The sequence below is a fragment of the Frankia umida genome (assembly GCF_023242945.1).
Lineage (GTDB): Bacteria > Actinomycetota > Actinomycetes > Frankiales > Frankiaceae > Frankia > Frankia umida.
This window is the reverse complement of the sequence record NZ_JALKFT010000001.1, coordinates 57672-115342: the sequence shown is the minus strand read 5'-3', so window position 1 is coordinate 115342 and position 57671 is coordinate 57672. Positions and strand designations below refer to the sequence as shown.

General features: G+C 72.1%; 42 protein-coding genes, 1 tRNA gene, 2 pseudogenes and 2 riboswitches (2 of these 47 cut by a window edge). Of the genes and pseudogenes, 24 read left to right on the top strand and 21 right to left on the bottom strand.

Features of this window, described 5'->3' with window-relative positions:
* Positions 1-94, bottom strand: the beginning of a protein-coding gene (locus MXD59_RS00435; RefSeq protein WP_248822965.1) for an SDR family oxidoreductase. 731 nt of this gene lie to the left of the window's left edge; the window shows 94 of its 825 coding nt (coding positions 1-94); it begins with the start codon at positions 92-94; its stop codon lies off the left edge, out of view.
* 187 nt (positions 95-281) lie between these two features.
* Between MXD59_RS00435 and MXD59_RS00430 the strand changes: the two genes are divergently transcribed.
* On the top strand, positions 282-1520 hold the full coding sequence (locus tag MXD59_RS00430; protein ID WP_248822964.1) for an EAL domain-containing protein: 1239 nt from the start codon (positions 282-284) through the stop codon (positions 1518-1520).
* 36 nt (positions 1521-1556) lie between these two features.
* Here the strand turns inward: MXD59_RS00430 and MXD59_RS00425 are convergent, their stop codons facing one another.
* The 5 genes from MXD59_RS00425 to MXD59_RS00405 all read right to left on the bottom strand — a co-directional run bounded on the left by MXD59_RS00425 (position 1557) and on the right by MXD59_RS00405 (position 6766).
* On the bottom strand, positions 1557-2252 hold the full coding sequence (locus MXD59_RS00425) for a response regulator (protein WP_372511859.1): 696 nt from the start codon (positions 2250-2252) through the stop codon (positions 1557-1559).
* 101 nt (positions 2253-2353) lie between these two features.
* Complete coding sequence (locus MXD59_RS00420) at positions 2354-3856, bottom strand: sensor histidine kinase (protein ID WP_248822963.1); 1503 nt, start codon at positions 3854-3856, stop codon at positions 2354-2356.
* 98 nt (positions 3857-3954) lie between these two features.
* Positions 3955-4833, bottom strand: a complete 879-nt coding sequence (locus tag MXD59_RS00415; protein ID WP_248822962.1) for an ABC transporter permease subunit — start codon at positions 4831-4833, stop codon at positions 3955-3957.
* 60 nt (positions 4834-4893) lie between these two features.
* Positions 4894-5802 (bottom strand): ABC transporter ATP-binding protein, encoded by a 909-nt coding sequence (locus MXD59_RS00410; protein ID WP_248822961.1) that lies wholly within the window; start codon positions 5800-5802, stop codon positions 4894-4896.
* Between the two features lie 259 nt (positions 5803-6061).
* Positions 6062-6766: a TetR/AcrR family transcriptional regulator gene (locus MXD59_RS00405; protein ID WP_248822960.1), complete on the bottom strand. Its 705-nt coding sequence runs from the start codon at positions 6764-6766 to the stop codon at positions 6062-6064.
* A 127-nt stretch (positions 6767-6893) separates the two neighbouring features.
* Between MXD59_RS00405 and MXD59_RS00400 the strand changes: the two genes are divergently transcribed.
* From MXD59_RS00400 to MXD59_RS00390, 3 genes and pseudogenes are all read left to right on the top strand, one after another.
* Positions 6894-8807, top strand: coding sequence for an ABC transporter ATP-binding protein (locus MXD59_RS00400; protein ID WP_248822959.1), 1914 nt, complete (start codon positions 6894-6896; stop codon positions 8805-8807).
* Positions 8804-10651: an ABC transporter ATP-binding protein gene (locus MXD59_RS00395; RefSeq protein ID WP_248822958.1), complete on the top strand. Its 1848-nt coding sequence runs from the start codon at positions 8804-8806 to the stop codon at positions 10649-10651. The genes MXD59_RS00400 and MXD59_RS00395 overlap by 4 nt, the downstream gene beginning before the upstream one ends.
* Positions 10652-10686: 35 nt before the next feature.
* Positions 10687-11573: pseudogene (locus tag MXD59_RS00390) on the top strand (MFS transporter); the annotation flags it as partial.
* A 507-nt stretch (positions 11574-12080) separates the two neighbouring features.
* On the opposite strand, the gene MXD59_RS00380 reads toward MXD59_RS00390, so the two are convergent.
* From MXD59_RS00380 to MXD59_RS00365, 4 genes are all read right to left on the bottom strand, one after another.
* A complete protein-coding gene (locus MXD59_RS00380; protein WP_248822957.1) occupies positions 12081-14063 on the bottom strand; it encodes an ABC transporter ATP-binding protein in 1983 nt (660 codons plus the stop codon).
* Positions 14060-14935 (bottom strand): ABC transporter permease, encoded by an 876-nt coding sequence (locus MXD59_RS00375; RefSeq protein ID WP_248822956.1) that lies wholly within the window; start codon positions 14933-14935, stop codon positions 14060-14062. Before MXD59_RS00375 ends, MXD59_RS00380 begins: the two co-directional genes overlap by 4 nt.
* Positions 14936-14942: 7 nt before the next feature.
* A complete protein-coding gene (locus MXD59_RS00370; RefSeq protein ID WP_248822955.1) occupies positions 14943-15887 on the bottom strand; it encodes an ABC transporter permease in 945 nt (314 codons plus the stop codon).
* Between the two features lie 143 nt (positions 15888-16030).
* The gene (locus tag MXD59_RS00365; protein ID WP_248822954.1) at positions 16031-17599 is read right to left on the bottom strand and encodes an ABC transporter substrate-binding protein; all 1569 of its coding nucleotides are present in this window, start codon (positions 17597-17599) and stop codon (positions 16031-16033) included.
* 157 nt (positions 17600-17756) lie between these two features.
* Here MXD59_RS00365 and MXD59_RS00360 point away from each other — a divergent pair, with 157 nt between their 5' ends.
* On the top strand, positions 17757-18596 hold the full coding sequence (locus MXD59_RS00360; protein WP_248822953.1) for a TetR/AcrR family transcriptional regulator: 840 nt from the start codon (positions 17757-17759) through the stop codon (positions 18594-18596).
* A gap of 671 nt (positions 18597-19267) precedes the next feature.
* Entirely contained in the window at positions 19268-20671 is a 1404-nt protein-coding gene (locus MXD59_RS00355) for an HNH endonuclease signature motif containing protein (protein ID WP_248822952.1), read from the top strand.
* 163 nt (positions 20672-20834) lie between these two features.
* Here MXD59_RS00355 and MXD59_RS00350 read toward each other — a convergent pair whose 3' ends face one another.
* Positions 20835-22133 carry a hypothetical protein gene (locus tag MXD59_RS00350; protein WP_248822951.1) on the bottom strand — a complete coding sequence of 433 codons (1299 nt, stop codon included), beginning with the start codon at positions 22131-22133 and terminating at the stop codon, positions 20835-20837.
* Positions 22134-22212: 79 nt separating this feature from the next.
* Between MXD59_RS00350 and MXD59_RS26820 the strand changes: the two genes are divergently transcribed.
* Positions 22213-23025: a glycosyltransferase gene (locus tag MXD59_RS26820; RefSeq protein ID WP_248822950.1), complete on the top strand. Its 813-nt coding sequence runs from the start codon at positions 22213-22215 to the stop codon at positions 23023-23025.
* Between the two features lie 37 nt (positions 23026-23062).
* On the opposite strand, the pseudogene MXD59_RS26815 reads toward MXD59_RS26820, so the two are convergent.
* Positions 23063-23257, bottom strand: a pseudogene (locus MXD59_RS26815) (DUF2278 family protein); the annotation flags it as partial.
* Between the two features lie 144 nt (positions 23258-23401).
* Here MXD59_RS26815 and MXD59_RS00335 point away from each other — a divergent pair.
* Positions 23402-24268 (top strand): siderophore-interacting protein, encoded by an 867-nt coding sequence (locus MXD59_RS00335; RefSeq protein WP_248822949.1) that lies wholly within the window; start codon positions 23402-23404, stop codon positions 24266-24268.
* Positions 24269-24332: 64 nt separating this feature from the next.
* Here MXD59_RS00335 and MXD59_RS00330 read toward each other — a convergent pair whose 3' ends face one another.
* Positions 24333-25772: a glycoside hydrolase family 3 N-terminal domain-containing protein gene (locus MXD59_RS00330; RefSeq protein WP_248822948.1), complete on the bottom strand. Its 1440-nt coding sequence runs from the start codon at positions 25770-25772 to the stop codon at positions 24333-24335.
* 143 nt (positions 25773-25915) lie between these two features.
* A complete protein-coding gene (locus MXD59_RS00325) occupies positions 25916-26722 on the bottom strand; it encodes an SAM-dependent methyltransferase (protein WP_248822947.1) in 807 nt (268 codons plus the stop codon).
* A 403-nt stretch (positions 26723-27125) separates the two neighbouring features.
* Between MXD59_RS00325 and MXD59_RS00320 the strand changes: the two genes are divergently transcribed.
* Positions 27126-27932, top strand: coding sequence for an OmpA family protein (locus MXD59_RS00320; protein ID WP_248822946.1), 807 nt, complete (start codon positions 27126-27128; stop codon positions 27930-27932).
* 101 nt (positions 27933-28033) lie between these two features.
* Here the strand turns inward: MXD59_RS00320 and MXD59_RS00315 are convergent, their stop codons facing one another.
* A complete protein-coding gene (locus tag MXD59_RS00315; RefSeq protein WP_248822945.1) occupies positions 28034-28465 on the bottom strand; it encodes a hypothetical protein in 432 nt (143 codons plus the stop codon).
* A gap of 164 nt (positions 28466-28629) precedes the next feature.
* Between MXD59_RS00315 and MXD59_RS00310 the strand changes: the two genes are divergently transcribed.
* From MXD59_RS00310 to MXD59_RS00300, 4 genes are all read left to right on the top strand, one after another.
* On the top strand, positions 28630-29709 hold the full coding sequence (locus tag MXD59_RS00310) for an NAD(P)/FAD-dependent oxidoreductase (protein WP_248822944.1): 1080 nt from the start codon (positions 28630-28632) through the stop codon (positions 29707-29709).
* Positions 29648-30163, top strand: coding sequence for an Imm51 family immunity protein (locus MXD59_RS27170; protein ID WP_372511834.1), 516 nt, complete (start codon positions 29648-29650; stop codon positions 30161-30163). The genes MXD59_RS00310 and MXD59_RS27170 overlap by 62 nt, the downstream gene beginning before the upstream one ends.
* A gap of 59 nt (positions 30164-30222) precedes the next feature.
* The gene (locus MXD59_RS00305; RefSeq protein ID WP_248823216.1) at positions 30223-31407 is read left to right on the top strand and encodes an aminotransferase-like domain-containing protein; all 1185 of its coding nucleotides are present in this window, start codon (positions 30223-30225) and stop codon (positions 31405-31407) included.
* A 111-nt stretch (positions 31408-31518) separates the two neighbouring features.
* On the top strand, positions 31519-32499 hold the full coding sequence (locus MXD59_RS00300; protein WP_248822943.1) for a D-alanine--D-alanine ligase family protein: 981 nt from the start codon (positions 31519-31521) through the stop codon (positions 32497-32499).
* Positions 32500-32627: 128 nt separating this feature from the next.
* Here the strand turns inward: MXD59_RS00300 and MXD59_RS00295 are convergent.
* Positions 32628-32703: transfer RNA gene (locus tag MXD59_RS00295), tRNA-Thr, on the bottom strand.
* A 604-nt stretch (positions 32704-33307) separates the two neighbouring features.
* Between MXD59_RS00295 and MXD59_RS00290 the strand changes: the two genes are divergently transcribed.
* Together MXD59_RS00290 and MXD59_RS26205 are read left to right on the top strand one after the other, a co-directional pair.
* Positions 33308-34360: a hypothetical protein gene (locus MXD59_RS00290; RefSeq protein WP_248822942.1), complete on the top strand. Its 1053-nt coding sequence runs from the start codon at positions 33308-33310 to the stop codon at positions 34358-34360.
* Between the two features lie 490 nt (positions 34361-34850).
* Complete coding sequence (locus MXD59_RS26205) at positions 34851-38222, top strand: beta-propeller fold lactonase family protein (RefSeq protein WP_308301608.1); 3372 nt, start codon at positions 34851-34853, stop codon at positions 38220-38222.
* 152 nt (positions 38223-38374) lie between these two features.
* Here MXD59_RS26205 and MXD59_RS00280 read toward each other — a convergent pair whose 3' ends face one another.
* Together MXD59_RS00280 and MXD59_RS00275 are read right to left on the bottom strand one after the other, a co-directional pair.
* A complete protein-coding gene (locus tag MXD59_RS00280) occupies positions 38375-39190 on the bottom strand; it encodes a hypothetical protein (RefSeq protein WP_248822941.1) in 816 nt (271 codons plus the stop codon).
* Positions 39187-39942: an ABC transporter ATP-binding protein gene (locus MXD59_RS00275; protein ID WP_248822940.1), complete on the bottom strand. Its 756-nt coding sequence runs from the start codon at positions 39940-39942 to the stop codon at positions 39187-39189. Before MXD59_RS00275 ends, MXD59_RS00280 begins: the two co-directional genes overlap by 4 nt.
* A 114-nt stretch (positions 39943-40056) precedes the next feature.
* On the opposite strand from MXD59_RS00275, the gene MXD59_RS00270 reads away from it, so the two are divergent.
* The 3 genes from MXD59_RS00270 to MXD59_RS00260 all read left to right on the top strand — a co-directional run bounded on the left by MXD59_RS00270 (position 40057) and on the right by MXD59_RS00260 (position 43283).
* The gene (locus MXD59_RS00270; RefSeq protein ID WP_248822939.1) at positions 40057-41256 is read left to right on the top strand and encodes a sensor histidine kinase; all 1200 of its coding nucleotides are present in this window, start codon (positions 40057-40059) and stop codon (positions 41254-41256) included.
* Positions 41253-41924 carry a response regulator transcription factor gene (locus MXD59_RS00265; protein ID WP_248811436.1) on the top strand — a complete coding sequence of 224 codons (672 nt, stop codon included), beginning with the start codon at positions 41253-41255 and terminating at the stop codon, positions 41922-41924. Before MXD59_RS00270 ends, MXD59_RS00265 begins: the two co-directional genes overlap by 4 nt.
* Positions 41925-42071: 147 nt before the next feature.
* A complete protein-coding gene (locus MXD59_RS00260; RefSeq protein WP_248822938.1) occupies positions 42072-43283 on the top strand; it encodes an acetate/propionate family kinase in 1212 nt (403 codons plus the stop codon).
* 1 nt (position 43284) lies between these two features.
* Here the strand turns inward: MXD59_RS00260 and MXD59_RS00255 are convergent, their stop codons facing one another.
* Both MXD59_RS00255 and MXD59_RS00250 read right to left on the bottom strand, forming a co-directional pair.
* Positions 43285-45690 carry a phosphoketolase family protein gene (locus tag MXD59_RS00255; RefSeq protein WP_248822937.1) on the bottom strand — a complete coding sequence of 802 codons (2406 nt, stop codon included), beginning with the start codon at positions 45688-45690 and terminating at the stop codon, positions 43285-43287.
* A 389-nt stretch (positions 45691-46079) separates the two neighbouring features.
* Positions 46080-47030, bottom strand: a complete 951-nt coding sequence (locus MXD59_RS00250; RefSeq protein ID WP_248822936.1) for a zinc-binding dehydrogenase — start codon at positions 47028-47030, stop codon at positions 46080-46082.
* Positions 47031-47542: 512 nt separating this feature from the next.
* Here MXD59_RS00250 and MXD59_RS00245 point away from each other — a divergent pair.
* Positions 47543-47923 carry an AMIN-like domain-containing (lipo)protein gene (locus tag MXD59_RS00245; protein ID WP_163550855.1) on the top strand — a complete coding sequence of 127 codons (381 nt, stop codon included), beginning with the start codon at positions 47543-47545 and terminating at the stop codon, positions 47921-47923.
* A 45-nt stretch (positions 47924-47968) separates the two neighbouring features.
* Here the strand turns inward: MXD59_RS00245 and MXD59_RS00240 are convergent, their stop codons facing one another.
* A complete protein-coding gene (locus MXD59_RS00240; protein WP_248822935.1) occupies positions 47969-49804 on the bottom strand; it encodes a hypothetical protein in 1836 nt (611 codons plus the stop codon).
* 829 nt (positions 49805-50633) lie between these two features.
* Between MXD59_RS00240 and MXD59_RS00235 the strand changes: the two genes are divergently transcribed.
* From MXD59_RS00235 to MXD59_RS00215, 5 genes are all read left to right on the top strand, one after another.
* A complete protein-coding gene (locus MXD59_RS00235; RefSeq protein WP_372511831.1) occupies positions 50634-51638 on the top strand; it encodes an AAA family ATPase in 1005 nt (334 codons plus the stop codon).
* 374 nt (positions 51639-52012) lie between these two features.
* Positions 52013-53764, top strand: a complete 1752-nt coding sequence (locus MXD59_RS00230) for a DUF58 domain-containing protein (RefSeq protein ID WP_248822934.1) — start codon at positions 52013-52015, stop codon at positions 53762-53764.
* Entirely contained in the window at positions 53761-56274 is a 2514-nt protein-coding gene (locus MXD59_RS00225; protein ID WP_248822933.1) for a transglutaminase-like domain-containing protein, read from the top strand. Before MXD59_RS00230 ends, MXD59_RS00225 begins: the two co-directional genes overlap by 4 nt.
* 20 nt (positions 56275-56294) lie before the next feature.
* Positions 56295-56504 (top strand): hypothetical protein, encoded by a 210-nt coding sequence (locus MXD59_RS00220; RefSeq protein WP_163547483.1) that lies wholly within the window; start codon positions 56295-56297, stop codon positions 56502-56504.
* Positions 56505-56646: 142 nt separating this feature from the next.
* A complete protein-coding gene (locus MXD59_RS00215; RefSeq protein WP_248822932.1) occupies positions 56647-57396 on the top strand; it encodes a PIG-L deacetylase family protein in 750 nt (249 codons plus the stop codon).
* A 132-nt stretch (positions 57397-57528) separates the two neighbouring features.
* Positions 57529-57624, top strand: a riboswitch (glycine riboswitch).
* Positions 57625-57671, top strand: a riboswitch (glycine riboswitch); it runs 83 nt beyond the window's last position.

Genomic DNA, 57671 nt, shown 5'->3' with positions numbered 1-57671 from the left:
CGGCCACCAGGATCGTCCGGCCGGCGCCGAGACGGCGGGCCACCGACACACCCATACCGCCCGCGCCGACGATCACCAGTATCTGGCCGTTCATGCGGCTCACCTCCGCGTCCACGTTGACCGGCGTCACGATGACCGTGGTGACGATGGCAGACCGGACATTCGTGGGCAACCGGCCCGGTCGGGCGGCGCGCGACCGGGCCGGTGTGCCCCCCGGCGGTCGGGGTATCGCAGCTGTGGGGTGAGCATCAATGGTCACGTGTCTGGGACCGCGCGCCAGGGTGCGTGCGCCGAGTACCGCGCTGGTCGAGCTGCTGGAGCTGCTGCGCCGCCGGCTGCACATGGAGGCGGCCTGGCTGGGGCGTCTGGACGGGGACCTGCTCGTCATCCAGGTGATCAGCGGCCGGGAGCTCCCGCTGGGCCTGGTGGCCGGCAGCACCGTGCGTCGCGACCAGAGCCTGTTTCGCCATATCCTGGCCGGCGATCTGCCGAACCTGATCCCCGACACCTGGAGCGATCCGCGGACCGTGTCGCTGGCCCCCGTCCGCGAGCTCGCGGTTCGGGCCTACGCCGCGACCCCCGTCCTGGACGCGGACGGCCGGACCTACGGCCTGGTGGGTTGCCTGAGCCGGCAGCCGCAGCCATCGCTGGGCGATCGGGAACTGCGACTGCTGAACCTGCTCGCCGGCCTGCTCACCGGATACGTGACCGATCTGCACCGCATGTGGGAGTCCCGTAGCCGGATCTGGCGCCGCATCCAGGCCGTCATGGAGGAAGGCGCGCCCCACATGCACTTCCAGCCGATCATCGACCTGCGGACCGGCCGGACGATCGCGGTCGAGGCGCTGTCCCGCTTCCGCACGCACGCCGTCCCCGAGGAGGTGTTCGCCGACGCGGCGCAGGTGGGGCTCGGCGCCGAACTGGAACTGACCGCGGTCGACCGGGCGCTCGCGATGCTCCCGCAGCTCCCACCCGACATCCGCCTCGCGGTGAACGCGTCCCCCTCCGTCGTCACCAACCAGCTCGCCGACCGTTTCCTGCGCACCGGACGCCCGGAGCAGCTCATCCTGGAGCTCACCGAGCGCGAGTACATCGCCGACGACGATGACGACCTGTTCGCCGTGGTCGAACGCCTGCGTTCGCACGGTGTGCGGATCGCCCTGGACGACGTGGGCACCGGGTACGCGGGGCTGGGCGTCCTGTTGTGCCTGCGCCCCGACATCATCAAGCTCGACCGGTCCATCGTGCGGGACATGGCCGTCAGCCCCGCCCACGCCGCCGTCGCCGCCGGGATGTCACGTATCGCCGACGGTCTGGGCAGCGACGTGATCGCCGAGGGCATCGAGGCCCCCGCCGATCTCGAGGCCGTGATCGGCGCCTCCATCGGCTACGGCCAGGGTTTCCTGCTCGGCAGCCCGCGCGCCGACCTGACCAGCCTGGGCCGCTTCCCCGGGATCTCCGGGACCTCCGGGACCTCCGGCCGCCCGTTACGACCACTGACGGGCGCCAGACCCCGGTAGGGCCCCCGCTCCGGTCGCGGTCTGGGTGAGCGGGATCTACCGGGGCTCGGGGGGCTGCTCGCAGGGGTGGACCAGGCCGATCTCGTAGGCGAAGACGACTGCCTGGACGCGGTCACGAAGCTCGAGTTTGGCCAGGATGCGTCCGACGTGCGTCTTGACCGTGGCCTCCGACAGCACCAGCCGGGCGGCGATCTCGGCGTTGGACAGGCCCGCGGCGACCTCGTGCAGGACATCGCGTTCACGTTCGGTGAGCCGTTGCAGGCGCCGGTCCGCCGGATGGGTGCTGGGCTGGGATCGGGGGTCGGCTGCGGGGTGGGGCGCCGCGCCCGGTGCGGCGTCCGGTGCGGCGGGGAGGCGGTGGGCGAAGGCGTCGAGGAGCCGACGGGTGACGCTCGGGGAGATGACGGCATCTCCGGTGGCCACCGCTCGGATCGCCGAGAGCAGGTCGGCCGGAGGAACGTCCTTGAGCAGGAAGCCGCTGGCTCCGGCGCGCAGGCCGGCGAAGGCGTACTCGTCCAGGTCGAAGGTGGTGAGGATGAGCACGCGTGACTCGCCGCCGGCGGTGACGATCGCGGCGGTCGCCTCGATGCCGTTCATCGTCGGCATCCGCACGTCCATGAGGACGATGTCGGGGCGTAGCCGTCTGGTGAGTTCGACGGCCTGGGCTCCGTCCGCGGCCTCACCGATCACGGTGATGTCCGGCTGCGAGTCGAGCACCATGCGAAAACCCATCCGCAGCAGTGGTTGGTCATCGACCAGCAGCACCGACGTCACCGCCCGGGACGATCCCGGTGCGTGGGCCGGCTGGGACGGATCAGCGGGGACGGTCACCCTCAGACCCTCCCATCGCGGGTGGCACCGCCCTCGTCGGTTGTCCGCAGGCCGACCGCGACGGGGATCCGGGCCCGCACCTGCCAGCCGCCGTCGCGCAGCGGACCGGCCTGGACGGTGCCGCCGTAGACGGCGGTGCGCTCCCGCATGCCCACAAGGCCCTGTCCGCCCCCGGTGACATGCCCCGCGGTCGTGGCGGTCGTGGCGGTCGGGATGGATGTGCCGGCGGTGGGGGCGGCGGTGGTGGGGTGGCGCCGGCCGGTGTCGCGGATGTCAAGGCGGACGGCGCGCCGGTCGTAGGCCAGCTCCACGGTGGCGGTGGCGCCCGGACCCGCGTGTTTCAGGGTGTTGGTGAGCGCCTCCTGGACTAGCCGGTACAGCGTCAGCTGCACGCCCGCCGGTAGCGGCAGCGGCTTGCCGTGGGTGGTGAGGCTCACCGGCAGGCCGGCGCCGCGGACCTGGTCGATCAGGGAGTCCAGGTCGTCCAGGCCGGGTTGCGGGGCGGTGCCGTCGACGGTGCCGTCGGTGCGCAGGACGCCGAGCAGCCGGCGCATCTCCGCCAGCGCCTCCCGCCCGGTCCGCGAGACCTGGGCGATCGCCTGCAGCGCCGGCCCGTCCGGCCCGGTCGGCGCCCCGGTACCAGCGGAGGCCCCGGTGCCAGTGGATGTCGTGGTGTCGGTGGATGTCGTGGTGTCAGCGGGGGCTGTGGGGGCTGTGGTGTCAGTGGGGGCCGCGGTGCCGGCGGTCAGGGCGAACTGGGCGCCGTCGGCCAGGGCGATCATCACGGACAGGTTGTGGGCGACGATGTCGTGCATCTCGCGGGCGATGCGGGCACGTTCGGCGGCGGCGGCGATCTGGGCCTGCTGGTCACGTTCCCGTTCCAGGCGGTCGGCCCGGTCGGTGAGGGTGGCGAGGTAGGCCTGCCGGGTGCCCGCGTTGCGGCCGAGCACCCCGGCGGTGACGGCGACGAGCCCCAGCACCACCACGTTCGCGAGGAACGGTGCGTGGTTGCGTTCCCGCCACCCGATCCCGGCGAGCACGACACCGATGCTGACCACGATCGTCGCGACCAGACGCTGCCGGCGCGTTCCCAGCCTGGCCACCGTGTAGAACGCGATCGGCACCCCGAAGTCCGGGTCGACCACATGTCCGACCAGCAGCTGCAGCAGACCCGCCGCCACGCAGACGGCGAACACCGCGACCGGATACCGGCGCCGCCAGATCAGCGGTGCCACGCCCAGCACGGCGAGCACGATCGTCGCGGTCTGCCGGCTACCCGACGTCCAGGCCAGGGTGTTGAGCAGCGCCGCCCAGGCGAACAGGCCGAGGAAGGCGGCGAGGGCCGTGTCCACCAGCGTCGGGTGGCCCCGCAGGAAGCGTCCGGCCCTCCCGTGGCGCATCCGTCCGAGCACGACCCCCGGCTCCGCCGGTTCGGGCGCCGTCCGGTCCATGACCGCCAGCTGGTCCCGCTGGGCCGGTGGGGCCGCGTCCGGGAGCGTCGTCATGGTCGCCATCGTGACCTTTCCTGGCCGGGGAGGCGATACCGCCACGTGGGTGGGACGGCGTCGGTACGGCGCCGCGGGGGTGCCGGGTGAGCCGGCGCTCAGACGTCCCGGCGGACAAGGACGAAGGCGGCGGCGGTGAGGGTGACGACGAGGTAGGCGATCAGGACGAGCACCCCGTGGGTGGGGGAGGGCAGGCTGGACGAGGGGACGACCTGCATCAGCGCGTCGCCGGAGGTGGACGGAAGGTAGTCGCTGATTCGGGCGAGGTTGTGCGGCAGCGCGCCGACGAGCTGGGGGAGCACGAGCAGTACGCCGAACAGCACGCCGATGGCGGCGGGAGTGCTGCGCAGCAGGGTGCCCAGTGTCAGACCGAGCACGCCGATCGCCGAGACGAAGAACGCGGTGCCCAGCACGGCGCGCACCACGCCGGGATCGGACAGCGCGACGTCGATGTGCCGCGGGGCGAGCATGGCCTGGCCCGCGGTGAAGGCGATCAGGTTGGCGACCACCATCAGGGTGAAGCTCACCGCCGCGAAGACCGCGACCTTGGCCCACAGCACCGGCAGCCGGCGGGGTACCACCCCCAGGGTGGCGCGGATCATCCCGGTGGCGTACTCGCCGGAGATCATCAGGACGCCGAGGACACCGAGGGCGAGCTGGGCGAGGTACATGCCGCTGAGGCTGGTCGCGGTGGCGTCGAAGGTGCGCTTGTCCTCGACGGTGTAGTGGTCCCAGTTACTGGCCGTCGCCTTGGCGAGCACGACGCCGAGCAGGATGGTCACCGCGAGGGCCGCGGCCAGGGTCCACGCGGTCGAACGCAGCGAGGTGAGCTTGGTCCACTCGGAGCGCAGCACCCGCAGCTGGGTGACGCGCTGATGCGGCCGGGCATGCCGGGACGAGGACGGGGACGAAGGCGAGGACGGGGACGGGGACGACGTGGCGTGCGGGGTGCCCGCGGTGATCGTCTGCGTGCTCATGTCGGGTGCTCCGATTCGGGGATACCGAGGTGGGCGAGGCTGGTCACGTGGCGAGGCCGGTCACGTGGCGGCGGTGGCGTATTCGACGGCGTCGCGGGTGAGGGCCATGAAGGCGTCCTCGAGGGAGACCTGGCGGGGGGTGAGTTCGTGCAGGACGATGCCGGCGGTGCGGGCGAGGGAGCCGATCTGCTCGCTGGTGCGGCCGGTCACCTCAAGGGTGTCCGCCGAGGTGGCGGTGACGGTGATGTCGATACCGCCGAGCACGCTGCGTAGCGCCGAGGTCTCGGGGGTCCGCACGTGCACGGCGGGCGGAGACGCGCTGGCGATGACCTCGGCCACGGTGGTCTCGGTGATCAGGCGGCCGCGTCCGACGACGACCAGGTGGGTGGCGGTCATCGCCATCTCGCTCATCAGGTGGGACGACAGGAAGACGGTGCGTCCCTGCGCGGCGAGGTCGCGCAGCAGGTCGCGGATCCAACGGATGCCGTCGGGGTCCAGGCCGTTGACCGGTTCGTCGAGGATGAGCGTGGCCGGATCGCCGAGCAGGGCGGACGCGATGCCCAGCCGCTGGCCCATCCCGAGGGAGAACCCGCCGGCCCGCTTGCGGGCGACCTCACGCAGACCCACCAGGTCGATCACCTCGTCGACCCGGCGGCGTCCGATGCCGTGGGTGCGGGCGAGGGCGAGCAGGTGCTTGGCGGCGCTGCGTCCGGTGTGGATGGCGCGGGCCTCGAGCATCACCCCGACCTCGTGCATCGGGGCGGCCGCGTCCCGGTAGCGGCGGCCGTTGACGAGCACCTCACCGCGGGTGGGGCGGTCCAGGCCAAGGATCATGCGCATCGTGGTCGACTTGCCGGCGCCGTTCGGGCCGAGGAAGCCGGTGACCACGCCCGGCCGGGCGGTGAAACTCAGGTCGTGGACGGCGACCTTGTCGCCGTACCGCTTCTCCAGTCCGCGTGCCTCGATCATGTGAGTTCAGGTCCCGTCTCAGGTGCCGTTGGCTGACACCGAGAACGTTAGGGATCTTCGGGGCCGCTGCCGTCCGCCGCGAGGCCGATCTTCGCCGGCGCCCGCGGCGGCCCGTCCACCTTCAGGAGTACGCCCCAGGTCGGATGGATGTCGGATACCCGGCCGCCGTCCGGGGCGCTCCGTCGCGCCGCTGGCCGTTTGGTCCGGGCCGGGCCGGGCCGGGCGGTGCCGGGTGGTGCCGTGCCGTGCCGTGCCGGGTTCAGGGGCGGCGGCTCAGGGCGGTCAGCCAGCTGGCGGCGCCGTCCAGCGCCCGCTCCACCGTGAACTCGTAGAACTCCAGATCCAGGACCGCGGCCGGCCGTGGGTCGCGGGCCCGGGCGAGGGCGTCGACGCTGGCCGCGGCGAGCCCGGGTGGCCCGTCGTCCTGGAAGTCACCGAGCACCTCGGCCATCCGACCGCGGGACTCGGGCCGATCATCGCGGTCGTCCTCCACCGCGACCATCATGAACGCGGTGTTGAGCAGGAAGCGGTAGACCAGGGTGGCATCGGCGCCGAACCCGGCCCGCTGCAGCACCTGGATGCCCCGGTCGATCGTCGGCAGGGCCGCCGGCACGGTCGGCCCCATCAGCACCACCCGCCGGGCCAGCCCCCGGAACTGGCGCAGCACGCCACGTCCGTCACGCAGCAGGTGACGGAACCACTCCCGCCACTCGAGGCCGGGGTCGGGCACCGGGATGAGCGCGATCACCCGGTTGGTGATCGCGTCGAGAACCGCCTCGCGGTCACCCACGTGGTGGTAGATCACACCAGGCCAGACCTCCAGGGCGGCGGAGAGCTGGCGGATCGACCAGCCGTCCAGGCCTGAGGCGCGGGTCAGTTCGAGGGCCACATCCACGATCTTGTCGGCCGTCATCGGCGGCAGCCCGGCGGCCGGACGCGAGCGCGAGGAACTGGGCCGATCCATGTCGTCACCCTAACTGCCGATCCCAGGGGCGCCCGGCACCTATTAAGGTTTACCTAAGCTGTTAGACAGTGTCTAAGATGGGCGGGACGCTGTCCGGCGAATCCAGACGTCAAGCGAAGGTCGACAGATGAGCGAAGATCGAGCGGCGCTCGGGGTGCTGCTGCGACCCATCCGAGGCCGGCTGTGGCTGGCCACCGCCGTGCAGGCCGTCGCCACCGCCGTCGGCGTGGTCCCGTTCGTGGCGGTCGCGGAGCTCGGGCGCACCCTGCTCGCCGACGGCCCGGTCGATCACGATCGGGCCTGGGCGGTCACCTGGGTGGCCGCCGGGGCGGTGCTGGTGCGCCTGGTCCTGCTCGCCGCGGCCGGCGGGGTCAGCCACTTCGCCGACAACCAGCTACAGCTCGACATCCGTCGGCGGATCCTCGCCCATCTGGGCCGGGTGCCGCTCGGCTGGTTCTCCGAGGGCAACTCCGGGGGTGTCAAGAAGGCCGTCCAGGAGGACGTGGCGACCATGCACCACCTGGTCGCGCACTCCCGCCTGGAGATCACCGCGGCGGCGGTCGGCCCGCTGGTGACCCTGGGCTACCTGTTCTGGGTCGACTGGCGGATGGCGCTGATCACGCTGGCGCCGCTGGTCGTCGGGCTCTGCTTCTACGCCCGCAACCTCGGCGCGGTCGGCGCCCAGCTCGGCGAGTTCGACCAGGCGATGGGGGCGATCAGCGCCAGCACGGTCGAGTTCGTCGACGGCATCTCCGTCGTGAAGATCTTCGGGCGGGCCCGGGGTGCGCACGACCGCTTCCTCGCGGCGGCGGACGACTACGCCACGTTCTTCCGGGGCTGGGTGACCTCGACGATCGGTCTGCGGGCGACCTCGGAGATCCTGCTCTCGCCGGTGGTCGCGCTGCTCGTCGTGCTGACCGGCGGTGGTCTGCTGGTGACACGAGCCGATCTGCCGGGCGTCGACCTGCTGCCGTTCGCGCTGCTGGGCACCGGCCTGTCCGCGCCGATCCTCGCGCTCAGCTACGGCATCTACAACATGCGTATCGCGCACCAGGCCGCCGCGAACGTGCGAGGCGTGCTGGCCGTGCCCCCGCTGCCCCTCGCCGCCACGGCCACCCCACCCGCCGCCGCTGCCGCCGCTGCCGCCGCTGCCGCGGGTGCTGTCGGTGACGAGATCGTGCTGGACGGCGTGCGGTTCTCCTACGACGGACGGACCGAGGTGCTGCGTGGCATCGACCTCACGCTGGCCCCGGGGACGATCACGGCGCTGGTCGGGGCGTCCGGCTCCGGCAAGTCGACACTCGCGTCCCTGGTGCCACGCTTCGACGACGTCACCGACGGTGCCCTGCGCCTGGGCGGGGTGGACGTGCGTGAGCTGCGCCCCGAGGAGCTCTACCGGCGGGTCGCGTTCGTCTTCCAGGACACCCACCTGCTGCGCGCCTCGATCGGCGACAACATCCGGCTGGCCCGACCGGACGCGGACCTCGCCACGGTCCGGGCCGTCGCCCGGGCGGCCCGCGTCGACGAGCGAATTCGCGCGCTGCCCCGCGGCTACGACAGCGTCGTCGGCGAGGACGCCCAGCTGTCCGGCGGTGAGGCGCAGCGGGTCGCGATCGCCCGCGCCCTGCTCGCCGACACCCCGGTGATCGTCCTGGACGAGGCGACGGTGTTCACCGACCCCGAGGCCGAGGCCGACATCCAGGACGCGCTGTCCGAACTGACCCGCGACCGCACGGTGCTCGTCATCGCCCACCGGCTCGCGACGATCGTCGGCGCCGACCAGATCGTCGTGCTGGCCGACGGCCGGATCGCCGAGCGCGGCACCCACGGCGAGCTGGTCGCCGCGGGCGGCCGCTACGCCCACATGTGGGCCGCCCACGAACAGGCCGCCGACAGCCAGCCCATCCCCGAGCAGCCCATCCCCGAGCAGCCCATCCCCGAGCAGCACGGCCCCGAGCAGCCCATCCCCGAGCAGCACGGCCCCGAGCAGTCCGGCCATGACCAGCCCGGCCTCCCGACCGGAACGGAGCAGCGCCGATGATTCGCCGACTGTTCGCTCTGCTCGGCCCCGAGCACCGCGGTGAACTGCGCCGGCTGCTGGGCTGGCTGGTCGCGGCGGCCGCGCTGCAGGGCGTCGCGTTCGTGCTGCTCGTGCCCATTCTGCGGGCCCTGCTCGGCGACGACCCGGACAGCGTCTGGCCCTGGGTGATCGCCCTGGCCGGGGTCACCCTCGGCTACGGCGTCGCCCACCAGATCGGCCTGCTGGCCAGCGCGAACGCCGGCGCCGGCCTGTCCCGCACGGTGCACCACCGGATCGGGACGAAGGTCGCCGCCCTGCCCCTGGGCTGGTTCTCCGCCGACCGGACGGCCGCCGTCAACCAGCTCGCCACCCGCGATGTCATGGACGTCATGGGGGTGTTCGCCCACCTGCTGCGTCCGCTGCTCACCGGCTTCGTCACCCCGGCCGTCGTCGTCGCGCTGATGTACGCCTTCGACTGGCGGCTCGCCCTCGCCGCGACCCTGACCATCCCGGTGCTGGCCGTGGTGTACCGCTGGGCCAGCCGGCTCTCCCGCGCCGCCGACGTGGCCAGCGACGAGGCGCAGGTGTCGGCGGGTGCCCGGATCCTCGAGTTCGCCCGGGCGCAGCGGGTCCTGCGGGTGTTCGGCCGCGGGCCGGCCGGGTCCGCTGCCCGCATGCTCGACGATGCCCTCGTCCGCCAGCGTGAGGCCGGGTATCGCCAGCTGAGTCGGGCCGTCCCCGGTCTGATCGGGTTCGCGGTCGCGGTCCAGGCCGCGTTCACCGTGCTCATCGTCGTCGGCACCGACCTGGCCCTCGGTGGCTCCCTGGACGCGCCGACCCTGCTCGCCCTGCTGGTCCTCGCGGCCCGGTTCGTCGAACCGCTGACCGAGGCCGCCGTGCTCGGCACCGAAGTGCAGAAGGCCGACCGGGCGGTGGCCCGCATCGAGCACCTGCTCGCCGTCCCGCAACTGCCCGAACCGGCCGCCCCACGCCATCCGACCAGCACCACCATCGAGTTCGACAGCGTGGTGTTCAGCTACCCGCCGGCCCTGGTCCACCCGCCGGCCCCGGTCGAAGGGTCGCCGGCCGACGTCGAGGCGGGACGGCGGGTGCTGTCCGGGGTGTCCGCGCGGCTGCCCGCGGGAACGACGACGGCGCTCGTGGGCCCGTCCGGCGCGGGCAAGACGACGGTCACCCGGCTCATCGCCCGGTTCTTCGACGTCGACTCCGGCGCGGTGCGCATCGGTGGGGTGGACGTCCGCCAGATCGCCACCGACGAGCTGATGTCGCTGGTCTCCGTCGTGTTCCAGCACGTCTACCTGTTCGAGGGCACGATCGAGGACAACATCCGGGTCGGCCGTCCGGACGCCACCGACGCCGACGTGCGGGCCGCGGCCCGGCTGGCCCGGGTCGAGGAGATCGCCGACCGGCTGCCCGACGGCTGGAACACCCGGGTCGGTGAGGGCGGCAGCACCCTGTCCGGCGGTGAACGCCAGCGGGTCTCGATCGCCCGCGCCATCCTCAAGAACGCCCCGATCGTGCTCCTGGACGAGGCCACCTCGGCCCTCGATCCGGAGAACGAACAGGCCGTCACCGAGGCCCTGAGCGCCCTGCGGGCCGGTCGCACCGTGCTCGTCATCGCCCACCGGCTGGGCACCGTCACCCAGGCCGACCAGATCCTCGTCCTCGATCAGGGTGTCATCGCCGAGGCCGGCACCCACGCCCAGCTCATCGGGGCCGGCGGCCGCTACGCCGCCTTCTGGAAACGCCGCCGGGCCGCCGCGGGCTGGCGCATCGCCCCGGTGGGGGTGACCCCCGACCCCACGGCCACCCTCGCCCGCCTCCCGCGGGCATCCACCCCGTAGGCCCGTCCGACCTGGCGTTGTAGGGAGCGGTTCCGATGCGTAGGTGGCTACCCCTGATAACGGTGTCGCTCAGCACGTTCATGCTGCTGGTCGACATCACGATCGTGAGCGTCGCCCTCCCGGAGATGGCCCGCGCGCTCGACTCGTCGTTCACCGACCTGCAGTGGACCGTCGACATCTACGTGCTGGTGCTGGTCGCGCTGCTGATGGCGATCGGCTCGGCCTCCGACCTGGTGGGCCGGCGCGCGGTGTTCCTGGCCGGCCTGGTCGTGTTCGCCGGCGCGTCGCTGGCCTGCGGGCTCGCGCAGAGCACCGAGTTCCTCATCGCCGCCCGCGGGGTGCAGGGGCTCGGTGGCGCGGCGATGTTCGCCACCAACGCGGCGCTGCTCGGCGCCACCTACCGTGGCCGGGACATCGGCATCGCGTTCGGCGTGTGGGGCGCGGTCAACGGTGCGGCCGCGGCGCTGGGCCCCATCCTCGGTGGACTGCTCACCCAGCACGTCAGCTGGCGCGCGATCTTCCTCTCGATCCGCGGCTGTTTCGCGGCCCGTCGTTCTCCGCGTTGATGCTCGGCGGTCTCGTGCTGACCGGTGCGGCGTTCGCCAACCTCGTGTTCGTCTCGGTGTGGGCGCAGACCGTGCTCGGTCTCGGCCCGGTGAAGGCCGGCCTCGTGCTCACCCCGCTCGCCGGGGTGTCGTTCGTCGTCGCCGGGGCCGGCGGACGGCTGCTGCACGGCGTCCCCGCGCGCTACTCGATCGGCGCCGGACTTCTGCTGGTCGGCATCGGCACCCTGCTGGACATGCTGGTCGTCCCCTCCTCCGGCTGGACCGCCCTGCTCGCCGGCCTGGTCGTGACCGGCGTCGGCGTCGGCCTGGCCTCCCCGGTGCTCGCCTCCGCCGCCCTCACCACCGCCCCGCCGGAACGCGCCGGCATGGCCAACGGCGCGATGAACACCTTCCGCCAGCTCGGTTTCGCCGTCGGCGTCCCCGTCTTCGGGACGGCCCTGGCCAGCCAGGCCCGCGACAGCCTGCGCGGCAGCGGCCAGTTCGACGATCCCGCCGCCGCCGGCGCCCTGTCCGGTGGCGGTGCCCCCGAACTGCTCACCCGCGTCCCCGCCGCCGCCCGCGACGCCGCCGACCACGCCCTGCGCACCGCCTTCACCGCCGGCCTCGACCGCATCTTCCTGGTCTGCGGCATCGCCGGCCTCCTCGCCGGCGCCGCCGTCCTGACCCTGGTCCGCCCCGCCCTCACCGGCCCCGGTCCCACATCCACCCTGGACGGCGACACCCCCGCATCGGACGGCGTGGCGCCTGCCGGCCTCCCCACCCCCACCCGCGGCGACGGCGGTCCGGTCCCCACCGGCGCCAACACCCAGCCCGCGCCTCGCCGATCGCGGCGTGAGAACGCACGGCGGCACGAACATCGCCGGCTAGGAGCGGGCGGTGAGGTGGCCGTCACGCAGCTCGAGGATGTGGTCGGCCACGGCACCGACGGCGCCCCGGTCATGACTGATGAACACGACGGCCAGCCGGTGCGTGCGGACGAGACGGCGGATGAGCTGGCAGAGCGCGTCGGTCGACACCGCGTCCAGGGCGGAGGTCACCTCGTCGCAGATCAGCACATCCGGGTAGGTCGCCAGGGCGCGGGCAAGCGCGAACCGCTGCCGTTGGCCGCCCGAGAGCAGCCCCGGTCGCCGGGACGCGAGCGACGGATCAAGCCCGAGCTCGGCCAACAGCCCGGCCACCGTGGCCCTGCCGTCCCAGCGCGGGCGGGTGTCGTCGGCGGCCAGCCGGTAGGCGTCCGCCACGCCGGCGCCGACGGGACGGCGCGGGTTCAACGAGGTGTACGGGTCCTGGAACACATAGCCGATGCCTCGACGCTGCCGCGGTGGACGTCGCACCGCCGCGGGCCCCAGCGGTACCCCGTCCAGCTCGACGCTGCCCGCGTCCCAGGGGTGCAGACCCAGCACCGCCCGGGCCAGGCTCGTCTTCCCGGCCCCCGACGCGCCGATCACCCCGACACATTCGCCGCGCCGGACCGTCAGATCAACCCCCCGCAGCACCTCGACCCGATGCCGCCCGCCTCCCGCCGACACCCGCAGCCCCGCGACACGTAACACCACCTCCCCGGCCGGCTCCGCGTTCCTGGCCGGCTCCACCTCCCCGGCCGGCTCGGCCTTCCCGGACAGGCCGGCCTTCCCGGAGGGGGCTGCCGTGCCGGAGGGGGCTGCCGTGCCGGAGGGGGCTGCCGTGCCGGAGGGGGCTGCCGTGCCGGATGTCGCCGGTGCGGGGAGAGCACCCGGATCCGGACGGACCGCTGTCGCCGGATCGGGCTGGGCGGTCATGGTCGGTTCGGGGGACGGGGATGCGTCCGGGATGGTGGGGCATAGCCGGCGGGCGGCGGTGACCAGCGCGGTGGTGGCCGCTGCCTGGGGGCGTTCGAGCAGGTCACGGGGCGTGCCGTGCTCCACGAGGCGGCCGGCGTCGAGGACGGCGAGGTCGACCGGGCCTGGCAGGGTCCGCACCGCGTCCAGGTCATGGCTGATCAGGACGAGGGTGAACGGGCGTCGCGCGCGCAGATCGCCGATCAGGGTGAGCAGGGCCGTGGCCTGTTCGGGGGGGACGTTCGCGGTCGGCTCGTCCAGCACGAGCACGTCCGGTTCGCCGACCAGCGTCAGCGCGAGCAGAAGTCGTCCGCGCTGGCCGCCGGAGAGCTGGTGGGGATAGCGCGCGAGGAAACCGGGATCATCCGGTAGCCCGACCGCCCGCAACGCCGCCCGGACGGCGACGGCCCGCGCCGCCCGCGTCTCTCGTCTGGTCGGCGCCGACCCGCCGACCTGGGGTTTCCCGTTCGTCCGCGCCCGCGCCGGGTGCCCGCGGCCGCGCCGTCGGGTTGGTCCGGCGTCCGACCGGCCATCCAGAATGCTGCCGGGGCTGTCGGGAACACCGGGGCTGTCGGGAACACCGGGGCTGTCGGGAACACCGGGGCTGTCGGGAACGCCGGGGCTGCCGGGAACACCGGGGCTGTCGGGAACGCCGGGAGCGTGGTGGTGCGGGGTGGCGACGATGGTGAGCATCTCGGTGAGGAGCCAGGAGACGCGCCGGGTTGGGGTGAGGGCGGCGGCTGGGTCCTGCGGGAGGTAGCGGACGCGGCGTCTGTGCAGGTCCCGGGCGCGGGGGGAGTGGCGGGCGAAGACGTCCACGTCGTCGATCGCCACCGTGCCACCGGTGTGGTGCAGGCCGGGACCGAGATGACCGAGCAGGGCCATGGCCAGAGTCGACTTGCCGGCACCGGACGGGCCGATGACGGCGAGCGTCGCATCGGCGGCCAGCTCCAGCGATACCCCGTCCAGGATGGGGTGCCCGCCCGGGGTGTGGATGCCCAGCTCCCGTACGGCGATCTTCGGAATCACGCGCGGTCCGCGCGGTCTGTGTCCGCGTGGGCAGAGCGGGCGGGGCGGCCCGCGCGGGTGGTCTGGTCCAGACGGGCCACGCAGGCGTCGCTGAGCAGGGTGACGCCGATGGCGAGCATCGTGATGGCGAGGGCGGGGGCCAGTACGGACCAGGGGGCGAGTGCCACCCCGGCGCTGTTCTCGCTGATCATCTGGCCCCAGTCGGGGGAGGGCGGTTGCGGACCGAAGCCGAGGAAACCCGCCGCGCTGATGACGAAGACGGACTCCACCACGCGGCTGCCCGCCCCGGCCACGATGATGGTCCACAGGTTGGGCAGGAGTTCGCGGGTCAGGATGCGGCGGGTCGGGGTGCCGCACAGCACCGCGGCCTCGACGAACGGTTCGGCGACCAGGGTGCGGGTCGACATGTACACCACCCGCGCGGTCGTCGGGACGAGGACGACGACGATCGCGACGAACACCGCGGCCCCGCCGGCACCCACCGCACTCGCCGCCGCGGCGAGCACCACCACCGCGGGGACGGCGAGGACCACGTCCAACAGGCCGAGCAGGGCGCGCGCGCCGTACCGGCCGAGCCAGCCCGCGAGCACCCCTAACAGGACCGCGAACACCTGTGCGGCCAGCACCGCGAGCAGGGTGACCAGCAGCAGACTGCGTCCGCCGAGCAACAGGCGGGAAAGGACGTCCCGGCCGAGGGTGTCGGTGCCAAGCAGATGCGCCGCGCTCGGACCGGCCAGCGGCGGCCCGACGCTCGCGGTCGCCGAGTACGGGCGGACGAGCCCGCCGACGAGCGTCGCGAGCACCGGCGGGGCGATGATCAGCAGGCCGAGCAGCAGGTCCGATCGGGGGGTGCGGGCCTTCACCGGGACCACCTGGCTCTCACCGGGACCGCCGGGACTTCGGGGCGAGCAGGTACATGGCGGCGTCCGCCAACGCGTTCACCGTGACGACGAAGACCGCCACGACGACGGTCACGGCCTGGATGACGGGGACGTCCCGCTGGGAGACCGCGGTCTGCAGCGCCCCACCGATACCCGGATAGCTGAACACGATCTCGACGACCACGACGCTCGTCACCAGGGCGATCGAGGTCAGCGCCGCCGCCTGGCAGACCACCGGCAGGGCGGCCGGCAGGATGTGCCGGGTCGCCACCCGCCACCGGGGAACCCCGCGCAGTGCGGCGGCGAGCGCCCACGGGGTGGCGGCCGCGTCCAGCACACTGGCGCGGATCAGGCGGGTCACGTAGGCGAAGGTGCTCAGGATCAGAGCCGCCGCGGGCAGCACCAGCAGTCGTGGTTGGAGGATCACCGGGTGGCGCGGGTCGACCAGCGCGAGCGCGGGCAGCCAGTGCAGCCGCACGGCGAACAGCGCGACGAGCAGCGCCGCGGTGACGAACGCCGGGATCGCCGAGACCGTCAGCGAACCGACGAGCAGCACCCGATCGGCGAGCCCACCCGGACGCAGACCCGCGAGTACCCCGGCCACCGTGCCGAGCACCGTGACGACGAGGAGCGCCACCGCCGCCAGCGTCAGACTGTTGACGAACGGACGGGACAGCAACGTGGTCACCGGCAGATCGTTGGTCTGCGACCGGCCGAGATCGCCACGCGGCAGACCGCCGAGCCAGTGGCCGTACCGTTCCCAGACCGGCTGGTCGAGGCCGAGCCGGACACGCTCGGCGCGCAGCTGCTCCGCGGTGGCGTATGGCCCGAGCCGGGCCCGCACGATGTCACCGGGCAACGCCGAGGTCGCCACGAACACCAGCACGGACACGCCAAGCACGACGCCGACCGCCTCGGCCAGCCGCCGCCCCGGCTCGGCCACCCGCTCAGCCCATCCCCGGCCTCGGCCCACACCGCCAGCGTCCATGACGCCCCGGCCCGAGCCGGCCGTGCTGGGGGTGCCAGTCGTGCTGTCGACAGCGGAGACCGGGACGGGGGAGACGTCCGGGTCAGGGGACGCCGGGCTCACCCGGTGCGGTGGACGAAGCTCAGGTCGGCGACCCCGTAGTTGGGGTTCGCGTCGACGCCGCCGACGGACGGCGCGGTCGCGACCAGACGCGGCGCGAAACCCCAGACCAGGTCCGGGCCGGCGTCGTAGAGCTGCTTCTGCAGGTCGTCAAAGGCGGTCCTGCGGGCGGTCGCGTCCTGGTCACCGACGGCCTTGTTGTAGGCGGTGTCCCAGGCGGGCCTCTTCCAGCCGAAGTTGTACGGGCCATCCGACAGGTAGATCAGGGGGGCCATGTCGGTGAACGCCCCGACCTGCGCGAAGGCCACCCCGGACGCCCTGGCCCACTGCTCGGGCTGGGAGAAGTAGACGTCCGGCGAGATGGTTCGCACCGTGATGTCAAAACCGACGGCGCGCGCCTGCTCGGCGAGCAGCTGCGTCGCCTCCACCAGACCGGGGCCGATCGGCGAGGTCAGCAGCTCGGCCTTGACCTGCGGCCTGCCGGCCTCACGCAGCAGCGCGCGGGCCTTGTCCGGATCGTGGGTGCGCTGCGCCAGCGCGGAGTTGTAGTTCGGCAGGCCCCGGCCCCACAGGTCGTTGCCGATGCTGCCGAAGCCGTACAGGGCGGTGTCAACGATCTTCTGCCGGTCCACGGCGTACTTGAGCGCCTGGCGGACCTTTTCGTCGTCGAACGGCGGGGCGAACATGTTCAGGAACCACGCGAGGCCCTGCTGGGCGCCACTGCGGTGGATGCTGATGGCCTTGTCCGCGCGCAGCGTGGACGCGTCCAGGTAGGCGACGTCGTCGGCCCACTCGACCTGGCCGGAGCGCAGCGCCGACAGCCGGGCCTTCGCGTCCGCCGCGGCGACGAGCTCGATGCGGTCGAGGTGGCCGCGGGCGTCGCCGTCCCAGTAGTCGGTGCGCCGGGTCAGGACGGTGCGCTGCCCCGGCGTGAAGGACTCGATCCTGTACGGGCCGCTGCCGACCACGTCGCCGAGCTTCGTCGCCGGCTTCCCGCCCGGCATGATCACCAGGACGACGCCGCTGACCCGGGCTGGCAGGTCGTAGACGGGGGAGGTCAGCGCGATCGTCGCCGTGCGCGCGTCGGTGGCCCTGCTCGCCTTCGCGTCGAACATCGCGATCGACGCGCCGCTCTCGGTACCCGTGAACGCCGCGAAGCTCGCCAGCACGTCGGACGTCGTCAGCGGCTTGCCGTCCGAGAACGTGATGTTCGGCTTGAGCTTGAGCGTCCACCGCGAACCATCGGCGTTCGGTGTCAGGCTCTCGTACAGCCGCGGCGTGACCGAACCATCCGGATGGGCGTCGCCGAGCCGCTCGTAGACCGCGAGCCCGCGCACCGATCCCAGCACGTCACGGCCGTGGATGATGTCCAGCGTGTCGGCCGGGCTGCTGGCGTAGGCCGCTCGCAGCGTACCCCCACGCCGAGGCGTGGAACTGGCCGCCGCCACGGGACCCGCCGAGCCGCTGGAGTCATCCCCGCAGGCGGCGAGCAGCGACGGCACACCCAGCGCCCCGAGCGCCACCATGCCGGCGCGCCCGAAGCCCCGCCTGGTCAGCGCCCCGCTCATCGGACATCAACGTTCATCAAGGCCTGCTCCCCGCTTCGTCCCAGATCGCTGTCCCGGTGTCCGGACAACTTAGGCGTACCTTACGCGTACATCGCTCGCGTAAGGAATTCCTAAGTTTGCTTCTGGATGGCACCTTGCGGTGTGCGAAGATGACCAGGTGGGGACCCCCGGTGCGGATGGCAGCACGCTGAGTCCCGACGGCACGCTGAGTTCCGACGGCACGCTCAGTCCTGACGGCACGCTGAGTCCTGACGGCACGCTGAGTCCCGACGGCACGCTCAGTCCTGACGGCACATTGAGTCCCGACGGCACGCCGCGAGCGGTCACCGGTGTGGTGGTGGCGGCCACGCCGCTGGGCCGCTACGGGCATCGGCGACCGCGACCCGGGCTCAGCCGGGCCCGGGTCGTCGACGCGGCGCTGCAGGTCGTCGCCCGGGTCGGGCTGGACGGCCTCACCATGCGGGCCGTCGCCGCCGAGCTGGACACGGCGACCACCTCGCTCTACCGGCACATCGCCGACCGGGAAGCCCTGCTGGCCGCCATGCTCGCCCGGGTCGCCTCGCACCTGCCGGTGAACGCGCCCGGTCACACGCCGCTGGAACGCCTCACCGCCCGCCTGGTCGGCGCGCACGACCTGCTCGCCGCGCGGCCGTGGGTGCCGTACGTCCTGGTCACCGGGCAGTATGTGGCGGCTGAGTCACTGGCCTTCGACGAGGCGAACCTCGCCGATCTGGTCGCCGCCGGTCTCGCCCCGATCGCAGCCGCGATCGCCTATCGAGGCTGCTGGCATCTGCTGGTCGGCGAACTGCTCGACCAGCACGCCCTGCCCGCCGCGGTGGCCGCCCGCCGCCGCCGCCGAGCCGCCCTCCCCGTGGACGACCTTCCACTGCTGGCCTCCGTCGGCCCCGCCCTCGCCGACCCCGCGGCGGACACCTTCGCCCAGTCCGTCGCCCTCCTGCTCCGCGCCGCCCTCGCCGACACCACGACCGCCGACTGACGCCACCGTTTTTGCCGACTGACGCCACCGTTTTTGCCGGCTGGCACTGCCCTGTCGGCTGGCACCGCCCTGGCGATGGGTGGCGCCGTCGCCGGCGGGGCTGATGGTGGCTGGCGGCGGGGCTGATGGTGGTGCCGGATGGGGGCTCAGATGCTGGTTGGGAGCCGGACTGGGCCGCACCCGAAGCCGGGCGGTTGATCCTGACTTCGACCGTGCCCACCGAGCAGGGCGGTGGGGTCTGGTCCGCGCACGATCCGATGGGCCATGGAACCGCGTAGTCCGTTCGGGTGGCAGCGTTTTCCACAGGGCCATTTTCCACAGATTTAGAACATGTGTTCGACATCTGACTTCAGTCGAGCTATCGTCAGAGCATGCTCATTCATCCGAATGGAGCCGCCGGCCCTGAGCCGCCCGGAGGCTCCGCAGATATTCGTTCTGATGGTGGGAATGGTGGTTTCCCGGCCGCCCCGGATATCCCTGCCAAGCAGGATTTCCCTGCGGGTTCCGATTCCTTTGATCGCGCTGTCCCAGGTCGTGTTTCGCAGGAGTGCCCGACCGAGTCCGAGGAGGATGTTTCCGAGTCCACGGGCGGAGCTGGTCGCGGCTCGTCCGGGAGCTGCGCGGGTGAGGCGTCGGGTGATGGCCGGTCGGCGGCGGAAAGCCTGCTGGGCGTGCTGGCCGCAACGGTCGAAGGCCTGCTGGGGTCGCAGACGTGGCGTTGGTCCTCCGACGACGTGACCGAGGCGATCTGCGCGTTGCGTGATCTGGACGCGCGATTGGCCGCGGTGCGCAGCATCATGCTGCTCGAGGCGCAGGAGCGGGGGCTCGCGTCGAACGACGGCGCGATCGATCTGGCACGGTGGCTGGCCGGGCGGCTGGTGCTGCCCAAGTCAGAAGCCGCCCGCCAGGTGGCCCTGGCGGAGAAGCTGTTCGCCGGCCCGTATCGGGCGACGGGTGAGGCGTTGGCCGCCGCGCGGATCAGCGCAGATCATGCCGTAGTGATCATGGAAGGGCTGGATGTCCTGCCGGAGGACCTGCCCGAGGCGGTGCGGGCGAAGGCTGAGGCGCATCTGCTGGAGGATGCCAGCCAGCTCGACTGGCGCCAGCTGAAGAGGGCCGCGATCCGGCTGCGTGAGCAGCTGACCCAGGTGGATACTTCGCCGGGCGGCGATGATCCGCATGAGGACAGCCGCAGGGGGGAGCACTCCGGGTCTCGCGGCCGTGCCGGCGAGGAGAGCGAAGGCGAAGACGAGGGTGGCAGCTGTGAAAGCGGCGGTGGCGGTGACGGAAATGGCACGTTCGCTGGCGGGGGTCGGTGGCATGATCCGCTGGATGCACGGGGGCTGACGTTCGTCGACACCCCGGAGGGCACGACGTTGATCCGCGGAGAGCTCGACGCCGAGGGTGCGGCCCTGCTGCGCACCGCGCTGGACGGGCTGTCCGCTCCGGCGCCGGGCAAGAACGGGGTGCGTGACCTGCGCAGCCCCGCCCGTCGGCGGGCGGACGCGCTGGTCGAGTTCGTGCGCCGCGCGCTGTCGGCGGATGTCGGCCCGGCCGCCGGCGGGACTCGGCCGCATCTCACGGTCGTCATCGGATGGGACACGTTTCTCGGTGACGGAAACGAGCCGGCCATGACCGAATGGGGCCTTCCGCTTTCGCGGGAAGCCATTCTTCGGATCTCCTGTGACGCGCAGGTCGGCCGGATCATCCTTGGCCCCGACAGCGTCCCATTGGATGTCGGCCGGTCGGAAAGAATCGTCCCTCCGCATATCCGCAGGGCGCTGGTCTCCCGGGATTTCTGCTGCGCTTTCCCGTATTGTGATCGGCCATCTTCATGGTGCGATGCGCATCATGTCAAGCATTGGGTCGATGGGGGTGAGACGAAAATAGATAATCTGGTTCTGCTGTGTTCCCGGCATCATCAGCGGGTGCATCGCGAGAAGTGGCAGATCGTCGTGAGTGGGGATCGCCGGCCCTCCTTCATCCCGCCCTCCTTCATCGATCCGCAGCGCCGTCCGCGGCGTAATCCGTATGCGCAGCCGCCGCCGGACATGTTCAGCGGCCTGTTGGGCTGAAGCCGCTCCGGTGTGGTCAGGGAATCACCCGGACGGCCGGGGTGGGCGCCTGGTCGGGCCTGCGATGAGGCATCCAGGAAGGGGATTCGTGGTGCTGTTCCGGTTGCGGTACCGGTCGGTGCGACAGCGCATGGGCGTGGCCGCGACGACGAGTGCGGCGCGTTCAGCTGTCGTCGGGGTCGTCGTCCGGGCTGGGGCGCGGCTCGCGGCGGCGGCCCGGGCTGTCGTCACCGTTGTGCTGCTGGCCGGTGAGGTACCAGGTGCCGGCGATGATGGTGACAGCGAACAGCAGCAGTCCGATGCCGAGGATGCCCATGAGCAGCGCCCGGGCGCCCAGGGAGAGATCGCCGGAAAGTGTGATCGGGAACGACCCGACGGTGAAGGCGATGGCCGCGGTGAACACGGTCACGAGTTCGACGGCCTGGATGGACGAACGCGACAGGGTTCGGCGCAGGTCGCGGTCGGCGGCGGCCTGGCGCTGCCAACGGGTCCGCTGCTCGCTGGTCTCGGCGGCGCGCAGCAGCCCCTCCTCGATCGACTCCTGCTCGCGCAGGTACTGCTCCTGGAGCGTGTTGTGGCTGATTCTCGAGCCGATCGCGGGCAGTAGCCGCAGCGCGCTCTCTATCGTGCTGAGCGCCGCGGCGTAGTCGCCGCACAACCGGTGGCCGCGGGCGAGCCGGAAATGGAACAGGTGGTCGTCGGGGTAGGCCGCCACGGCTTCGGTGGCCTGCCGGCGCAGCCACTCGCCCCGCTCGGGAAAGCGCTTGGCCGCCCACAGCGCGTTCAGGCAGACATCGACGACGGCGCGGGTACGCCCGGGTGCCGTCCAGGCCGCATCCAGCAGATCAAGGCCGTGGCCAGTGGTGATGGTGGAACTGCCCAGGGCGGCGAAGGCGCGCAGCGCGGTGAACAGCGGGTCGTCGCGGTGCTGGCCGGCGGCGACGGCGAGCAGGGAGGAGTCGAGAAACAGGCGCAGCTCGTCGAAGGCGAAGTTCGCCCGCAGCTTACCGGCGTGGTAAAGCGTGGCGAAGGCGGCGATGTCGACCGACCCCTGGTACTGCTCGACGATCCGTCCGGTGGCGAGGCTGAGATCCTGGCGGGATTCGACGCTGTCCCGAGTTATGAAGGCATAGCCCAGCGTCCATTTCTCGATGACGGCCGGGCGGATGGCGCGGGGCTGCGGACCGGCCGGATCGTCCGGGTCGGTGTGGTCGTACAGCCAGCGGGCGCAGCGGGCGGCGGTCTCGATCGTCGGCTCGGCCAGCAGCCGGCGCCGCCAGTAACGGTCGGCGCAGATCAGCCAGGGATCCACGGTGAAGTCCGCCGACGGAATCCGGAACGGCGGTTCGACACCCGCGTCGACGAGTTCGGCGGCGACGGCCTCGCAGACCCCGTCCAGCTCGCGGGAATCGGCGGTGGAAGCCGCGCGACTCAGCCGGCTGTTGATGGATGCAACGTCCACGCGACCTCTCTCATCGAATCTTTTCGGCATATCTACCACACTGATCAGGTGTGTCCCGGTACATACTGCGAACATGTGGGTGGATGTGGTCACCGCGGTGCACGCTGAGTACGCGGACTACCTGCCCTCGGCGTGGGAGTCGCTGCGCCGCCAGCACCATCCGCACTGGACGTGGCGTATCCAGATCGACGGGCCGGCCGAGGCGATCCGGGCCACGCTGGCCGCCTGCGGTGCCACCGACGACGGGCGGGTCGAGATCGCCGCGCATGGCACCCGCGAGGGTCCCGCCGTCGCCCGCAACATCGCCCTCGGTGCGTGCACCGCACCGCTGATCCAGAACCTGGACGCCGACGATGAGCTCGAACCCGAAGCCCTCGGCGCCCTGTCCGGTGCGCTGGCAGCCCATCCCGACGCCGGCTTCGCCGCCGGGCACGCCCGCGACCTGCACCCCGACGGCAGCCTGCACGTCACGCCGCTGGCGATACCCGCCGGCCCGCTGGTCCGCGGCGCCCTCGCCGTCGCCTGGAAGGCAGCGCTGCCCGAGCGGACCCTGCCACCCATCCATCCCGCCGGTGTCATGTGGCGGCGCACCCTGCTGTTCACCCTCGGTGGATGGGCTGCGCTGCGTGGTGTGGAGGACACCGCGACCCTGCTCGCCGGCTCCGCGCTCGCCACGGGCGTCCTGCTGGATCTGCCCACCCTGCGTTACCGCCGTCATGGCGCCCAGCACTCGCGCCGAAACGAAAAATTCTCGGGGGGGGGGGTGCCAGTATCTGCTCATCTGGCAGCGCGCTTCGTTGCTTTTCGCCGGCCCGCCCTGGGCAGACCACGAATCGTGGTGACGGGCCGGCAGTCGGATCAGAAGGTAGGGGTCGTCCTTCGTCGGGGGTGAATACGAAGATCTTTTCGGCGGTGGATTCCGGACCACACCGCTGCCCGAACGCGTACAGCCGTGCCTCGGGGACGGCCTGCGCGCGCGGCACGACATGTTCGAGACGCTCGAGCTTGTCGGCGAGGTCGTTGTCCAGGCCGGGGCGAACCGAGGGCAGAACGTGCATCGCGGTACGCGAGAACAGGTTCGCGCGCAGGAAGCCGGGGGCGAGACCGGCGGGCGCACCGGCCAGCGGGTTCGTTGACCCGCGCGGAACACCCTCGTACTGTAGGTAAACCTTACCTACCTGGGGAGTCGTCGTGAACGATCAGGTCGTCAGGCGCGGTCGGCTTCGTGGGGGCCATCATCGCCGCCGTCCGGAACGGGTGGCCGCGGCATGACGAACCTGAAGGCGGCTGTGCGAGCGCTGTCGGTCGAGCGGCCGGGGCGGTTCCTGCGCTGCCCGGTGCGGGTCGAATCCGCCGCTGTGGTCTCGCCGTCCTTCCAGCGGGTGACGCTGGTCGCTGACGGTTTCGCCGGGTACACCGAGCAGCTTCCTGCCGACGCGTTCCGGCTGTTCCCCGGTGGGGTCGAGGAGCCGGTGGCCGGGTCGGCCGCCGGTGCGGTCGACCCGGGGGTGTCGCGGGCGTTCACCGTGCGGTCGTTCGATCCGGCGGCGAACCGACTGGTCTTCGACGCACACGTCCATCATGGTGGGCTTACGGCCCGCTGGCTTGACGGCGCCGCCGACGGTGGCACCGCCGAGCTGATCGGTATGCGGGTCGAGTTCGTCCCGGGGCCGATCGCCGCGCGGGTGGCCGACACGGTGCTCCTTCTCGCCGACCTCAGCGGTCTGCCGGCGGTCGCGGCCATCCTGACCGCGTTGTCGCCCGACCAGTCCGCCACCGTGGTGATCAGCGGCGCGGTGGCGGGGGATCAGCCGCTGCTGCCCGCGCGCCCGGGAGACGACGTCCGCTGGGTGCCCGCCGGTGGCCTGGTCGACGCGGTGGGTGGGTTGCCGCGCCCGTCCGGTGTGGCGGCGGGCTGGGTGGCCTCCGAAGCCGGAGAGGTCCGGGCGATCCGGCGCCTCCTGCTCGACGAGCTGGGGGTGGACCGCACCCAGCTGCACGCCGCGGCCTACTGGAAGCGCGGGAGCAGTTTCGACGACCTCGACGCCCAGAACGCCCGCCGCTACGCCGAGGCGATCGCCGCCGGCCACGACGTCACCGATCCCGCCGTCCTCGAGGAACTCGCCTTCTCCTGACCGGGCTGGCTGATGGCGGGGAAGCGGGGATCGCGGGGGAGCGGGGATCGCGGGGGAGCGGGGGTCAGGGCGTCCCGTCGCAGGTGAGCAGGCCTGCTCGGGCCTTGCTGGTGAGGACGGCGGTGGCGGCCTCGGCGAGACGGTGGGCGAAGGTCGGGTCGCGGTGGGCCGCCGCGGCCAGCGCCGTACTCATCGTCACACCATCGGCGCCGCGTACCGACAGTGCCAGGTCCCCGCCGGCCGCGATGAAGCGCACGGCCCGTTCCCCCACCGGCACCGACCCGACGGCGACCGCCGCCCCCAGGTCGTCGGACATCACCAGGCCGCGGAACCCCAGCTGCCCACGCAGCAGACCGGTGATGATCGGCTGGGAGAACACCGCCAACGCGGCCGGGTCAAGCCGCGGGTAGCGGGCCAGCGACACCATCATCGCCGCGGTATCGGCGGAGATCGCGGTGCGAAACGGCTCCAGGTTCGGGTCGGACGGGTCCGCCACGTCGTCCACGGCCTCGGTGGACGTGTCGGTGTTGGCGTGCACCCGGCCGAGCCCCGGGAAGTGCTTGGCCGTGGCCAGCAGGCCACTGTCCTGCATCGCGGGGATGACGACGCCCAGCGCCGCGGCGACGCCGCCCGGGTCGGTGCCGAAGTTGCGCTGGGACACGCCGATCGGCGGGTTGGCCCGGGCGGTACCCGCGGCGACGGTGTCGGCGACCGGCGCCAGGTCCAGTGTCACCCCGGCGCCGGCCAGGGCGCGTGCCCAGCTCGCGGTACGTTCCCGCAGGTCGGACGCATCCCAACGGCCCTGTTCGACGGCGTTCGGGATGCGCTCGAAACCTGCCCCCGACAGCGTCTGGACCTGGCCACCCTCCTGATCCACCGCGATGTGCAGGGCGATGCCGACATCGCGCCGCGCCGCGTCCTGCACGGCGCGCAGATCCGTACCCAGCTCGGACGCGGGCTGGGTGGAACGTCCGGCCAGGAACACCCCACCAAGGCGGGAGCGCCGGACGACGTCGACGGCCGCCCGCGCCTCGGTGATGGGCACCCCGACCATGACGACCTGCCCGGCCTGCCCCTCAACACCCAACCCGCCCGCCCGAGCCGCGACGCAGGCCGCCGCGGCGACACTCAGCCCCGCGGCTGACCGTCCGCTTCCAGCGGACCCGGCGGACGTTCCGCCTTTTCCCGCCGCCGCCGTCGACCCCACAGCACCGCCACCGCCACCGCTCGTACCACCGCGACCGCCGGCCGCATCCGGCCTGGTGGTGGCACTCGGACCGTCCGCGGCATCAAGGCGGTTGCCGAGGGCGACGGCCAGACCGGGGCTGGACGTGGCCGGATCGGGCGTCCGGGAGGGACTGTCGACCTGCGTGGACGCATCGACGTCGTGAGGTTCGGGCCGGCCGAGACCGCCCACGACGACGGAGCAGAACCCGAGGACCACCATCAGCAGCGCCGACACGGTGAGCCGCCGTCCGTCCTTACCACGAAAGATCCGGAGCATCGTGTTTACGGTACATTTCCGGCTCATGTCGATGTGCGCCGCGGGGTGGCCAGGGCACAGCGGGCAGCACGGTGACGGGAATTCCGACTGTGCGTGGGCAGCTTCTCGCCCGCAGGCCAGCAGCGAAAGTTGACCTTGCAACGCTAGGGCTTGCGGCCCACCCCGCCGTAGATGAACAGCGGCTCGGGCGCGGACCCGGCCGGGGGACGCCACAGCGGAGTCGAGACAACACCCGGCTCGACGACCGCGAGACCGTCGAAGAAGGACGTGACCTGCTCGGGCGTCCGCAGGTTGTACGGATGCCCGTCGGCCTGGGTGATCTCGATGGCCTTGTCGACGTCCTCGCCGTGGGTGCCGTCGTTGAGGGCGAGATAGCTGCCCGGGCGGACCGCGTCGAGCAGACGGGTCACGATGCTCGAGGCCTCGTCGTTGTCTGCGACGTTGCCCACGATGCCGAACATGACCAGCGCGACCGGCTCGTTGAAGTCCAGGATCTTGGCGGCCCCGGCGAGGATCTTCTCGGGGTCGCGGACGTCGGCGTCGACATAGGCGGTGGCCCCGCCGGGTGCGCTGGTCAGCAGCGCTCGGGCGTGCACCAGCACCAGCGGGTCGTTGTCCACGTAGACGATGCGGGAGTCCGGCGCGATCCGCTGCGCGACCTCGTGGGTGTTGTCCGCGGTCGGCAGGCCGGTGCCGATGTCCAGGAACTGGCGGATGCCCACCTCGCCGGCCAGGTGCGTGATCGCCCGGACCAGGAACTCCCGCTGCGCCCGGGCGACCCGCACGATGTCCGGGTACACCTCGTAGACCTTGTCGCCGAGCTCCCGGTCAGCGGGGAAGTTGTCCTTACCGCCGAGCCAGTAGTTCCAGACCCGAGCGCTGTGCGGCACGCTGGTGTCCACTCGCGACCAGGCGCTCTGCGCTGGTTCTTCCGTCCCCATATCAGCCATGATGCACTGTTCGATGCCGTCCGCGCCGACCTCTTCGCGCAGCGCGGCCGTTCGACACCGACATGCCGCGAACTTTTTCCATTGTTGGGTAGCCAGCGTTCATTTCATGGTGACCTGGCTGCGCGGCGCCGCGGCACTCAGGCGTGGCGTGGCGTGGCGTGGCGTGGCGTGGCGGCGTGGCGTGGCGTGGCGTGGCGTGGCGGCGTGGCGTGGAGTGGCGTGGCGGGATGGCGTGGCGTGGCGGCATGGCATGGCGGGATGGCGTGCTGTGGTGTGGGTACGGCGGCGCGGGATGCTCTGGGCGATCCGTCTGAGCTGGTGGTTCTCTGTCGGCTATCTGGCACTGTGACCGCCCGCGGGTCGGCCGGCGGTAGCGTCCCAGCCGTCCACGGTGGGGGAGCGCATGACGCGAACAGGAATGGTGACGCTGCTGGTCACCGCGACCGTCGGCACACTGCTCGTCGGCGGCTGCGCGGGCACGTCCGGGTCCGCCGGCGGCACGCCCTCGCCCCAGGCCCGGCCAGCCAGCACCGCGACCCCCCGACCCGCGACCGGCACGCCGACCGGTGATCAGCCCTCCTCGACGTTGCCGCCCGGAGCCACCCCGGGTCTGCATGACATCACCGGGGACGGAACACCCGACCCCACCTGCGGCACCCGGGATTACGGCGCGGGACTCGTCCTGCGCCTGCCCTGCGGGGACGTCAGCGGCTACGCGCACACCCCGGAGGACGGCACCAGGCTGGTCCCGGATTCGCTGTACCGACTGCCCGGACCCGACGACGTCGACCTCACCGGGATCTCGGCCGAGAACCTCGCCGCGACCGACGAGGCCGGCCGGGAGGTCTTCGTTCTGGTCTTCAACAGCGACGCCCTGTTCGAGACCGGCAGCTCCGTCATCGGCAGCACCGACACGATGGACGCGACCATCAGGCTGATCAACACGCGTTACGCCGGCGGAGACATCCAGATCCGTGGCCACACCGACGCGACGGGCACGGCCGGTGCCAACCAGGCCCTCTCGGAACGCCGAGCCGCCGTCGTCCGGCAGTACCTCCTCGACCACGGGGTGCGCGCGGCCTCGGTCACCTCCGTCGGCCTGGGCAGCTCGCGTCCCCTGGCCGAGGAGACCAACCCGGACGGTTCCCCCGACCCGGAGGGTCAGCGTTTCGACCGCCGCGTCGAACTCGTCGTCCGCCTGCCCCGCTAGCGCACTCCCCACCCGGCTTCGGGACCGATCTCTCCCGAGGCGAGACCGATCTCTCCCGAGGCGGCCGGGACCGCCTCGACCCGGCTGGCTTCCTCGGCCGGCTAGCTTCCTTTGACCTCGACCGGGCCGCACGCGGTGCCCTGGGCCACAGCCAGAATCGTCCGTGCGGTGGTCAGGTCGACCGTGATGCCGTCGCGCTCGAACCTGCCCGGTATGCGCTGGAGGGCGACCGCCTCGCCGTGCGCTGAACGTCGGCCTGTCGACGGGTCACGCAGATCGTGCTGGCACACCTGGATCACGTCCGCGCCGAGGGCCTCGTCCGATCGACCCTGCGCCAGTGCCGGGTACAGCGCCCGGAACGTGGAGACGAACGCGGCGACCTCCGTGGGGCGCCCGAACGCTGCCACCGGGCCTACCGTCGTGGCACCCGGATTCGACGGCGGCGCAGCCCCACCACCACCCTTGCCCGCGGCGCCGCATCCGGCCATCGCCGTCAGCGCGACGCCCCACACCCACATGCCACGAACGCTCACGGCACCCCTTCCGGATCGCCTGGCAGGCACGAGAAGCCCGTTTTTTCGGCCCGGCGCGAAAACACCTTTCCCAGCCCCACCCGTACGATCCCACGCTGACGGTCAAAGGCCATCCTGGGACGGACCGCAGCTGGTCGAATCACAGATGTCCTCGGAGGTGAGCCGTGCGTCTGGTGGTCGTCGGTGCGGGCATTGTCGGTGCGGCGATCGCGTCCCGCGCTGCCCGGCGCGCGACCGCGGTAACCGTGCTGGACGCCGGCCGGTCACCGGGCGCTTCCAACGCGACCGGAAGTTCGTTCGCCTGGATCGGCGCCTGGGGACAGTGGCCTGGCGGCATGATGGCGCTACGCGGGGGTGCCCTGCCGCAATGGCACCAGTTGCAGGACGAACTCGCCGGAGTGCACGTTCAGTGGACGGGTTCGCTGTCCTGGCGAGACCAGCCGCACACCCAGCCCGATGTGACCCGGACCGATGACGGATCGGAGGTTCTCACCGCGGCCGAGGTGGCTGTGGTGGAGGTGGCCGTGGTGGAGCCGAATCTGCGTGAGCCACCGGCCCGGGCGGTCTGGCATCCGGGAGATGGCGCCGTCGACCCGCTCGCCGTCACGACGGCGCTTCTCCAGTCGGCCTGCGGCAGCGGTGCGCAGGTGCGGCTCGGTGTTCGCGCCACGGGCCTGCGTACCAGGGGAACCCGAGTGGTGGGGGTGGAAACCTCCGTTGGGTTCATGCCGGCGGACACCGTGGTCGTGGCGGCCGGGACCGGAGTTCCCCGCCTGTGTGAGCCGTTCGGCGTACCGGTACCCGTTACCGCCTCCGCGGCGGTTCTGCTGCGTTTCGACGCACCGCGAGGCCTGGTGAAAGCCCTGATAGACGGACCTTCGCTCGAAGTTCGCCAGAACCGGAGCGGGCAGTTGCTGGTCCCGGCGGCATGCGGTACCGATGTCTCCGAGGAGGCTCTGGCCGGGATCGCCCGCCGAAGCGCGCAGAAGATCCGAGCCACCTTCCATCACGCGGCGGATATCCGCCTGGACCGGATATCCGTTGGTCAGCGTCCGATGCCCGCGGACGGAGCACCGATCATCGGCCCGATTCCAGGTGTGCAAGGGCTCTACCTGGCTGTCATGCACTCCGGCGTGACCCTTGCCCCGCTGATAGGCCGACTGGTGGTCCAGGAGCTGATCGGTGGAGTCGAGTCACCCGAGCTGGTCGGATGCCGACCCGCACGGTTCACGACAGCCAGCTGATCCGCACACTTCATCAGCCGCCCGGTGCGGCAGGTCCGGGTCTCGGGCGACGGCGAAACGGTCACCGGCCACGCGAAGTGGGATTCCGAACGGCTGCTTCTGGGAGGGCGCAGCCGAACTCCTGGTCGGCACGCGGGCCCCCGCTCTCGCAGACCGCCTCACCTACGCTTCCGAGGCTGGCGCTTTCCTTGCCCACAGCCACGATCGCGCCGCGCTGGAAGAGCTCGCAACGTTGATGCTCCCGGTGGTGACGAGCGAAGTCCAGCTGCGTCCACTCGTCGCCCTGGCACAGGCGCAGGGCTTTGTGTTCGACCGAAACCGGCCGGGTGCGGCGCTCGGCGCACGGCCGATACCGGCGGCCGGCTGCTGCTCGGGTTGGTGGCCTCTGGGGGCACCGTGGTCGTCGAGACCGGATGTGGATATCGGTGTGCTGTGGTGTGGGTACCGCGGGTAGTGTCGCGGGTCGTGAGCCTGGATCGGTGGCGGGATCGGTATGCCGAGCGCGCGCGGGGAATGATCGCGAGCGAGGTACGGGCGCTGTTCGCGGTGGCATCGCGTCCGGAGATCGTGTCGCTGGCCGGGGGGATGCCGGCGGTGGACGCGTTGCCGATGGAAGCGGTCGCGGCGACGGTAGCCGACGTGGTGACCCGTCGGGGTGCGGTGGCATTGCAGTACGGGTCGGCGCAGGGCGATCCGGAGCTGCGGGCGCGGATCTGCGACGTGATGGCGCTTGAGGGCATCACCGACGCCCATCCCGACAGTGTGGTGGTGACGGCCGGTTCGCAGCAGGCGTTGGATCTGCTGACCCGGGTGTTCGTCGATCCCGGGGATGTGGTGCTGACCGAGGGCCCGACGTACGTGACGGCGATCAACACGTTCGCCGCCTACCAGGCGCGGGTCGTGCACGTACCGATGGACGACGAGGGCCTGTCGCCGGCCGCGTTGGCGCAGACCCTGGCGCGGCTGGCGGCGGACGGCGCGCGGGTGAAGCTGCTGTACACGGTGCCGACCTTCCAGAACCCGGCTGGGATCACCCTGACGCCGTCGCGGCGGGGCGAGGTGGTGGAGCTGTGCCGGCGGGCCGGGGTGCTGGTGGTGGAGGACAACCCGTACGGGCTGCTGTCGTTCACCGGAGCGCCGACGCGGGCGATGCGCGCCGACGCCCCGGAGGACGTGGTGTATCTGGGTTCGTTCTCGAAGACGTTGGCCCCGGGTCTGCGGGTGGGCTGGGCGTTGGCCCCGCCCGCGGTGACGGCACGACTGGTGCTGGCGGCCGAGTCCGCGATTCTGTCGCAGTCGATGTTCACCCAGTTGGCGGTGGAGCGGTATCTGGCGACCCAGCCGTGGGCGGAGCAGCTGAAGGGGCTGCGGGAGCTGTACCGGGAGCGCCGCGACGCGATGCTGGGGACGTTGGCCGAGCAGATGCCGGCGGGGACGAGCTGGACCCGGCCGGACGGCGGGTTCTTCGTCTGGCTCACCCTGCCCGACGGGGTGGACACGAAGGCGATGCTGGCACGCGCGATCGCGGCTCGCGTCGCCTACGTACCGGGCCGTGGGTTCTACGCCGACGGGTCGGGTGGGACCAGCATGCGGTTGTCGTACTGCTACCCCCCGGCGGACCGCGTCCGCGAAGGAGTGGAACGCCTGGCCCGGGTGGTACGCGATGAGCTGGCGTTGCGTGACACCTTCCGTTCCTGACCCGCTGGCCGTTCCTGACCCGCTGGCCGTTCCTGACCCGCTGGCCGTTCCTGATCTGCTGGCCGTTCCTGATCTGCTGACATGGCCGTGACCGGTGTGGAGGATGCGACGATGACTGATCTGGGCCGAGTGCTGATCCTCGCGGGCGGACTGTCGCCGGAGCGGGAGGTGTCGCTGCGTTCCGGCGGCCGGCTGCGGGACGCGTTGGTCTCGATCGGAGTCGATGCCGAGCTGGTGGACGTCGACGCCGACACGTTGCCGGCGCTGGCGGCCGAGCGGCCGGCGGTGGTGTTCCCGGTCCTGCACGGCACCTCCGGGGAGGACGGCACGATCCGCGAGGTCCTCGACCTCTACGACCTGCCGTACGTGGGAGCGGTGCCGGCGGCCTGCCGCGTGGCGTTCGACAAGGCCACCGCGAAGGCCGCCGTCGCCGACCGGGGGATCGCGACCCCGGCGTCGGTGACACTGCCGCGGGAGGCGTTCCACGACCTTGGCGCCGCGGCGCTCATCGAACGGATCGTCGCCCGCCTCGGCCTGCCGCTGGTCGTGAAACCGCGGGCGGGTGGATCGTCGTTCGGCGTGAGCCGGGTCGAGGGTGCCGGCGAGGTCGCCGAGGCCCTGATGGCCTGCTTCGGTTACCACGACTGCGCACTCGTCGAGCAGGCCGTGGCCGGCATGGAGATCGCGGTCGGTGTCGTGGACACCGGCGACGGGCCGGTCGCGCTCCCGGCGGTGGAGATCGAACCGGCCGCGGGCCGTGCCTACGACTACGCCGCCCGCTACACTGCCGGGGCCACGAACTTCTACACCCCCGCCCGGCTTGCCCCCGCGGTCCTGGATGCCGCCGCGCGGACCGCCCTCCTCGCGCATCAGGCCCTTGGCCTGCGGGACCTCTCCCGCACCGACATGATTGTCGATGCGACCGGAACACCACAGTTCCTGGAGGTCAACGTCGCCCCGGGGATGACCGAGACGAGCACCTGGCCGCTGGCCCTCGCCGCCGCCGGCCTCGACCTCGCCGTGGTCTGCCGTGACCTCGCTGCCCGCGCCCACAGCCGTCCGACCACCGTGAACGGGGCGGCATCCGCCTGAACCGCGCGGTGACGGGAAGCCGTTCAGCGGGAGAGGTCAGGCGGTCTCGGCCGGCTGGGGGAGACTCGCCCATGACCTCGACAGCACCGCACAGAGGCGGCAAGACCGCGGCTCAGAGGCCATCGATGTGGAGCCGGCGAGGGGACTCGAACCCCTAACCCCTCGATTACAAGTCGAGAGCGCTGCCAATTGCGCCACACCGGCCAGTCCTCTGACGATACCTGACGTGGAGCAGGCCGAGGCTCCGGCGGGTTCGTCCGCGGGGCTCCCGCCGGGCCCGGCGAGCTTCAGTCGATCATCGAGCTCCGACGGGGCATCGGTGCCGGGAGCCGCGGGCAGGGAAGCTGCTTCCCTGTTCCCGGACGGCGCGTCAGGCGTGTTCGTGAGCGTTACGTTGCGCGATCGAAATACCCGCTGGGGCGGGGACGTCCGGCTCGACCCGAGTCGGCTGGTCGGGGTGAATCGGCCGGCGGGCTACACGTCACTGATCCTGGCGCGGTCGACGGTCAGGCTCCCGCGGCGATCTTTCCCGGGCGGCCGCGCAACCAGTGGCCAGCGCCCGATTCGGTCCGTGACGGCAAGATCGAGGATATTTCCGATCTTGAATCTTCTTGACACGGAGCGGCACAAGGACTAGAAGTTCGACGTGGATGCGGATCGTTTATCGCGATAGCTCCGCATCTGCGGAACCTGTGCAGCGTCGCACAGCCTGCGTTCCCACCTCAGAAATTGTCTTCCCGGTGTGAATGGGCGCGTCTGCCCGCATCGCGCCCCTGACGCAAAGGTTGACGTGAGAGCACATCTGTCCGTGCGTGTGCGCACAGCGGGAACGGTCCTTGTCCTGGGTGCCGCGCTGGGCGTGGCCTTCCCGACCGCGGCGTACGCCAATACCGTGGCCGTGACGGTGAAGTCACCTGGCGCCACCAGCGGTCCCGCGACCGCGAACTCCGAGATCTCGACCCACGCGGACTGCGGTAGCGGCCTGATCTCCGGTGGTGGGATCAACCAGGCCACCGGTACCGGCAACGGCAACCATGTGATGGGTACCTCGCCCAGCTCCAACGGCACCGCCGAATACACCGGTTCCACCGGGGTCGTCGGCACCGACGTGACCCACTGGCTCGGGATCGGTGGAAGCGGCGGCCAGGCCGAGAGCGCCTTCTCCACGACCCCCTACGCGGTGTGTTTCACCAGTAACCTGATCAGTCACACCCAGGTGGTCATGAACAAGACCAACGCACCCACTGCCGCGACGACGGTGGGGCGGGTCACCGCCACCTGCCCGGCGAACACGATCCTGCTCGGCGGCGGTGCGCGTACCACGCCGGCCAGCGTCGGCGACTTCAAGCCGATCGCGAGTTTTCCGACCTTCAACAACTCGGCGCACGACTTCGGTCTGAAGGCCGCGGCCGATGGCGAGACCAATCCCGACTCCTGGACCGCCGTCGGATGGGCCAACGGCACCAACAGCACCAATGAGACCTATGCCTACGCGATCTGCAGCGGAAGCGGCATCAACATCAGTGGTGTCACCGTGAAGGTGCGTTACAGCGAGGCGAGCGGCCCGACCACGGGGAGCACGGGCAAGAAGGTGACGGTCAACTGCCCCAGCACGGACGGGAAGCTGATCAGCGGGGGCGCCGCCATCAGCGGCGGCAGCGTGACCACGACCGACTTCACCGGACCAGGCTCGGGCGGCGACCACCTCAACGGAAGCTTCCCCAGCGACGCGAGTGGTAATCCGGTCAGCGACGGGACCACCACGGCCGCGTACTGGACGGCCTTCACCCACACCGGGGGTATGAGCTCGCCGAGCACCTACTCGGAGGCCTGGGCGCTGTGCGCTGACGACGGCGTCTGAGAGCACCTGGAACACGCGGTTCGGGGGCGGCCCGGCACCGAGGGCATGGGTCGCCCGACACCTCGCCGCCTGACGACACACCGTTCGAACCGGTGGAACGGATCGTCCACCGGTTGGTTTCCCGACCGTGGCAGGGATCGTGCGCCGACTGGCCTGCTACCGCCTCCTGACTCTGGGCGGCCGCCGGAGAAGCCGATCCGCGCCTGATGACGCGACCGCCAGCCTGCGATTGACACCGCACGGGACGGGGACGCGGGCATTCACCCCGTACCGGTTACCGCGCCGACCAGAGCGATATCGCGCACCGAAGCGATCGCCCGGCGCATCCAGAGTTTCGGCACGTTCCTCGAAGAACCTGGCGAAAAACAGTTCAGGGCCCCTGGATCTCTGATTTCAGGGCGCATGGCCAAGAGAGTGCTCGGTGTTGACTATTTTGTCTGGATCGCCAATGCAACGTCGCTGGGGACCGCACGTCAGAAGAAGAAGCCATGTGTTCGCGTGGTCCGGTTCGGTGCTGGGGATGGCGCTGAGCCTGGGACTGGCCGGCTGCGGACCCACGTCACCGTCGCCGTGCGGGACGTCGGGCGTTCTCAGCGGGACGACGTGCACCTACAACACGGTCGGGTCGGACACCTTCACGATGCCCACGGGCGCACGGTGGGTGCAGATCACGGCGGTCGGCGCCCAGGGCGGCCGCTATTTCGTCGCCGGTGACGCCGCCCATGGCGGATCGCCGGTGGGAGACGTCACCGGCCGTGCCGGTGGGGGCGGCGGCCAGGCGTCCGGCACGATCACGGGTCTGCCGGCGGGTCGGGTACTGCAGGTCGATGTCGCCGGTAAGGGGGCCGACGGCACCGCCGCCAGTCGCTCGGGCGGAAAGAACAACGGGCCGTCCGGTGGGCAGGGTGCCGTGGGCGGGTTCGGCGGCTCCAACGGTGGCGTGACCGGCGGTAAGGGCGACGCCGGCGGATCCGAGGGTGGGACCGCGAGCAACAACGGTGGCAACGGCTCCGGTGGCGGCGGTTCCTCGGATGTACGGATCGCTACCGCCGGCTGCGCGGCGTTGACATGCGGTCTGTCGGATCGCGTGCTGGTCGGCGCGGGCGGTGGCGGCGGTGGCGGCACCGGAGGCCAGGGCTACGCGCTGCCCGGCGCGGGCGGTGCTGGTGGCGGTGCCAGCGGTGCCGCTGGTAGTGCCCTCATCGACGGCGGCCATCCGGGGGCTCCCGGGGGTGGCGGCAGCCAGACCGCGGGTGGGGCCGCGGGTCTCAATCCCGGACGGCACGCGACGCCGCCGCCTCCCGATCCCACCGATCCGCGTTTCGGCGGTGACGGCGCTGACGGTGCCGCGGGCAGGGGCGGCGTCGGCGGTGTGGGAAACCAGGCCTGTCTGGGTGAGCACAACCCGCCCTGCCGCAACCCCGATGACACGGAGTCCGGCGGTGGCGCCGGTGGCGGTGGCGGTGGCGGCTACTTCGGTGGCGGTGGCGGTTCGGGCGGCGGTGGCACCAGCATCGGTGGCGGCGGTGCCGGTGCCGGTGGCGGTGGCGGCAGTTCCTTCTCCGCCGCGACGGTGACCTCCGCCGTGCTGACCAGCGGTGTCAACACCGGGACCGTCAACACCGGAAACGGCCAGGTCATCATCTCCTGGGGTACCTCCGCGTCTCCCAGTCCCACGCCGTCGACGAGTCCCTCCGCGTCGCCGACGTCCCCGACTCCGACGTCGACGTCGGGGCCGACGCAGGGTCCGGGCACGAAGCCGGCCCCGGCCACCGCGTACGTGATCAACAACTTCGGTAACACGGTGACGCCGATCGACGTGACCACCAACACCGCGGGCACTCCGATCCCGGTCGGCGCGCACCCCCGAGGGATCACGGTCACACCTGACGGCAGGACCGTCTATGTGACGAACCAGGCCGACAACACGGTGACGCCGATCGACGTGGCCACCAACACCACCCGCACCCCGATCCCGGTCGGTCAGGTGCCGTTCGGGGTCGCCGTGACTCCGAACGGAAAGACCGTCTACGTCGTGGACAACCTCAGCCGTGACGTGACGCCGATCGACGTGGCCACCAGCACGCCTGGTGCCCGCATCCCGGTGGGTGACGACGCGCACGGCATCGTGATCACGCCCAATGGTCGGACCGCCTACGTCGCCAACGCCGCGAGCAACACGGTGACGCCGATCGACGTGGCCACCAACACCGCGGGCACCCCGATTCCCGCCGGGAACAACCCGCAGTGGGTCACGGTCACACCGGACGGAAAGACCGTGTACGTCACCGACAACGCCAACGCCGGCAGCGCCACGGTGACGCCGATCGACGTGGCCACCAACGCGCCCGGGAAAGCCATTCCGGTCAGCGACCGTCCGGTCGGCATCGCGATCACACCCGATGGAAAGACCCTCTACGTCACCAATGAGCGTGACAATGTGGTGACGCCGATCGATGTGGCCACCAACACCCCTGGTGCCACTGTTCCGACGGGGGGTGTCGAGCCGTTCGCCATCGCGATCACACCGGATGGCGTGGCCGCCTACGCCGTCAACCGTGACAGCAGCACGGTGACGCCGATCGACGTGGCCACCAACAACCCCGCAAGCCCCATCTCGGTCGGTGACCGACCGGTGGGAATCGCGATCGCCCCAGCGCGGACCGTACCGGCCGGGCCGGTGTGCGGGAACACCGGCGCGCAGTCCGGTACGACCTGCACCTATCACACGGTCGGCTCGGACACCTTCACGGTGCCCGCGGGTGTGGACTCGGTCGAGATCACCGTGACCGGCGCCCAGGGTGGGCACTACTTCGTCGCCGGTGACGAGGCGCATCCGTCCCCGGCGGGGGACATCACCGGACGTCCCGGTGGCAGTGGTGGCCAGGCATCCGGAACAGTGACGGGTCTGACGAGCGGCCAGGTGCTGCAGGTGGACGTGGCCGGTAAGGGCGCCGACGCGACCGCGGCGTCCCGCTCGGGCGGAATGAGCAACGGTCCGTCCGGCGGATCGGGCGCGCTCGGTGGGTTCGGCGGGGCCAACGCCGGTGTGCCAGGTGGGCCCGGTGACGGTTCCGGTGCCAACGGCGGAACCGCGTTCAACGGCGGTAACGGCTCCGGCGGCGGCGGTTCCTCCGACGTCCGCCTGGCCACGGCCGGATGCGCCACGCTCGCCTGTGACCTGTCCACCCGGGTGCTGGTCGCCGGTGGTGGCGGTGGTGGCGGCGGTGTCGGCGGTCAGGGCAACGCGCTCGGCGGGGCCGGTGGCGACGCCGGTGCCGACGGCGGGGCGCTCGTGGACGGTGGCAACGCCGGCATCCCGGGCAAGGCCGGCACGCGGACCGTCGGCGGCAGCGGCGGGCTGAACGGATGCCGTCATGGCACGGGCAACCCGCCGGTGGGTGACCCGTTGATCGATCCGCGCTGCGGTGGCGACGGTACTGACGGCGCTTCCGGGGCCGGTGGGACCGGCGGGGCCGGGAACCGGCCCTGTAACGGGGTGTACACCCCGGCCTGTGCGGACCCGAACGCCACCACCTCGGGTGGTGGCGCGGGTGGTGGCGCGGGTGGCGGCTACTTCGGTGGCGGCGGCGGCTCCGGTGGTGGCGGCACCTTCGGTGGTGGCGGTGGCGCCGGTGGTGGTGGCGCGGGTGGCAGCTCGTTCGCCGCGTCGAGCATCGTGAACCCGGTGCTGACGACCGGGGTCAACTCCGGCACGGTCAACGGCGGCAACGGAGAGGTCACGATCACCTGGACCACCTCCGGGACCCCGGCCCCAGCGCCAGCCCCGGCCCCAGCCCCAGCCCCGGCTCCGGCTCCGGCTCCCACGCCCGCGCTGGCCACGAAGCCTGACCAGACGTAGGGCGGATCCTCCGAAGTAACGCACCACAAGCAGGGCAGGGCCCCGCGCTCGGCCGGTGACTGACCCAGGTCACCGGCCGAGCGCGACACCCGCAGCGAGGACGGTCGGCGCCTCGTCGCGAGGTCCGGGATGGCTTTCACGGGCTCGCGGCGTCAGGCATCGCGTCGGTTGGCGACCACGAGGCCGCCCGCGAGTGCGAGTGCGGCGTAGGCAGCGGTGATGCCAAGGCCCTGCCAGGGGCCGGCGTAGTAGTCGGGACGCTGGACGGTGTGCTGGATGGCGAAGCCGGCGAAGGGCGTCCACCGTTGGGCGAACCGTTGGACGCTGTCGCTGGAGGAGAGCAGGCCGGGCAGGATGACCGCGGCGACCACCAGTGGGATCGCGATCGAGGCTCGCCGCACGATTGTGGCGACACCGACGGCGAACAGGGCGACCGTCGTGATGAGCAGACCGGTGCCGAGGACCGCGCGTAGCGGTGGGCCGCTGAGCAGGTCGGGTTCGGGGTAGCTGGGGGCGACGTAGCCCTGGCGCCGTTGCAGCGGGCGGGCCACGAGGTAGGACGCCCAGGACGAGGCGACACCGACGGCGAGCGTGGTCAGCGCGGCGATGGACGCCTTGGTGAGGATCACGCGGTGGCGACGCGGGGTCGCGGTGTAGCTGGTGCAGATCATGCCCGATCGTTGTTCGTTGCCGATCGCGTTCGCCCCCACGACGGCGGCGATGATCACGGCGACGAGCACCCCGACGAGGGTGTTGGCGACGATGTCGTCGTCGCCGGGCACGCCCGGTGGGTCGGTCGAGGGGGTGTTGGCGACGACGAGCGCGGCGAAGGCGACGGGAAGGACGGCGAGCAGGGCGAGGGCGGTGAGGGTCCCGCGACTGCCGACGAGCTTGATCCATTCCGCCCGGGCAACGCTGGGACGAGGAAGCCGCGCCGAAGCCGTGGCCGAAGCCGTGGTCGCGGTCATGACCTGACCTGCGCGGGTGCGGTGAGCAGACGGAGGTAGGCGTTCTCGAGGCCGGGACGGTCGCCGGTGTCGGGGCCGTCCGCCAGCAGTGAGGCCATGCTGGTGTCGGCGACGATCCGGCCGCGGTTGAGGACCACGACCCGGTCGGCGATGCCCTCCAGCTCTCGCATCAGGTGCGAGGACAGCAGGATGCTGCGACCTTCGGCGCGAAGGCCGCGCACCAGGCCACGGAACCAGGCCATGCCCTCGGGGTCGAGTCCGTTCATCGGTTCGTCGAGCATCAGGACCGGAGGGTCACCGAGCAGGGCTACCGCAAGACCGAGCCGCTGCTTCATCCCGAGCGACCAGCCGCCGACCCGACGCCGGGCGGCCGCGCCCAGCCCGACCTGCTCGAGCAGCGCATCGGCGCGGGCCGCGGGAACGCCGCCCGCAGCGGCCAGCCAGCGCAGGTGAGTGCGGCCGGTCAGCCCGGGGTTCAGGGCGCAGGCGTCGAGCAGCGCACCGATTCGGGTGAGCGGCTCGTCAAGATGCCGGTAGCGTCGGCCGGCGACCAGCGCCTGGCCCGAGGTGGGGGTGGCGAGTCCGAGCGCGACCCGCATCAGGGTCGTCTTGCCGGAGCCGTTCGGGCCGACGAGCGCGGTGACAGTGCCGGGTGGCGCCGTGAACGTGACATCGTCAAGGGCGACAACGGCGCCGAACCGTTTGGTCAACGACGTGAACGCCAGATCGGGTGCGGTGGGATCGGATCGCATGGGTCGGACGCTAGGGACGGCCACGCCGACGGTGAATCCCGCGCGGGAGCGATTGTCGACCTCCCTCGCGGGAGGGATGCGACGCCGCCGGCCGAGCGGGCAGACTGGTCGGCGATGAACGGACGAGTTCTGCCCGCCAGCGTCGGCCGGTTCGAGGGCTGGCTGATCCGTGTCCTGGCCAGGCCATGGGTGTGGGTCGCCGCGGCGGGGGTTCTGCTGATCGCGGCGGCGGCCCAGGCGGGATTCGACGACCGTTTCCTGATGTCGATCATGATCGTCGTGCCTGTCGCGTTCGTCGTCCAGCTGCCCCGCGTGGCAGCGGTGCTGGTCGTGTTCGCGGCACTGGGGTGGTTCTTTCCGCAGGCCGGGCCGATGCCGGTCGCGGCCGGAACCGGTCTGCTGGTCGTGTGCGGGGTGGCCGCCTACCGGCTGACGGCGCCGGAGATCTGCCTGTGCGGCGGTTTGTTTCTCGTCAACGCCGTGACGCCGTTCACCGATGACGAACCGGGTGCCGCGACCTATCTGCTGTTCGCCGTGGTCGTCGCCGCACTCGGCTTCGGCCGGCTCCTGCGCGACCGAAGCACCATCATCGCGCAACACCAGGCGCTCGCCACGGCGCACCTTTCGACGGTGCACGAGCACCTGCTGCTGGCCGACCGCACCGCCATCGCGCGTGAGCTCCACGATGTCGTCGCCCACCACATCTCGCATATCGCCATCCAGGCCGAGACCGCCCGGTACACGACACCCGACCTGCCCGAACTCGCCGGCACCCGATTCGCGGAGATCGGTGATTCCGCCCGCGCCGCGCTCGCCGAGATGCGACGCATTCTCACCGTGATCCGTTCCCCGGTTCCGGCGCCTGACGGTCATGCCACCGGCCGGTCCGAACCGGCGCTCGAGCCTCGCCCAGGTCTCGACCGCCTCGACGCGCTCGTCGCGGCCACCCGCGGCCACGGCGGCGAGGTCACCGTCGCGGTGAGCGCGGCTGCCACCCCGATACCCGCCGACACCGACCTCGTCGCCTACCGGGTCATCCAGGAATCCCTCACGAACGCCCGCCGCCATGCTCCCGGCGCCGAGGTGCACATCACGGTCGATCACACGCCGGACCTGCTGTGCCTGACGATCCACAACGGCTGCCGGGGCTCGGTCGGGCCCCCCACCGGCACCGGGCCCACCACCGGCACCGGGCTCGGCCTGCTCGGCATGCGCGAACGGGTGGACGCCGTCGGCGGGACCCTGCGCCACGAGTATCTCCCCGACGGGGGGTTCACGGTCGCCGTGCGACTTCCCCTGCGGCCGGACCGATGACCGCGCCGGCACCGATCCGGGTACTGATCGTCGACGACGACGAGATCGTCCGGGTCGCCTTCCGCGCGCTGCTGGCCACCCGCGACGACATCATGGTCGTCGGCACCGCCCGCGACGGGCGAGACGCTGTTCGCGCCGCCGGCGAACAGCGGCCGGACGTCGTCCTGATGGATGTTCGGATGCCCGTCCTCGACGGAATCGCCGCGACCCGGCTCCTGACCACCACGCTCACGCCCGCGCCCCGCGTGGTTGTTCTGACGACCTTCGACCTCGACGAGTACGTCTATGACGCGTTGTCGGCGGGAGCGAGCGGTTTTCTGCTCAAGGACGTCCCGGCGGTGACGTTGTTCGACGCCGTGCGCGTCGTCGCCCGCGGCGACGCCCTGCTCACACCGGAGGTCACCCGCCGTCTCATCGACGAGTTCGCCCGCGTCCGGCCCCGCGTGCGACCCGACCGGCTCGCCCAGCTCACCGCGCGCGAGCTCGATGTCCTGCGCCTGCTCGCGGTCGGTCACGCCAATGCCGAGATCGCCGCCCTGCTGTTCATCAGCAACGAGACGGTCAAGACCCACGTCAGCAGCATCCTCACCAAACTCCGGGCCCGCGATCGAACGCAGGCTGTCATCGCCGCCTACGAGGCCGGCCTTGTTCGCCCCGGCGCCAGCTGAGCGGACATGGTTACGGTGGTGGGACCGGCCGCCTCGGTGACAGTGGGATGGCGGCGTCCGCGTCGGCTCACGCTGGCGTCCGTCCAGGGAGGCAGGATGTCGGACTCGCGGTCCTCGAGGCGAACGAGTGATCGGCCGGGTGGCGGCGTGCGTCCACCTGGCGAGATCGCCAACGTGCTGGTGGTCAACGCCGGGTCGTCGAGCCTGAAGCTGCGGCTGCTGGACCCGTCCGGCGGGCTGCTGTGGGCCGATGACCGAGCTGCCGACGACCGTCTCGACGGTGTGTTCGCGCAGGTGGCGGAGTTCGGTGGGGTGCGGGCGGTGGGGCACCGGTTCGTCCATGGTGGGCCGACGCTGCTGCGTCCGACAGTGATCGACGCGGGTGTCGAGGCGGAGCTGCGCGCGCGGACCAGTCTGGCGCCGCTGCACATGCCGGCGGCGCTGGCGGGGGTGGCGGTGGTGCGGGCGGCGGCGCCGGAGTTGGCGCAGGTGGCCTGTTTCGACACCGCTTTTCATGCCTCGTTGCCGGCGGCGGCGTCGACGTACGCGATCCCGGCGCGGTGGCGTGAGCGGTACGGCATCCGCCGGTACGGGTTTCACGGGCTGTCGCACGCCTATGCGTCGCGGCGTGCGGCCGAGCTGCTCGGCCCACCCGGCGCGGGTGGGTCGGACGGGCTGGACGGGCTGGACGGGCTGGACGGGCTGGACGGGCTGGACGGGTCGGACGGGTCGGACGGGTCGGGTGGGTCGGGTGGGAGTGATCGGCCCTGGGTGGTGACGTGTCATCTGGGGTCGGGTGGGTCGCTGGCGGCGGTGGCCGCGGGGGTGTGTCGGGACACGACGATGGGGTTCACGCCGTTGGAGGGCCTGGTCATGGGCACCCGGTCGGGCAGCGTCGATCCCGGCGCGTTGCTGTGGCTGGTGCGCCAGGCGGGGCTTTCCGTGGACGAGGTGGGTGACGGGCTCGAGCACGAGTCCGGTCTGCTGGGCCTGGCGGGCAGCGCTGATATGCGCCAGGTGCTGGCCATGGCCGGGGCGGGGTCGCCGTCGGCCCGGCTGGCGTTGGAGGTGTACCAGCATCGGCTGCGCGGGCTGGTCGCCGCGATGGTCGCCGCGCTGGGTGGGCTGGACGCGCTGGTGTTCACCGGTGGGATCGGTGAGGCCTCGGCCGAGATCCGTGCCGGGGCCGCCGCCGGGCTGGGTTTCCTGGGGGTGCGGGTGGACGCCACGAGGAACACCGGCCACCGGGGCGGTGACGCCGAGATCGGCGTGCCGGACGCCCCGGTCCGGGTGTTCGTCGTGGCGGCCCGGGAGGACATCGAGATAGCCCGTGGGGTCCGGGTCGCGCTGGCCAGGTGAGTCAGCTCGGCTGGTTGGCCCAGGTCCAGTCGCGGATCTCGGGCAGGTCCTCGAAGTGTTCGATGATGTGGGCGTGGTGGCGGGCGAGCTGGTCCTGGCAGTAGCTGACCAGGCGGTCGGAGCCGGCCGGGGTCACCCGGGCGAACTCGAGGGCGAGCTGGGCGAGATGGTAGCGGCTGACCTGGTTGCGCACGACCATGTCGAACGGTGTTGTCGTGGTGCCCTGCTCCATGAAACCCCGGACGTGGAAACGGTCGGCGTTCGGCCGTCCGTGCAGAAGCTGGTGGATGCCCCGGCTGTAGCCGTGGAAACCGACGATGACGTCGGTCGAATCGGTGAACAGCGCACGGAACATCGCCGAGGAGAAACCGTGCGGATGCAGGTCGGAGCGCAGCAGCGCCATCAGGTCGATGACGTTGACGACCCGGACGGCCAGATCCGGGACGAACGTGTGGAGCAGTTCGGCGGCGGCGAGGATCTCCATGGTCGGGACGTCACCGATACCGGCCAGGACGATGTCGGCGTCGCGGCGGAGGGTTCTCTCGGTGCCGGCCCAGTCCCAGACGGAACCGCCGCGGGCGGCGTGCTCGGCGGCTTCGCCCGCGGTGAGGTACTGGTGGTGCGGCTGCTTGTCGGCGACGATCAGGTTGACGTGATCGTGGCTGCGCAGGCAGTGGTCGGCGACCGAGAGCAGGGTGTTCGCGTCCGGTGGCAGCCAGACGCGCACCACCCCGGGGGAGAGCGGGACGACGGTGTCGAGCAGCCCCGGCCCCTGGTGGGAGAAACCGTTGTGGTCGTTACGCCAGCAGGTGCTGGTCAGCAGGACGTTGAGGCTGGGCACCGGCGCCCGCCAGGCCAGCCGGCTGGCCTCCTGCAACCATTTGGTGTGCTGGATCAGCATGGACGCCGACACCATCGCGAACGCCTCGTAGGTGGCGAACAGTCCGTGCCGGCCGGTGAGCGTGTAGGCCTCGAGCCAGCCCTGGCACAGATGCTCGGACAGGACCTCCATCACCCGGCCGTTCGGTGAGACCCGGTCATCGCGCGGGTCGATCGCCGCGACCAGGCAGCGGTCGGAGACGTCGAGCACGGCGTCAAGTCGGTTACTGGCCAGCTCGTCCGGGCTGAACACCCGGAAGGTGCTCGGGTTGTCCCGGTAGGCGTCGGCCAGCAGCCGACCGAGTCGGCGGGTCGGTTCGTGCAGCTGGCTGCCGCGGGCCTGGGGGTCGACGTCGATCGCGTACGTTCGCCAGTCGCGCAGCCGCAGTGCCTCGGTGCGTCGTCCTCCGTTGGCGTAGCTGGAGGAACCCAGCCGCGACGAGCCGGACGGGGCGAGCGCGGCCAGCTCGGCGATCAGCGCGCCCTCCTTGTCGAACAGCCGCTCCGGCTGGTAGGAGCGCAGCCACGCCTCGAGCTGGGCCAGATGGGCCGGATTGTCACGGACGTGCGCCAGCGGCACCTGATGGGCCCGGAACGTCCCTTCGACCAGGATTCCGTCCACCTCGTGGGGCCCTGTCCAGCCCTTGGGGGTCCGTAGCACGATCATCGGCCAGATCGGCGCCTCGGTGATGACCGCCCCCGGCGCCCGGGCCGCCCGCTGGATCTCCCGGATGCGGGTGTACGCGGTGCGCAGGGCCGCGTCGAACGCCCGGTGCACCGCCGGGACGTCGTCGCCCTCCACCCACAGCACGTCGTAGCCGTGGCCGGTGAACAGGGCCGTCACCTGCTGCCGGGGCAGCCGGCCCAGCACCGTCGGATTGGCGATCTTGTACTGGTTCAGGTTGAGGATCGGCAGGACGGCCCCATCATGGGCCGGGTTGAGGAAGTCGACGCCCTTCCAGCTGCCCTCCAACGGGCCGGTCTCGGCCTCGCCGTCCCCGACCACCGCCGCGACCAGCAGGTCCGGATGGTCGAAGGCCGCGCCGAAGGCGTGGATGAGGGCATAACCAAGCTCGCCACCCTCGTGGATCGACCCGGGCGTCGGAACGCTGACGTGGCTGGGAATCCCACCGGGCGTGGAGAAACGCCGCACCAGCTGCCGCAGCCCCGCCTCGTCCTTCGACACACCCGGATAGATCTCCGAATAGGTGCCTTCCAGATACGTGTTCGCGACCAGCGCCGGCCCGCCGTGACCCGGACCCGCGACGTAGAGAACGTCCTGACCGCTGTGCCGGACCAGCCGGTTCAGGTGCGCGTAGATCAGGTTCAGCGCCGGGGACGTGCCCCAGTGGCCGAGCAGCCGGGGTTTGACGTCCTCACGGGACAACGGCCGGCGCAGCAGCGGATTGTCCAGCAGGTAGATCTGCGCGACCGTCAGATAGTTCGCCGCGTTCCAGTAGTCGACCAGCCGGTCGAGGTCGGCGGAATCCAGGACGGAATCGCTGCCGTACGCATCCAGATCCGTCACAGCCCATCCTCTCCGGACGGGCAGGGCGGTGGCGCGTCGGCCACCGGGCCGATCGATACGAGCACGCCCGACCGGGCCTTCGTCATCGTCATGGGGTCAGCGTCGCGTCGTTTCGACATGCGGTGTACGGACTTTTCGTCGCCACTACCGGTGCCGAAGGTCCCGGGCCGCAGGGACCGGTGAGCTCGCGTCGGCGGTGTCGCCATGGGTTCGTGTCCATCCCGCACATTGGGCCATACCGGCCGACGGTTCGCTGGTAGCCGCGCGGGCGCCACGGCAGACCGTGCCGTGCCGTGGGCGGTGGGCTCTGGCGTGGCAGGGCTCTGGCGTGGCGGGCCTTGGTGTGGCGGGCTCTGGTGTGGCGGGCTCTGGTGTGGCGGGCTCTGGTGTCAGGGGATGAGGAGGGTCTTGCCGAGCGTGGCCCGGTTCTCGATCGCCTGGTGGGCCGCGGCGGCCTCGGCCAGGGGGAAGGTCTGGCCGATGATCGGGCGCAGCCGCCCGGCCGCCGCGTGCGCGAGAGCCTGCGCGGCGAGTGTGCGCAGCTGAGCCGGCGTCGGTGCGGCACCGGCGATCACCGTCACGTCGGCGGGCGGCTCGGTCCAGCTGCCGCTGGCCATCCCGTGGCTGCTCAGGCGTCCACCGGGTCGCAGGGCGGTCAGGGCCTGGGCGCCGATCTCCCCACCGATACCGTCGTGGATCAGGTCGACACCCGTACCGCCGGTGACCTCGATGACCTCCCGGGCCCAGCCCGGACGCGCGTAGTCGACGTAGCTGGCGGCGCCCAGCGACAGCACCAGCTCGCGTTTGGTGTCACCGCGGGCGGCGCCGATCACGGTGGCACCGGCGGCCGTCGCGAGCTGGACGAGCAGGCTGCCCAGCCCGCCACCGGCCGCCTCGACCAGGACCGACTCGCCGGGGCGCACGTCGGCCTGGTTGTGCAGCAGAAGGGCGGTGCGACCGTCGGCCAGCAGCGCCACCGCGTCGGGCAGCTCGACGGCGGGGGGCACCAGGATCAGATCGGCCGCGTCGGCGACGGCGAGCTCCGCATAACCACCGGCGCCCCCGGTCGTGGTGACGACCAGCGCCTCGGCCAGCGCCTGGTCGACGTCTGGCCCGAGGGCGACGACCCGACCGCCGACACCGTTACCCGGAACACGAGGCAACGCCGGAAGGTTGCGCTGTGCCGGGCCGCGACCGGCTCTGACCTGCGTCTCGACGAAAGTGATGCCGGCGTACTCGACCGCCACCAGTACCTGACCGGGGCCGGGAACCGGATTCGCGAGCTCGCGGACCGTGAGAACGTCCGGCCCGCCGAACCGATCCATCACCACTGCGCGCACAATCGCCACCATAACCTGGCGGGGTGGCGTTGGATGGGCGGTCGGGGACCATCGGTCCTTACCGAGGCGATTACCCGTTTTCCGCGTCCAGACCGGGTATGTACTGCGGTCCCAGTCTTTGTCGCGGGTCTACCTGTGTCCTTGGCTGTCGTTCGTTGGTCGTGGAGAGCGGGGCGTCGCGTATGGCCAGGAGGACGGATTTCAGGAGCGCCGGCGGGAGAGCGCGTCCGCTCGCCGGTCTGGTGATGGTCGCCGCGCTGGTGGCCGCCTGCGGTGGTTCGAGCTCCGATGGCGCCGCGCGACCTTCGGTGGCCGTGTCGACGTCGGTGTCCCCGTCGCCGTCAGGGTCCGGTGACCCGGGTAGCGCCGCGACGGGGGCTGCGGCCGGTGGGGGTGCGACCTCGAGCGCGGTTCCCGGGGGTCCGATCGGGGGAGCGCGCTCTGATGCGCGCAGCTGGTCCGACCAGCCCGCTTCGGCTCCGGCTCCGGCACCGACCACGCCCGTTCGGGTGGTGTCACTGCGCAGCGCGCCGAACGAGGAGAACGGCGTCCGCTACGAACGTCTGGTCGTCGAGTTCACCGGCGGGACGCCCGGCTATCAGGCGCGGTATGTCACCGAGGTGATCCGACCTGGCTCGGGAGCGCCGTTGCCGCTGGTCGGCCAGGCCCAGCTTGAGCTGGTACTGAGTTCGGCGTCCGCGCATGACGACCAGGGCGCGTCCACACTGCGCACCGCCGCGAGCGGGCAGGACTCCACCGGCGCCCTGAGCTATGCCGTCGCCGGGGACTTCGAGGGCATGGTGCACATCGGCATCGGTCTGCCCCGGGCCACCGAGTTCCGGATCGTCAGCCTGAGCTCACCGGACCGGCTGGCCATCGACTTCCGTTCCTGACCCACACGGGACGGCCCTGATCCGGGCGCCGCGCTGGCGGTCCGATCAGCGCCGGGCCGGGGCGGGGGCGTCCCGGGTGGCGCCGGTGCCAGGTTCGCCCGCGGGTGTGGGGGGCGGATGGGGGATGTTCGGCAGTGTGCTGGGGCTGGTGGTGGGCGGGACCGGGGTCTGGATGGGGGAGGTGGCCACGGTCGTCGGTCGTGGCGGCTGGGTCCCTGGCCCGACCGGGCCAGGGACGTCGGCGGTGTCGGGTTGCCCGCCCTGCCCGACCCGCGGGTGGGGCGTGGCCCGCGGGGTCGGCCCGCTGGGGGTGCCGTCGAGGAGGGTTGACGACGGCCGTGGCCGGGGTGGTGCGGGCGGCAGCGGACGCGGCGGGATGGTGTCCGCCTGACCGGCCAGGCCGGCTGGCTGCTTCGACAGCACCAGCTGTCGATCCCCACGGATCAGGACGAGCTCCGCGCTGTCCGGGTCGTTGATCCAGACCCGGTCACCGTCGACGCTCACCGTGAGCGCTGGCCTGCCAGCGTCCGCGCCGGTGAGGGTGGGGCCGGGCCTGATGGGTGTGGTGAAACTCCGCCGCCCGCGGTCGAAGACCAGGACAACGCCGCCGTCGTGGTCGGGCAGAAAGATCCGTTCGTCCTGCCAGACCGGGGCCGCCAACCGGCGCGCCGGCGCGGCCACCGGTTGCGCACCGCCCGGCCCGCCGGGCAGCCCGCCCGGTACGGGCGTGACCACGGCGGCGGCAGGTCCGACTGGCCCGGCCTGCCCGGCCTGCCCAGCCACTCCAGCCACTCCAGCTGGCCCGGTCGGGCTGGCGAGGCCGGCGGGTCGATCGATGTCGGGCAGTCCGGATGGTGCCGTGGCGGCGGCAGGCGTGCCGGCGGAGATCGTGCTGGCGGAGATCGTGCTGGCGGGAGGCACGCTGGCGGGGATGTCGATGGAGGTCACCCCGCCGCGCGCCAGGTCGGCGAGCAGGAGCCGGCCGGACCTCGTGTCGATCACAAGAACAAGGTCGCGGGGAGACCGGGCCGCCGCGACCAGAGCCGTGACGGACCCTCGAGCAGCGCCCGGACCTGCGCCGCCGTTAGCCGTGGCATCGCCATTAGCCGCTGTGGCACCGCCGTCAACTGTGGCACCGCCGTTAGGACCGGTACCGGTACCGGTGTCGGCTGGCGGTACGGCGAGGGCGGTGGTTCGACCGGGTTGTCCGTCCGCCAGGGGAATCAGCGTCGCTGCCGTGGCGTCCAGGACGACTGGCTGATCACCGGAGAGCACCATGTCGATGGCATGGCCCGGTGGGGCCACACGGATCGGGGCGGCCGGCACGCCACGCATGATCGGGACCACCGAGCCGCTGGCCCGCACGGGTGCCCACAGCGTGCCGTCCGCCGTCTGGGCGGTGCTGCCGAGCGGACCGCCGAGATCCAGGGTCGGTCCGGTCGGCGTCAACCGCTCCCGGTCCAGGCGGATGACCCGCCCAGACGCGCTGTCGATGACCCCGACCGCGTCGGGTGCCACGTCGACGCTGGCCCCGGCGGGCAGGGTGACAGAGCGGGCCGGCGCCAGCCGCTGCGGCTCCACCAGGTGCAGCAGGTGCGCATCCGGGTCCGCGACCAGCAGGTCTGGGCCGTCCGCAAGGACCGTCAGGTGATGGCCCGCGGCGGCCGGGATGGTGATCGCCGCGTCGGCCCGTCCGGTGGTGCTCTGCAGATGGGTGATGAGGCCGGCGGTGTTCCAGGGCAGCCAGACATCCGCATCCGAGGACGACAGCGCGACGGGTGCGATCCCCGTGGTGCAGAACACGACGGCGCCGGTGAGACCGGCCGCCGCCGCGGCCGAGATGACCGTGGCCATCCTGCGTCGCCCCTGCCCGAAGACCACGATGGGTTTCTCCCCCCATGCTCATGCCCCGACAGGGGGGTGAGTAGGACCGCGGCACACAGGACCGCGGCACGGCAGAAGCAGGAGTGCGCACGCGCCGCACGGCTGACCCGGTGCGAAAGGGGAGGCAGGGCGGTGTCCGTGCGAGCGTGCCACCCCGCCCATCCGCACGGACACCGCCTGGTGAGTGCCTTGGGAGGGGCGCAGCACTCACCATGACCCGTGCGCACTGCCCAATGCACACGGGAAGTAATTGTGTTTTGTGTCAATACATTGTTGGGCGAGTGGCCGTCCGGTTGGGTGGCGTATCCCTCTCGCCGGGTTAGACGCGACGCCCCGCCGACAGGTTGCAACCTGATTGCTGCCAATCGTGATGATCTCTCGCCGGTGTAGCCGACCATCTCGAGACGACCTCGTCAGGTGACGGACATGTCTGCTGGTCGACCATCAGATCAACAACTTTTCCGGGTCGTGGCACAACGAAAGTCGTTCGTCCGTCGTCTACCGATGTGGAACGGGAACGCACATCCGGCGACGGCCGGGCGGCGATCGTTCCCGGGCGGATCCCCCCACCGTCCGACTGGCGGACCGGGTCGGTCGTCCCCCCTACCGGCCTGGTCCGCCTTCCCATCCACGTCCCACCCATGTCGGTCCCGCCCGCCAGCCTCAAACCCCCGCCAGCCTCAAACCCCCGCCAGTACCGGGTTCCTCCAACGCCTCACCCGTCACCTCGACCGCAGCCGGATCCTGACCAGCTCGCCTGGTCCTGCCCCAAGGAGCGCACGGTGATGAGCAGTCAGATCTCCTCCGATCCGACCGGCGGTACGGGGTGACGGGGCATGGCGATGGCACCGGTCCACTGCGCGGTGACGAGTTCGGGATAGCGGAGTTCGCCGCGGTGTTCCGGGACGTCGTCACGAACGTCGAAAAGGTGATCCGGGGTAAGCGTGACGTTGTTGAACTCGCCACTGTCTGCCTGTTCGCCGAAGGCCACCTGCTTGTGGAGGACGTTCCCGGGCTCGGCAAGACATCGCTGGCCCGCAGCCTCGCCGCCTCGGTGAACGCCGGCTGCCAGCGCATCCAGTTCACCCCTGACCTGCTGCCGGCCGACATCACCGGAACCATGGTCTACAACCAGCGGACCCAGGAGTTCGGCTTTCGGGCCGGTCCGGTGTTCACCAATATCGTGATCGGCGACGAGATCAACCGTGCCTCCCCCAAGACGCAGTCGGCGTTGCTCGAGGTGATGGAGGAGGGTCGGGTCACCTCCGACGGCACAAGCTATCCGGTGCCTCAGCCGTTCATGGTCGTGGCCACGCAGAACCCGATCGACATGGACGGTACCTACAGCCTTCCCGAGGCCCAGCTGGATCGCTTCCTCATGCGACTGCGGATGGGATACCCCTCCCTTGACGCCGAACTGGAGATCCTCGAGGGCAGGCAGGTGGGCCGGGCGGTGGACGACCTGCAGCCGGTGATACGGGCCGAGGACGTCGTGGCCCGATCGGCCCAGACACTGGCCGTGCACGTCGCCCCCAACCTGCGCCGGTACCTGGTCCAACTGGTCGCTGCCAGCCGGACCATCCCCGACATCGTCCGGCTGGGGGCGAGCCCACGAGGCAGCATCGCGCTGCTGCGCGCGGTGCAGGTCCGCGCGGCCGCACACGGGCGGGTCTTCGCCACGCCCGACGACGCCAAGGCGGTCGCCGGTGCCGTGCTCGCCCACCGGCTCGTGCTGAGCCCGGAAGCGGAGCTGCGGCGCGTGGTGGCCGAGGACGTGGTCGACGAGATCCTGCAGTCCGTTCCCTCGCCGCGTCGGCTGCTCGGGATCTGACCGTGCCATCCCGGGGACGACCATCGCGTCCCGACGACCAGACGACCACGATGCGCCGCGCCAGCAGGACCGAGGCGGACACCCGTCCACTACGCGCCGACCGTGCTGACCGGGCTGACCGGGCTGGGCACTCGGGGCCAGAACGTGGCCCGTGGCGCACCCCGCGGACGCCGCCGACCGGACCGCTCGCCCGCGGGCTGGGCGAGCGGCACCGGCCGCGACCCACCGATCCGGTCGATGACCCTGCTGCGGGTCCGGCCGCGGCACGCCCAGCTGAGATCGCGTCCGGATGGCGATCCTCCCTCGCCCCGCATCCCACGTCCCATCCCGCGCCCGGTCCTGGCCCCGGCCCCGGACGCCCGCCCGGTCCCGCCATGCGGGCCGACGACCCGCCCGCATGGCGACCCGCCCGAGAACCGGCCAGCCGAGAGCTGGTCGAGGCCGGAACCGAGGGCAGAGCCCGGACGAGGACCCATCGCCGGACCAGCGCCGAGTTCGAGGCCACCACCGGGATCGGTACGACGGCCGAGACCACGACCGGGACCGGGACCGATGCCGCGCAGCCGGCGGTGGGCACGGTTACGCCGGGGAGGGCACGGGCGGGCCGCTCACGGCTGCGGCCGACACCGCTGGGATGGGGCCTGCTCGCCACAGCTGCGGTGCTGCTGGCCGGGGCACGGCTGGTGCACTACCCCGAGGTCGCGGTGCTCGGCGGGACGGCCGCCGCCGCCGTGGCGCTGTCCCTGATCGTCGCGGTGCGCCAGCCACGGGCGTCCGCCGAGCTGCGGGTGTCGCCGCATCGGGTGGCGCGGGGCGAACCCGCCACCCTGATGATCATTTTGCGTAACCACTCCAGGTGGACGGCACCTTCCTTCGTGCTGCGCCTGCCGCTGACGACGACCATCCCCCGTTCGGAGCAGGACATGGCCAGCGCCCGCCCGTACCCGTCCGATGATGGGTCCGCCGCGCCGGCGGGAGATTCGCTGGCGTCCCACAGCGAGCCATCCGACAGCGAGCTGTCGCGTGGCGAGTCGTCCCGTGGCGAGTCGTCCCGTCGCGATCGCGCCTCCGCGCGGGTGCTTGTTCCGATCAGCCGACTGCCTGGCGCTGGTACCCGCACCATCGACGTGGTCCTGCCGACCGAGGAGCGCGGGATGATCACGGTCGGGCCGGTCGAGATAACCCGGTCGGACCCGTTTGGTCTGGTCATTCGTAGCCAGCGGCTGCCCGGCGCCGCGACCCTGCACGTCCGGCCCCTCGTCGCACCGCTCGCACCGCTCGCCTCGGCTCCCTCGCGTGAACCGGACGGTCAGACCGGGCATGGCACGGCCGGGGGACTCGAGATCCACACGCTGCGGCCGTACGCGACAGGCGAGGACCTTCGCCTGGTGCACTGGCCCTCGAGCGCGCGGGCAGGCGAGCTGATGGTCCGCACGCACATGGACCCCACGGAGCCCGCGGCCACCGTCGTGCTCGATGTCCGACGTGACGCGTACCCCCCCGGTGGGGCTGGACGGGCGGCGTTCGAGGCGGCCGTCGATGTGGCGGCCGCCGCGGTGATGACCTGCGCGCGGGAGGCGTTCGGCGTGCGCCTGGTGACCACGGCCGGACTACGCGTCCTCGGCCGCCGCCGACGGCGCGACGCCGACCTGCTCCTCGACGAACTGGCCACCGTCGAGTGGGCCGACGACGCCACCCTGGACGTTCTCGGGACGCTGCGGCGCGGCGGACTCGGCACGCTCGTCCTGGTGACCGGTGGTTTCGACCGGGCCGCGGTGGCTGCCCTCACCCCGGTGGGCCATGCCTACGGCCGGGTGGTGCTGGTGCGGGTCGGGCCGAGATCCGAGGCGACCGCCCGAGCGGTCCTGCGACGTGACTCGGGTGAGCGGGCCCGGCTGCGGCCGGTATCGCCCACGCGGGCCAGCGGGGTTGTCTCCGGCCGGTCGCTGGTCGCGGGCGCGGTTGCCGCGCGGCGCGACGCGGCGCACCTGAGCCGGGTCGGTGCTGGTCCGGGCCGGGCTGGGCGACTGACCGTGATCGACGTTCCCGACGCGGCGGCGCTGGCCGGAAGGTGGCCGGCGACCTGGCCGCGAGGGTTCGGCGTCGCGGGGGAGCGACGTCGATGAGCGGGCGTCACCGTCTGATCGCCGTGCTGCTGGCCGGTGGGCTGTCGTTCGTCGGCGGCCTCGGCTGGCATCGGGTGATCACCGGGCCCGAGGTCCTGGTGGATGTCGCCGCCGCCGTGATCATCCCGGTGGTGCTGGTCGCGGTCCTGATCGGCCGACACCAGCCGCCGTCACCGATCGTGACGGTGGTCGCGTGGGGCAGCGGGTTCGTCGCCTGGGCCGCGGCGACCGTCGCCGCCCCGGCGGGCGGGGTGTGGTCCCGGTTGCATCTGGTCGCGGTGGGGATGGTCACCGGGTGGGCACGTCTGCTCGACACGGCTGTCCCAGCGCCGGCCGAGCCGGAGCTGCTGATGGGACCGGTCGCGTTGACCTGGCTGGCGACGGCGATCGGCGCCGAGCTGGTCGTCCGTACCCGTACCCGGTTGCTGCCCGCACTACCCGGGCTGGTGCTGTTTCTGGTCACGGTGAGTTATGCCGCCGCGTCGGGTGGCTCGGATCTGCCGTCCGCCGCCGGGTTCGCCGCGCTCGCCGCCCTGCTGGTGCGGGTTCGTCACCCCCGGGTCGAGCTGCCCTGGCCCGGTCGGGTCAGGCCCGGGCGGCCTGAGCCCGGCAGCGTGCTGGAGGGCCCCGGCCGCCCGGCCGGCCGGTTGGCCACGCTGGCCCGGACGGCGGGTGCCGTGATCGGTGTGGTCGCGGTGGGGATCGGACTGGCCGGCGGCCCGCTGCGGGTCGACGACCACCCGCGCATCGATCCGCGCGCCTATCGCGCGACCGCCGCCACGGGCACGGTGGAGCTCAGCCCGTTGAGTCGGCTCGCGGGTTGGACCGCCCATCCGCAGCAGGTCCTGTTCCAGGCCGCGCTGACCTCCGCGACCGCCGGGCCGGCGGCGTTGCGGCTGGCCGTGCTCGATGACTACGACGGCGCCACCTGGACCTCCAGCACCCGCTACCTGCCGGCGGGCGCGAGTACCGCCGGCTGTCCCGAGACCACTGGTTCGGCCACCTCCGGATCGGGCCACGACGGCGCGCGGGTCGCTGGCGCCGCGTCCGCGCCGGTGACCCAGGAGCTGACCATCGCCGGACTGGGCGGTCAGCTCGTCCCGGTGCTGGCCGAGCCCAGGCAGTTCGTCGTGCTCCCGGGCACGCCCGATCCGGGCACGCCCACCACCGAGGGCGCGGTGACGGGCGGCTCCGCGGTCGCCGCGGGCCAGGTGACGCGGGGAGGATTCGCGGTGGCGGCCTGTGACGGCGTGCTGGTGCGGACCGAGCCGCTCACGGCTGGTACCCGGCTGCGGGTGCGGTCCTGGCCGCAGGCCGTGCCCACGGCGGGCCAGACGCTCACCCTGGCCGCCTCCACCACGCCCGCCGACGCCCGTGCGCGCGCACTGCCAGCCGGCGTGCCACCGGTCCTGCGCGGCCTGGCCACGATCGCCACCGCCGGTGGCACCTCGCCCTACCAGCGGGCCGCACTGCTGCGGCAGTACCTGCGGACGAACTTCGTGTTCGATCCGGCCGCCCCCGCGGGACACAGCCTCGCGCAGGTCACCCACTTCCTCGAGCAGACCAGGCGCGGGACCTCCGAGCAGTTCGCCACCGCGTTCGTGCTCGCCGCCCGCCTGCTTGGTCTACCCGCCCGGCTCGTCGTCGGTTTCAGCGTGCCCGGGGCGCAGAGCGCCGCCGCCCGCCCGGTCCGCGGCGCCGACGCCCTGGCCTGGGCCGAGATCCACTTCGCCGGCGCCGGCTGGATGCCCTTCTTCCCGACGCCGATGGCGGCCGACGCGCGTGGCGCCGTTGTCGCCGGCGCCACGCAGGGTGAGTCCACGGCGCAGGCCGAACTCGTCAACGCGGTGCTGGGCGCCACGGTGGACGTCCCCACCGGCCCACCGCGGCCCGACACCGGGACGGCGGCGCACCACCACCCGTCCGGGCCCTCGCCGGCCTGGTCCGACCGGGGGCGGGGCATCCGGGTGGCGGGGACGGCGACCCTGCTCGTGCTGACCGGCTATCTCGGCCTGGCCTTCGCGCTGCCTGGACTACGCCGCCGCCGGGCCCGGCGGCGCGGCACCGAACGGACGCGGATCGTCGCGGCCTGGCGTCACGCGCTGGATCTCCTGGCCCGATCGGGCCAGCCGATGCCGGCCGCCGCGAGTCCCGTCGAGGTGGTGGACGCCGCCAGCCAGACGGGTGAACCGGCCGGGACAGCGCTGCGCGGCCTGGCGGAGCTGGCCACCGTCGCCCTGTTCGGTGATCCAGGCGACGATCGGCGACGCACCGCGACCGGCCGTGGTGCCGCCGCCGAGGCCTGGCGGCTGGCCGACGCGCTGGACCAGGCACTGCGCGCATCGGTGCCACGCCGTCGCCGCATCGCCCAGCGGATCGCACCCGCCGCGGTGGCCGCCGAGATCCGTGCGGCCGCGGGCCGGCGCCGGGCCGGTTCCGAAGATCAGAACACACCCCGCCCGATAACGAATGGTTCTCAGTCGATTACATCGGGTATTGCAGCTCGGTAGGTGACCTGGGAGGAGCAGCCATGGTCCAGAGACCGAAGCGAACTGACGCACCCCTGGCCTGGCCGGGGCACACCCGGCCCGCCGGGGCGGATACGTCCAACGAGGAGATGGCCCGACAGGTGGCGAGCCAGACCTCGTCCGATCGGATGGCGGAGGAGGTCTTCCGGCGGGAGCACGACGGGGCGCTGACCGACAAGGAGGCGGCCAAGAGCGAGCTGCTGCATCGGTGACCAGCCGCGTCGGCGAACTGCGAGGCCGGCGAACCGCGAGGCCGGCGAACCGCGAGGCCGGCGAACCGCGGGGCCGGCGAGTTCCGGGGCCGGTGGGGTGTTCGTCCGGCGTGGCGGGCCGCGGTGCCGTATGCAGGAAGGCATGGGACTCGACGCAGAGCGGCCGTTCACCGATGCCGGCACCCCCGCGTCGGTCTGGCAGCAGTGGGAGCCGGGCTGGCCGGAGTTCGACCTGACCGACCCCCCGCCGCGGGTGGTGGTCGTCGCCCCCCATCCAGACGATGAGGTGCTCGGCGTCGGGGGGCTGCTCGTGCGGCTCAGTGAGCTGGGCGCGCGGATCACGGTGGTGGCGGTGACCGACGGGGACGGCTCGCATCCCGGCTCGCCCACCCTCTCGGCGCGCCAGCTCGCCCAGCACCGGATCGCCGAGCAGCACGCGGCCCTGACGGCGCTGGGCCTCGGGCAGGCGCCGGTGCACCGGGCGGAACTGCCGGACGGCCAGGTCACCGGGCACGAGGCCGCCCTGACCGCGTTCGTGGAGCCACTGCTGACCGCAGATACCTGGGTTCTCACCACCTGGCGCGGCGATCGACATCCCGATCACGAGGCGACGGGACGCGCGGCGGCGCTGGCCGCGCGGCGCGCCGGGGCCCGGCTGGTGGAGTACCCCGTCTGGACGTGGCACTGGGCGGTGCCGGCCGATCCGGCGGTGCCCTGGTCGCGGGCGAGGTCGGTGTCCCTGCCCGAACGGGTGGTGCGCGACCGTCGGCGGGCCGTCGACTGCTACCGCACCCAGATCGCCCCGCTGTCGGAGCATCCCGCCGACGCCGCCGTGCTTCCCCCGCCGTTTCTGGCGCGGTTGCTGCGGGCGAGCGAGACCGTCTTCGTCTGAGGGCACCGGCGGCAGTGGCAGCCGCAGCGGTAGCCGCGGTGGCGGTGGCGGGTGTGGGAGTTACGGAGACGGGTGGCCGCGGGTCGCCATCGCGGCTAGTCTTCGACGTACAAACTGCATACCGCTGCCGCTCACACCCGTGCGGGAGAGTCCCGGTCGCTCTGTGCCGGGACGCCGAAGGAGCAAGCTCTCCCCATAAACTCTCAGGCCCCCAACCGCCGGGTCAGGCAACTCTGGAAAGTGGACGTCCAGGCGTCCCGCCGACGGTGAAAGTC

Coding starts and splice junctions, on each gene's coding strand:
- MXD59_RS00220 (WP_163547483.1), top strand. CDS start 56,295: ATGGTCCAGAGACCGAAGCGAACTGACGCACCCCTGGCCTGGCCGGGG.
- MXD59_RS00405 (WP_248822960.1), bottom strand. CDS start 6,766: ATGGATCGGCCCAGTTCCTCGCGCTCGCGTCCGGCCGCCGGGCTGCCG.
- MXD59_RS00420 (WP_248822963.1), bottom strand. CDS start 3,856: ATGACGACGCTCCCGGACGCGGCCCCACCGGCCCAGCGGGACCAGCTG.
- MXD59_RS00225 (WP_248822933.1), top strand. CDS start 53,761: ATGAGCGGGCGTCACCGTCTGATCGCCGTGCTGCTGGCCGGTGGGCTG.
- MXD59_RS00410 (WP_248822961.1), bottom strand. CDS start 5,802: ATGATCGAGGCACGCGGACTGGAGAAGCGGTACGGCGACAAGGTCGCC.
- MXD59_RS00415 (WP_248822962.1), bottom strand. CDS start 4,833: ATGAGCACGCAGACGATCACCGCGGGCACCCCGCACGCCACGTCGTCC.
- MXD59_RS00300 (WP_248822943.1), top strand. CDS start 31,519: ATGACTGATCTGGGCCGAGTGCTGATCCTCGCGGGCGGACTGTCGCCG.
- MXD59_RS00320 (WP_248822946.1), top strand. CDS start 27,126: ATGACGCGAACAGGAATGGTGACGCTGCTGGTCACCGCGACCGTCGGC.
- MXD59_RS00365 (WP_248822954.1), bottom strand. CDS start 17,599: ATGAGCGGGGCGCTGACCAGGCGGGGCTTCGGGCGCGCCGGCATGGTG.
- MXD59_RS00280 (WP_248822941.1), bottom strand. CDS start 39,190: ATGACCGCGACCACGGCTTCGGCCACGGCTTCGGCGCGGCTTCCTCGT.
- MXD59_RS00425 (WP_372511859.1), bottom strand. CDS start 2,252: ATGGGTTTTCGCATGGTGCTCGACTCGCAGCCGGACATCACCGTGATC.
- MXD59_RS00305 (WP_248823216.1), top strand. CDS start 30,223: ATGATCGCGAGCGAGGTACGGGCGCTGTTCGCGGTGGCATCGCGTCCG.
- MXD59_RS00215 (WP_248822932.1), top strand. CDS start 56,647: ATGGGACTCGACGCAGAGCGGCCGTTCACCGATGCCGGCACCCCCGCG.
- MXD59_RS00395 (WP_248822958.1), top strand. CDS start 8,804: ATGATTCGCCGACTGTTCGCTCTGCTCGGCCCCGAGCACCGCGGTGAA.
- MXD59_RS00230 (WP_248822934.1), top strand. CDS start 52,013: ATGCGGGCCGACGACCCGCCCGCATGGCGACCCGCCCGAGAACCGGCC.
- MXD59_RS00330 (WP_248822948.1), bottom strand. CDS start 25,772: ATGCTCCGGATCTTTCGTGGTAAGGACGGACGGCGGCTCACCGTGTCG.
- MXD59_RS00335 (WP_248822949.1), top strand. CDS start 23,402: ATGACGAACCTGAAGGCGGCTGTGCGAGCGCTGTCGGTCGAGCGGCCG.
- MXD59_RS00275 (WP_248822940.1), bottom strand. CDS start 39,942: ATGCGATCCGATCCCACCGCACCCGATCTGGCGTTCACGTCGTTGACC.
- MXD59_RS00265 (WP_248811436.1), top strand. CDS start 41,253: ATGACCGCGCCGGCACCGATCCGGGTACTGATCGTCGACGACGACGAG.
- MXD59_RS00400 (WP_248822959.1), top strand. CDS start 6,894: ATGAGCGAAGATCGAGCGGCGCTCGGGGTGCTGCTGCGACCCATCCGA.
- MXD59_RS00270 (WP_248822939.1), top strand. CDS start 40,057: ATGAACGGACGAGTTCTGCCCGCCAGCGTCGGCCGGTTCGAGGGCTGG.
- MXD59_RS00325 (WP_248822947.1), bottom strand. CDS start 26,722: ATGGCTGATATGGGGACGGAAGAACCAGCGCAGAGCGCCTGGTCGCGA.